Source organism: Marinicella rhabdoformis, assembly GCF_009671245.1.
Lineage (GTDB): Bacteria > Pseudomonadota > Gammaproteobacteria > Xanthomonadales > Marinicellaceae > Marinicella > Marinicella rhabdoformis.
The window spans coordinates 288357-346027 of the sequence record NZ_VTFS01000001.1; the positions used below are offsets into that span (position 1 = coordinate 288357).

At 42.3% G+C, this 57671-nt stretch carries 55 protein-coding genes and 2 tRNA genes (2 of these 57 cut by a window edge); 22 read left to right on the forward strand and 35 right to left on the reverse strand.

What is annotated here, in order from left to right; all coding sequences use genetic code 11:
* From FET73_RS01270 to pilB, 10 genes are all read right to left on the reverse strand, one after another.
* Window positions 1-1256: the 5' portion of a type IV pilus secretin PilQ gene (locus tag FET73_RS01270; RefSeq protein ID WP_154222100.1), read on the reverse strand. It extends 925 nt beyond the left edge of the window; only the first 1256 of its 2181 coding nucleotides appear in the window; the start codon lies at window positions 1254-1256; the stop codon falls past the left edge of the window.
* Window positions 1257-1266: 10 nt separating this feature from the next.
* Window positions 1267-1794, reverse strand: coding sequence for a pilus assembly protein PilP (locus FET73_RS01275; RefSeq protein ID WP_154222101.1), 528 nt, complete (start codon window positions 1792-1794; stop codon window positions 1267-1269).
* Entirely contained in the window at window positions 1794-2438 is a 645-nt protein-coding gene (locus FET73_RS01280; RefSeq protein ID WP_154222102.1) for a type IV pilus inner membrane component PilO, read from the reverse strand. Before FET73_RS01280 ends, FET73_RS01275 begins: the two co-directional genes overlap by 1 nt.
* Window positions 2438-3022, reverse strand: coding sequence for a PilN domain-containing protein (locus FET73_RS01285; protein WP_154222103.1), 585 nt, complete (start codon window positions 3020-3022; stop codon window positions 2438-2440). The genes FET73_RS01280 and FET73_RS01285 overlap by 1 nt, the downstream gene beginning before the upstream one ends.
* Window positions 3022-4080, reverse strand: a complete 1059-nt coding sequence (locus FET73_RS01290; RefSeq protein ID WP_154222104.1) for a pilus assembly protein PilM — start codon at window positions 4078-4080, stop codon at window positions 3022-3024. The genes FET73_RS01285 and FET73_RS01290 overlap by 1 nt, the downstream gene beginning before the upstream one ends.
* A 372-nt stretch (window positions 4081-4452) precedes the next feature.
* Window positions 4453-4529, reverse strand: a tRNA-Ile gene (locus tag FET73_RS01295).
* Between the two features lie 70 nt (window positions 4530-4599).
* Window positions 4600-5244: a dephospho-CoA kinase gene (gene coaE, locus FET73_RS01300; protein WP_154222105.1), complete on the reverse strand. Its 645-nt coding sequence runs from the start codon at window positions 5242-5244 to the stop codon at window positions 4600-4602.
* Window positions 5229-6077, reverse strand: a complete 849-nt coding sequence (locus tag FET73_RS01305) for a prepilin peptidase (protein ID WP_154222106.1) — start codon at window positions 6075-6077, stop codon at window positions 5229-5231. The genes coaE and FET73_RS01305 overlap by 16 nt, the downstream gene beginning before the upstream one ends.
* 6 nt (window positions 6078-6083) lie before the next feature.
* Window positions 6084-7316 (reverse strand): type II secretion system F family protein, encoded by a 1233-nt coding sequence (locus tag FET73_RS01310; protein ID WP_154222107.1) that lies wholly within the window; start codon window positions 7314-7316, stop codon window positions 6084-6086.
* Window positions 7317-7321: 5 nt separating this feature from the next.
* A complete protein-coding gene (gene pilB / locus FET73_RS01315) occupies window positions 7322-9010 on the reverse strand; it encodes a type IV-A pilus assembly ATPase PilB (RefSeq protein ID WP_343032261.1) in 1689 nt (562 codons plus the stop codon).
* Between the two features lie 436 nt (window positions 9011-9446).
* On the opposite strand from pilB, the gene sucC reads away from it, so the two are divergent.
* The 5 genes from sucC to FET73_RS01340 all read left to right on the forward strand — a co-directional run bounded on the left by sucC (window position 9447) and on the right by FET73_RS01340 (window position 15991).
* A complete protein-coding gene (gene sucC / locus FET73_RS01320; RefSeq protein WP_343032275.1) occupies window positions 9447-10643 on the forward strand; it encodes an ADP-forming succinate--CoA ligase subunit beta in 1197 nt (398 codons plus the stop codon).
* A gap of 2 nt (window positions 10644-10645) precedes the next feature.
* Window positions 10646-11515, forward strand: a complete 870-nt coding sequence (gene sucD / locus FET73_RS01325; RefSeq protein WP_154222109.1) for a succinate--CoA ligase subunit alpha — start codon at window positions 10646-10648, stop codon at window positions 11513-11515.
* An 84-nt stretch (window positions 11516-11599) separates the two neighbouring features.
* On the forward strand, window positions 11600-12058 hold the full coding sequence (locus FET73_RS01330) for a DUF4426 domain-containing protein (protein WP_154222110.1): 459 nt from the start codon (window positions 11600-11602) through the stop codon (window positions 12056-12058).
* A 66-nt stretch (window positions 12059-12124) separates the two neighbouring features.
* Window positions 12125-13552 (forward strand): DUF4139 domain-containing protein, encoded by a 1428-nt coding sequence (locus FET73_RS01335; protein WP_179952042.1) that lies wholly within the window; start codon window positions 12125-12127, stop codon window positions 13550-13552.
* 90 nt (window positions 13553-13642) lie between these two features.
* The gene (locus FET73_RS01340; RefSeq protein ID WP_154222112.1) at window positions 13643-15991 is read left to right on the forward strand and encodes a DUF1631 domain-containing protein; all 2349 of its coding nucleotides are present in this window, start codon (window positions 13643-13645) and stop codon (window positions 15989-15991) included.
* Between the two features lie 72 nt (window positions 15992-16063).
* On the opposite strand, the gene folD is transcribed toward FET73_RS01340, so the two are convergent.
* From folD to FET73_RS01370, 6 genes are read right to left on the reverse strand one after another with little or no spacing between them, the layout of a single operon-like run.
* A complete protein-coding gene (folD, locus tag FET73_RS01345) occupies window positions 16064-16909 on the reverse strand; it encodes a bifunctional methylenetetrahydrofolate dehydrogenase/methenyltetrahydrofolate cyclohydrolase FolD (protein ID WP_154222113.1) in 846 nt (281 codons plus the stop codon).
* 2 nt (window positions 16910-16911) lie between these two features.
* A complete protein-coding gene (locus tag FET73_RS01350) occupies window positions 16912-17979 on the reverse strand; it encodes a ThiF family adenylyltransferase (RefSeq protein WP_154222114.1) in 1068 nt (355 codons plus the stop codon).
* The gene (locus FET73_RS01355) at window positions 17976-19220 is read right to left on the reverse strand and encodes a molybdopterin molybdotransferase MoeA (RefSeq protein ID WP_179952043.1); all 1245 of its coding nucleotides are present in this window, start codon (window positions 19218-19220) and stop codon (window positions 17976-17978) included. The genes FET73_RS01350 and FET73_RS01355 overlap by 4 nt, the downstream gene beginning before the upstream one ends.
* A 41-nt stretch (window positions 19221-19261) precedes the next feature.
* Window positions 19262-20659 (reverse strand): ribosome biogenesis GTPase Der, encoded by a 1398-nt coding sequence (gene der, locus FET73_RS01360; protein WP_154222116.1) that lies wholly within the window; start codon window positions 20657-20659, stop codon window positions 19262-19264.
* 2 nt (window positions 20660-20661) lie between these two features.
* Window positions 20662-21792 (reverse strand): outer membrane protein assembly factor BamB, encoded by a 1131-nt coding sequence (gene bamB, locus FET73_RS01365; protein ID WP_179952044.1) that lies wholly within the window; start codon window positions 21790-21792, stop codon window positions 20662-20664.
* Window positions 21793-21814: 22 nt separating this feature from the next.
* Entirely contained in the window at window positions 21815-22510 is a 696-nt protein-coding gene (locus FET73_RS01370; RefSeq protein WP_154222118.1) for a YfgM family protein, read from the reverse strand.
* Window positions 22511-22710: 200 nt separating this feature from the next.
* Here FET73_RS01370 and FET73_RS01375 point away from each other — a divergent pair, with 200 nt between their 5' ends.
* Window positions 22711-23925, forward strand: a complete 1215-nt coding sequence (locus tag FET73_RS01375; protein WP_281347582.1) for an acyltransferase family protein — start codon at window positions 22711-22713, stop codon at window positions 23923-23925.
* 94 nt (window positions 23926-24019) lie between these two features.
* Here the strand turns inward: FET73_RS01375 and FET73_RS01380 are convergent.
* Window positions 24020-24095 (reverse strand) — tRNA-Asn (locus FET73_RS01380).
* A gap of 76 nt (window positions 24096-24171) precedes the next feature.
* Entirely contained in the window at window positions 24172-24912 is a 741-nt protein-coding gene (locus tag FET73_RS01385) for an RNA methyltransferase (protein ID WP_154222120.1), read from the reverse strand.
* Here FET73_RS01385 and FET73_RS01390 point away from each other — a divergent pair.
* Entirely contained in the window at window positions 24911-25759 is an 849-nt protein-coding gene (locus FET73_RS01390; protein ID WP_179952046.1) for an inositol monophosphatase family protein, read from the forward strand. The two genes, FET73_RS01385 and FET73_RS01390, sit on opposite strands and share 2 nt — an antisense overlap.
* Window positions 25760-25833: 74 nt before the next feature.
* Here the strand turns inward: FET73_RS01390 and FET73_RS01395 are convergent, their stop codons facing one another.
* The 4 genes from FET73_RS01395 to yajC form a co-directional block, all read right to left on the reverse strand.
* A complete protein-coding gene (locus FET73_RS01395) occupies window positions 25834-26355 on the reverse strand; it encodes a DUF4252 domain-containing protein (RefSeq protein ID WP_154222122.1) in 522 nt (173 codons plus the stop codon).
* 179 nt (window positions 26356-26534) lie between these two features.
* Window positions 26535-27512 (reverse strand): protein translocase subunit SecF, encoded by a 978-nt coding sequence (gene secF / locus FET73_RS01400; RefSeq protein WP_154222123.1) that lies wholly within the window; start codon window positions 27510-27512, stop codon window positions 26535-26537.
* A gap of 10 nt (window positions 27513-27522) precedes the next feature.
* Window positions 27523-29370: a protein translocase subunit SecD gene (secD, locus tag FET73_RS01405; RefSeq protein ID WP_154222124.1), complete on the reverse strand. Its 1848-nt coding sequence runs from the start codon at window positions 29368-29370 to the stop codon at window positions 27523-27525.
* Between the two features lie 12 nt (window positions 29371-29382).
* Window positions 29383-29715 carry a preprotein translocase subunit YajC gene (gene yajC / locus FET73_RS01410; RefSeq protein WP_154222125.1) on the reverse strand — a complete coding sequence of 111 codons (333 nt, stop codon included), beginning with the start codon at window positions 29713-29715 and terminating at the stop codon, window positions 29383-29385.
* A gap of 59 nt (window positions 29716-29774) precedes the next feature.
* Here yajC and FET73_RS01415 point away from each other — a divergent pair, with 59 nt between their 5' ends.
* The 3 genes from FET73_RS01415 to FET73_RS01425 all read left to right on the forward strand — a co-directional run bounded on the left by FET73_RS01415 (window position 29775) and on the right by FET73_RS01425 (window position 31392).
* Entirely contained in the window at window positions 29775-30209 is a 435-nt protein-coding gene (locus FET73_RS01415; protein WP_154222126.1) for a GFA family protein, read from the forward strand.
* 8 nt (window positions 30210-30217) lie between these two features.
* A complete protein-coding gene (locus FET73_RS01420) occupies window positions 30218-31024 on the forward strand; it encodes a M15 family metallopeptidase (RefSeq protein WP_154222127.1) in 807 nt (268 codons plus the stop codon).
* A gap of 65 nt (window positions 31025-31089) precedes the next feature.
* A complete protein-coding gene (locus FET73_RS01425) occupies window positions 31090-31392 on the forward strand; it encodes a hypothetical protein (protein ID WP_154222128.1) in 303 nt (100 codons plus the stop codon).
* A 259-nt stretch (window positions 31393-31651) separates the two neighbouring features.
* Here the strand turns inward: FET73_RS01425 and FET73_RS01430 are convergent, their stop codons facing one another.
* The 6 genes from FET73_RS01430 to FET73_RS01455 all read right to left on the reverse strand — a co-directional run bounded on the left by FET73_RS01430 (window position 31652) and on the right by FET73_RS01455 (window position 38911).
* On the reverse strand, window positions 31652-33412 hold the full coding sequence (locus tag FET73_RS01430) for a S8 family serine peptidase (RefSeq protein WP_154222129.1): 1761 nt from the start codon (window positions 33410-33412) through the stop codon (window positions 31652-31654).
* A 571-nt stretch (window positions 33413-33983) separates the two neighbouring features.
* Window positions 33984-35141 carry a hypothetical protein gene (locus tag FET73_RS01435; RefSeq protein WP_154222130.1) on the reverse strand — a complete coding sequence of 386 codons (1158 nt, stop codon included), beginning with the start codon at window positions 35139-35141 and terminating at the stop codon, window positions 33984-33986.
* A 51-nt stretch (window positions 35142-35192) separates the two neighbouring features.
* Window positions 35193-35558, reverse strand: a complete 366-nt coding sequence (locus FET73_RS01440) for a hypothetical protein (protein ID WP_154222131.1) — start codon at window positions 35556-35558, stop codon at window positions 35193-35195.
* Window positions 35559-36662: 1104 nt separating this feature from the next.
* On the reverse strand, window positions 36663-36950 hold the full coding sequence (locus FET73_RS01445) for a GIY-YIG nuclease family protein (protein ID WP_179952047.1): 288 nt from the start codon (window positions 36948-36950) through the stop codon (window positions 36663-36665).
* Between the two features lie 381 nt (window positions 36951-37331).
* Window positions 37332-38696, reverse strand: a complete 1365-nt coding sequence (gene radA, locus FET73_RS01450) for a DNA repair protein RadA (RefSeq protein WP_154222132.1) — start codon at window positions 38694-38696, stop codon at window positions 37332-37334.
* Window positions 38696-38911 (reverse strand): glutaredoxin family protein, encoded by a 216-nt coding sequence (locus FET73_RS01455; protein WP_154222133.1) that lies wholly within the window; start codon window positions 38909-38911, stop codon window positions 38696-38698. The genes radA and FET73_RS01455 overlap by 1 nt, the downstream gene beginning before the upstream one ends.
* A 17-nt stretch (window positions 38912-38928) precedes the next feature.
* Between FET73_RS01455 and FET73_RS01460 the strand changes: the two genes are divergently transcribed.
* On the forward strand, window positions 38929-40308 hold the full coding sequence (locus FET73_RS01460) for an L-serine ammonia-lyase (protein ID WP_154222134.1): 1380 nt from the start codon (window positions 38929-38931) through the stop codon (window positions 40306-40308).
* Window positions 40309-40406: 98 nt separating this feature from the next.
* On the opposite strand, the gene FET73_RS01465 is transcribed toward FET73_RS01460, so the two are convergent.
* From FET73_RS01465 to gatC, 4 genes are read right to left on the reverse strand one after another with little or no spacing between them, the layout of a single operon-like run.
* Window positions 40407-41342 carry a carbohydrate kinase family protein gene (locus tag FET73_RS01465; protein ID WP_154222135.1) on the reverse strand — a complete coding sequence of 312 codons (936 nt, stop codon included), beginning with the start codon at window positions 41340-41342 and terminating at the stop codon, window positions 40407-40409.
* The gene (gatB, locus tag FET73_RS01470; RefSeq protein WP_484502563.1) at window positions 41339-42814 is read right to left on the reverse strand and encodes an Asp-tRNA(Asn)/Glu-tRNA(Gln) amidotransferase subunit GatB; all 1476 of its coding nucleotides are present in this window, start codon (window positions 42812-42814) and stop codon (window positions 41339-41341) included. Before gatB ends, FET73_RS01465 begins: the two co-directional genes overlap by 4 nt.
* Complete coding sequence (gene gatA, locus FET73_RS01475) at window positions 42811-44259, reverse strand: Asp-tRNA(Asn)/Glu-tRNA(Gln) amidotransferase subunit GatA (protein ID WP_154222136.1); 1449 nt, start codon at window positions 44257-44259, stop codon at window positions 42811-42813. The genes gatB and gatA overlap by 4 nt, the downstream gene beginning before the upstream one ends.
* Window positions 44256-44543 (reverse strand): Asp-tRNA(Asn)/Glu-tRNA(Gln) amidotransferase subunit GatC, encoded by a 288-nt coding sequence (gatC, locus tag FET73_RS01480; protein WP_154222137.1) that lies wholly within the window; start codon window positions 44541-44543, stop codon window positions 44256-44258. The genes gatA and gatC overlap by 4 nt, the downstream gene beginning before the upstream one ends.
* A gap of 139 nt (window positions 44544-44682) precedes the next feature.
* Here gatC and FET73_RS01485 point away from each other — a divergent pair, with 139 nt between their 5' ends.
* From FET73_RS01485 to lipA, 11 genes are read left to right on the forward strand one after another with little or no spacing between them, the layout of a single operon-like run.
* Window positions 44683-45729: a rod shape-determining protein gene (locus tag FET73_RS01485; RefSeq protein ID WP_154222138.1), complete on the forward strand. Its 1047-nt coding sequence runs from the start codon at window positions 44683-44685 to the stop codon at window positions 45727-45729.
* 22 nt (window positions 45730-45751) lie between these two features.
* Complete coding sequence (mreC, locus tag FET73_RS01490; protein ID WP_154222139.1) at window positions 45752-46699, forward strand: rod shape-determining protein MreC; 948 nt, start codon at window positions 45752-45754, stop codon at window positions 46697-46699.
* Entirely contained in the window at window positions 46692-47180 is a 489-nt protein-coding gene (mreD, locus tag FET73_RS01495) for a rod shape-determining protein MreD (RefSeq protein ID WP_154222140.1), read from the forward strand. The genes mreC and mreD overlap by 8 nt, the downstream gene beginning before the upstream one ends.
* Window position 47181: 1 nt before the next feature.
* Window positions 47182-49020 (forward strand): penicillin-binding protein 2, encoded by a 1839-nt coding sequence (gene mrdA / locus FET73_RS01500; protein ID WP_154222141.1) that lies wholly within the window; start codon window positions 47182-47184, stop codon window positions 49018-49020.
* Entirely contained in the window at window positions 49013-50089 is a 1077-nt protein-coding gene (gene rodA / locus FET73_RS01505; RefSeq protein ID WP_154222142.1) for a rod shape-determining protein RodA, read from the forward strand. Before mrdA ends, rodA begins: the two co-directional genes overlap by 8 nt.
* Window positions 50086-51012: a lytic murein transglycosylase B gene (gene mltB / locus FET73_RS01510; RefSeq protein ID WP_154222143.1), complete on the forward strand. Its 927-nt coding sequence runs from the start codon at window positions 50086-50088 to the stop codon at window positions 51010-51012. The genes rodA and mltB overlap by 4 nt, the downstream gene beginning before the upstream one ends.
* Before the next feature lies 1 nt (window position 51013).
* Complete coding sequence (locus tag FET73_RS01515; RefSeq protein WP_179952048.1) at window positions 51014-51751, forward strand: septal ring lytic transglycosylase RlpA family protein; 738 nt, start codon at window positions 51014-51016, stop codon at window positions 51749-51751.
* A 1-nt stretch (window position 51752) separates the two neighbouring features.
* Window positions 51753-52907 carry a D-alanyl-D-alanine carboxypeptidase family protein gene (locus tag FET73_RS01520; protein ID WP_246172629.1) on the forward strand — a complete coding sequence of 385 codons (1155 nt, stop codon included), beginning with the start codon at window positions 51753-51755 and terminating at the stop codon, window positions 52905-52907.
* Window positions 52904-53194, forward strand: a complete 291-nt coding sequence (locus FET73_RS01525; RefSeq protein WP_154222145.1) for a YbeD family protein — start codon at window positions 52904-52906, stop codon at window positions 53192-53194. Before FET73_RS01520 ends, FET73_RS01525 begins: the two co-directional genes overlap by 4 nt.
* Window positions 53182-53835, forward strand: coding sequence for a lipoyl(octanoyl) transferase LipB (lipB, locus tag FET73_RS01530; protein ID WP_154222146.1), 654 nt, complete (start codon window positions 53182-53184; stop codon window positions 53833-53835). Before FET73_RS01525 ends, lipB begins: the two co-directional genes overlap by 13 nt.
* A 23-nt stretch (window positions 53836-53858) precedes the next feature.
* On the forward strand, window positions 53859-54848 hold the full coding sequence (lipA, locus tag FET73_RS01535) for a lipoyl synthase (protein ID WP_154222147.1): 990 nt from the start codon (window positions 53859-53861) through the stop codon (window positions 54846-54848).
* A gap of 187 nt (window positions 54849-55035) precedes the next feature.
* On the opposite strand, the gene FET73_RS01540 is transcribed toward lipA, so the two are convergent.
* The 3 genes in view from FET73_RS01540 to FET73_RS01550 are tightly spaced (at most 12 nt apart) and all read right to left on the reverse strand, a layout consistent with a single transcriptional unit that may run on beyond the window.
* A complete protein-coding gene (locus FET73_RS01540) occupies window positions 55036-56322 on the reverse strand; it encodes a DUF1501 domain-containing protein (RefSeq protein WP_154222148.1) in 1287 nt (428 codons plus the stop codon).
* 12 nt (window positions 56323-56334) lie between these two features.
* Window positions 56335-57651, reverse strand: a complete 1317-nt coding sequence (locus FET73_RS01545) for a DUF1800 domain-containing protein (RefSeq protein WP_154222149.1) — start codon at window positions 57649-57651, stop codon at window positions 56335-56337.
* Window positions 57652-57654: 3 nt separating this feature from the next.
* Window positions 57655-57671 carry the 3' portion of a hypothetical protein gene (locus tag FET73_RS01550; RefSeq protein ID WP_154222150.1) on the reverse strand. The gene runs 340 nt beyond the window's last position, so the window shows 17 of its 357 coding nt (coding positions 341-357); its start codon lies off the right edge, out of view; its stop codon occupies window positions 57655-57657.

Below are 57671 nucleotides of genomic sequence, written 5' to 3' on the forward strand. Positions count from 1 at the left end.
AAAGTATTTGTACGCTCATCGAAAGTAACTGATCCTCGGTCTGATAAAAAACTATTTTCACCTCCCCCTGAGCCTCCTCCTCCTTGAACATCTCCACTAATTAAAGCGGCCAACTCTTCGGCTTTAGCATAGTTTACTTGAAGAAATATATTATCCAAAGGTTCCAACTCTTCTTTTTTACTTAAGGCCTCCAACGCTTCTTGTTCCCTTTGTGCAATCTCAGAAGCTGGTGCTATCCATATCACATCACCGCTTCTTCTTTTATCCAATTGTTTGCTTTGTAAAACGATATCTAATGCCTGATCCCATGGAACACCCTGCAATCTAAGCGTCACACTTCCTTGCACATTATCGGCAACAACTATATTAAGCTGTGAAGCATCTGCTATTAATTGAATTACAGATCGAACTTCAACATCCATAAAATTAAATGAAACAAGGTTTCCTGTATATTCTATCTCATTATCTAGTAATTTCGATCGATCAACAGCTTCCACATCCTTTTCAGTGATTTCTAACGTGTATTGGTTTCCAGTTTGATAAGCCATATGATCATATAAACCATTGGCTTCTATTTCAACTTTAACATTACTACCAGATTGACGAGCATCTACATAACTAACCGGTGTAGCAAAATCAATGACATCGAGCTTTCTATCCATTGACTCAGACAAGGTAGCTCCCAATATTTCAATCATTATTTTTTCACTGTTTTCAGTCAAATTGACTATAGCATTAGGTGAATCAAAACCAAGTTGAACTACTCCTTGACCAGACTCCCCCCGTCTAAAATCAACTAAATTGACTTCTGAGTTTGTAGCTTTCTTTGAGGTGTTTGAAGCTCTGTTACCAGACAATGTTAAAGACACTGTATTACCAGTCACTGAAACACTGTGCTCACCAGCAGAAATTAGATCGATAACCGCCCTGGTTTTCGAGTCAGTAGAAACCATCCGAAGCCCCTTAGCCACACCAATACCAATGGCCAAATTTCTTTTTCCAGAGGCGTTAACAGTACCTGAAAAATCAAGCGCAACCCTTGACGGCACATTGGTTACAAAAACCTCAGGTTCGATTGCAGAACCAGAAAATTCAAAATCAATTACAACCGCACCATTCGCGCCAGTTTTTAAATTAACATCTTGAATTTCTGATTGAGCAGCTGCCTGACCAATAAAAACACATAACAACAGACACCATTTCATATAATGCTTTCCTTTTAAATATTGTTTAGAACTTCTTATATTACCTTTCATGCAACTACCCTCATTCTTCTTTTAACGCCATAGCGGCTTCACGTTCACGCCAAGCGCCTAATCCATCATTAATCCATTCACTGATAACAATTTCATTTTCAGCAATTGAAACAATTTCACCATAATTATGCCCAACAAAATGACCAACTGCCACACGCCAAATATTTCCATCTGGGTCTATAACTAAACCCCAAAAGTCATCTTCTTGTTGGTAGGTTCCAACCATCATTAAACTGTCTAGTGGAAAAGACTCTAAAAACTCTTTTCTCCTTGTTAAATCAGGACCCTGACCATTCTCAAATGCAACCATCTGCTCTTCTGTAGGCTCATCTTCTGACTCTTCAAGATCGTTTGAAAATGGATCGCGACTCGATTGTGCATTGTACTCAAACACTTCCATTGGCTTGATTTCTGGCAATGGATCAATTGGTTTTGCAGGCTTTGCTTTTTCATTGGCAATAAAACGATTTAAATCTTCTAGGTTATTAGCACAAGCTGACAACATAAAAAGCATTAAAACAATCAAAAGGTTTTTCATTATTTGTTCCCTCCAGATTTACTGCCACTATCCATCATTGCCTGTTCATTTTCATCTAAGTAACGATATGTTTTTGCTGTCCCCTCTAATAGAAGCTTACCACCTGATAAAGAATCACCCAGTGGTTTTAGCGATATATCATGCATCGTTAATATAACTACACGAGGTAAAGATGCCACACCACTTACAAATGCACCAAACTCATGATAATTCCCTTTCATTTTCAAACTTATTGGTTTTTCCGCATAAAAATCTTTTAATGTCTCAGAACCTGGTTGAAACAAATCGTTTTCTATACCGCTGGCCAACGCAGTTTGAGATATGTCTACAATCAAATCTGACATTTCATTTTTGCTTGGCAGTTGTCTAAGCATAGACTTCAAAATAACTTCCATTTCTTCAAGTTGATTTTTATAGGCAGGTAATTGCGCAGCTTTTTGGTATTTATAGGAAAAAGTTTGCTTATGCTCCAATTCTTTCTTTTTCAACCCTTCAAGTTGTATTCTTTGATCTTTTACTACAAACCAATATACACCACCAACAATGGCGACCATTGATACTATAATCAAAAATACCTTAACCCTGTTTGGCGCTCCACCTAAGTTTGCTGTATCTAAACTTTGAAGTTCATCAAAAAAATTCATTATGCATCAACCTCCTCAACTTTACTGTCACTCTTCTTTTTATTAGGGTTTGTCAGGTTAGCACTGAGTTTAAATTTTTGTTCGTGTGACGTTAGTGTGTCATCATTTTTAATCAAAACAACATCCACCCCTGCAAACCAATCCGAAGCTTTAAGTTGATCCATATAATCAGAAATACGAGCATATGATTGTGCATACCCCTCTACAGTCAACCTAACACCACTTTGCTTGATATTTTCCAAGAAAACACCGTTAGGTATTGTTTTAACCAACTCATCGAACAAGTGAACCATTTGCGTTCTATTAGCTTGTAACTCTTCAATTACTTGCTGCCTAGAAATTAAACTGGCTTTTTTTGCCTCTAACTCTTTTATCTCTGCAATTTGCCTATCTAATTTGGCAATTTCATCAGTCATATACTGATTTCTTTTATTTTGAAACTTTATGCTTTGATCAAAATAATAATATGCTGTCCCTGCAATCAAAAGAGCCAATATAATTCCTGCAACCAGCATGACATAAAATTCATTTGTCATTTGTTGGCGTCTTTCCTCGCGCCATGGGAGTAAATTAATCTTAACCATCAGTCAAAATTCCTCATTGCTAAGCCCACCACAGACATCAAAGAAGGCGCATCTGAATTAAGCGCTTCTTTATTCACTTTGGCAGAGTGTTTTAAATTTTGAACAGGATTAACAATTGATGTAGGTACACCAATTTGCTCTTCTACTAGTAGATCAATATCTTCTATAGCAGCACATCCTCCACCCAACATTATACGATCCACATTACTGAATTCTGTAGCTGAAAAAAAGAATTGAAGCGCTCTGCTAACTTGTTGAACAACAGAATCTTTAAATGACTGCAACACTTCTGATTCATAGCTGTCTGGAAGACCTCCTTGCCTTTTCGCAAGTCCGGCCTCTTCAAAAGACAATCCATACCTTTGCATAATTTCTTCTGTCAGCTGTTTGCCTCCAAAAGCTTGCTCTCTGTTATAGATGCCTACACCTTTGTGCATGGCATGCAATGTTGTTTTATTTGCCCCAATATCAAAAAGCGCAACAACTTCCTCGTCTTCAATTCCATAATCAGGCTTCATCATGTCAAAACAACGCTCAATAGCAAAAGCCTCTACATCAACGACCTTCAACGTTAAGTCAGCACCTTCAAATGCCTCTAAATAAACATCTACATTCTCAGACCGTGAACTGGCAATCAAGATGTTATTTATTTCGGGACTGTTATCTGCCGGCCCTAAAACAGCAAAATCAAGATTGACTTCATCTATTGGGTATGGAATGAACTGATTGGCATCTAAAGCAAGCTGCTGCTCCAAGTCATCTTCATTCAAATCACTAGGCATTTGAATGATTTTGGTAATAACAGCAGAACCAGAAACAGCCGTCGCTACATTCTTAAGCTTTACACCAGATTTGTGAAATAGTTTACTGATTGCTGCAGAAACCATATCTACTTCAGCAATATTATTATCCACCACCGCATTAACTGGCAACGGCTCCACACCATATCGTTCAACTTTCATGTTGCCAATGCTTCCACTGAGCTGTAACAACTTCACTGCAGAGGAACTGATATCAACTCCTACCAATTGAACTTTGCTTCTACCTAACAATTGCAAAATGATTCTCTCTCTTTCTAATTTGATTCATGAAACGTTAAAAACTGACACAATAATTTGACTATTACATTAAATTCAGTGTTTTAAATCTGTGTTTTCACTCACATTTCGTTAACGTACCTTAACTATTTTAAGAAGTCATTACAAGAATAACTCTTAAAGTACTGAATAATCAATATATATTATTATTTTATTTTTACCCCAAAGCAAGTAAAAACAACAAAAATTAATCGCATCTAACAAAAAAAGTACAAAATGATTATTTGTAATTGAGAATAATTATCTGATATAAGAGACCATTTGCGTCACTATGACCTAAATCATTAAAACTGACACGTCTTACCAAAATGAATTTAAAAATAAAGAAATAGATGGTGGGCCCTCCCCGACTTGAACGGGGGACCTGCCGATTATGAGTCGGATGCTCTAACCAACTGAGCTAAGGGCCCTTTATTAAGTAGGTCAATACCCAGAAAGTGGATAGCAACCAAAAGATGTCGCATTATAACTTATTTTACATTACTGACAAGCCTGATTATTATAATCATGCATTAAAGTGTAAGCTCCCAACATTACAAACGCATTCAACTTTAATTGGCTCAAACTACCATTATTTGTAATAACATCATTGCCCAGTTCAAGCCTTGCCTTCCTGCTTATTTGTGAATTAACCATATCCTTAGCAAGCCTGACTTCAATTGAATCCCTTTCCATTAATCGACTCAACTGTACATCCTCACTCACGTCCACTACACAAACGCGATCAAAAAAACCATATTCTTGTTGACCAGAATACAAAGGGACTACGACTACAATTATTTTTGATGTACTCGTATCGAGCTGCTTTAACAACTCATGCCTAATTCTGGGGTGCAATATTGAATTAAGCTTCAAAAGACTTTCCTTATCTTGAAAAACCAAACGCCTTAAATAAGATCTATTTAATGCATTATTTGAATCCAAGATCTGACTACCAAATGCAGTGACTAGTTCAGACAACCCATCAGAACCTACCTCAACCACTCGTCTTGATAAAATGTCAGTATCAATGACATCAACTCCATTTTCAGCAAAACAATTCGACACAACGGTCTTACCCGAAGCCACACCTCCTGTTAAACAAATCAACAATTGAGAACTATCTTTTCTTAAGGTAAATACCATTCTAACAACTCACCGCCAAACAGCAATGTTATAAAAATACCCGCAGACAAATAGGGACCAAAAGGAATCTTTCCACTACCATTTCCAAAAAACTTTTCTACAACTGCTGCCAACAACCCTGTGATAGACGCCATAATCAATACAATTAATAATGGTTCAGCTCCCAACCATGCACCACCAGCAGCTAACAACTTAAAGTCACCGTACCCCATGCCCTCTTTACCAGTAGCCAACTTAAAAATCCAGAAAACCAACCAAAGGGACAAATAGCCAACCAATGCACCCACCACCGCTTCTTCAACAGTAATAAAAACACCAAACAGAGAGATAAAAAGCCCTACCCACAGCAGGGTCAAACTCAACTGATCTGGAATTAAATAGGTGTCAACATCAATTCCAGTAATAGCAATCAAAAACCACAGTAAGATTAATGCCGCAATCAATTGATAACTGAAGCCATAAGAATAAGCCAACAACAACGACAGAAGTCCCGTCAACAATTCAACCACAGGATAACGCCACGGAATAGGCTCCTTACAAAAACCACAAGCACCTTTTAAAAACAGAAAACTAAACAAAGGAATATTATGCCAAGCCCGAAGCTGTTTTTTGCACTTAGGGCAATAAGACCTTGATAAAATTAACCCTGGAGGCTTGGTTTTTTTGAATGGTTTTTCTAAGTACTCAGCACACTCCTTTTCCCAACTATATTTTAAAATTTCTGGGTATCGCAGAATCACAACATTTAAAAAGCTTCCTACAACCAAACCCAATATAAAAATAGATAAAAAAAGCAGCCATGGATTGGCTGCTATAACTTCAGAAAATTGCATAATTTTTTAAAACACAGATGCCATTTTAAAGATTGGAAGGTACATGGCAACAACCATCACCCCAACCAATCCGCCTACCAACACCATGACTATTGGCTCTAACAAACTACTCAACGCGTCAACTGCATTAGCCACTTCATTTTCATAATAGTCCGCGCTTTTACCTAGCATGGCGTCTAAATTACCGGACTCCTCACCAATCGCAGCCATTTGCACCACCATATGAGGGAACAAACCAGTTTGACTCATTGCCAACTGCAACTGATGACCAGTAGATACATCATCTTTCACTTTCAAAACAGCATCTCTAAAAACCACATTACCAACTGCACCCGAAACTGTATCCAACCCTTCCACCAATGGAACACCTGCTTTAAAAGTAGTGGACAACGTTCTGGCATATCTAGCCACAGCCGCATCATATAATATCCCACCCACAATAGGTATTTTCAGTGATAGTCTATCGAGGAAGTGAGCAAACTTTATAGATCTTTTTTTAGCCTGACTAAAGCCAATTACGATTCCAGCTATAACACCTACAACCACATACCAGTTTGCCTGCATGTATTTAGACGCCGAAACAACAGCCAACGTCAACCCGGGTAAGTCAGCACCAAAGCCTTGAAACATCTCTTGAAATGCAGGAACAACTTTAACCAACAACAGAATGGTTACACCTAAAGCAACAAATAAAACTGCCATTGGATAAAACATGGCTTTTTTAATTTTTCCTTTAATTTCTTCAGTTCGTTCTTTGTAGGTGGCGATGGTATCCAGTAATTCGTCAAGCACACCTGCTTTTTCACCCGCAGCAACCAAATTACAATACAATTCATCAAAATATAGCGGATGCTTACCCAAAGAGTCAGCCAAAGTCGAACCCGATTGAATTTCGGTCTTAACATCGTTGATCAGCTTTGCCATCTTAGGGTTGGCCTGACCGCCTTCAATAATTTCGAAAGCTTGCACCATAGGCACACCTGACTCCATCATGGTGGCCAACTGCCTACTGAATAAAGAGATATCTTGTGGCTTAATGGGTTTTGCACTTGAAAAAAGTGGCTTGGCTTTTTTATTGATTTTTTTAACTTGAATGCCCTGCCTTCTGAGTTCATTTTTTGCCAATGTAATGTTTTTAGCCTGCAAGTCTCCTTTCATTTTTTTGCCGATTTTATCAACTCCCACCCATTGAAAAACCAGTAAATCGTCTAACTTTCTATTTTCAGCTATTTTTGCCATAATATTTAATCCACTGTAACCCTGTTAGCCTCTACCAAACTGGTGATGCCATCTTTAACTTTAATTAATGCAGACCGCCTGAGGTTGTTGATCCCGTCTTTATCTGCTTGATCAGCAATTTCCAAGGAGTTCCCTCCCTCTAAAATAATTCTTTTGACATTGTCAGTCATCGGCATCACTTCGTAAATACCCACTCGACCTTTATAGCCTTCATTGCATTTTGAACAACCAACCGCATCAAAAATTGTCGCCTCGCTTAAATCCTGATCTGTGAATCCAGCCTCCAACAAAGCCTCGTTTGTCAGCTCCGTAGGCTTCTTACAATCTTTGCACAATCGTCGCCCCAACCTTTGAGCAATAATAATAGAAACAGAAGAAACCACATTGAATGCTGGAACACCCATATTTATCAAGCGACTCACTGTCTCTGGTGCGTTATTAGTATGCAAAGTTGACAGCACCATATGTCCTGTTTGTGCCGCCTTAATGGCAATTTCAGCCGTCTCCAAATCTCGAATCTCACCAACCATGATGATATCAGGATCCTGACGCAAAAAAGACCGTAACGCCGCCTGAAATGTCATGCCTTGTTTGGCATTTTGCTGCACCTGATTAATGCCTGCGACACGAATTTCTACTGGATCTTCTGCTGTCGATATATTCCTATCATCTGTATTCAGGATATTTAATGCCGTATATAAAGAGACTGTTTTACCAGAACCTGTTGGCCCAGTAACCAATACCATTCCATAAGGCTTATGAATGGCCTCAAGAAATAATTTCTTTTGCTCTTCCTCATAACCCAGCATTTCAATGCCCATTTGAGCAGCGGATGCATCCAGCAAACGCATCACTACTTTCTCACCAAATAAGGTAGGACAAGTACTCAAACGAAAATCAAATGAACCTTTCCCTAGCTTCATTTGTACACGACCATCTTGAGGTATGCGTTTTTCAGCAATGTCTAATTTAGAAACCACCTTCAAACGAGAAGCAATCTTGGTAGCCAAACTCTTAGGTGGTTTAGCGACCGTTTTCAACATGCCATCGATTCTATACCTGACACGATATATTTTTTCATAGGGCTCAAAATGAATGTCTGAAGCCCCGCGCTTAATGGCATCCAATAACACTTTATTCACCAATTTAACTACTGGTGAATCAGCAGTATCAGTTTCATCTTCATCCTGCTCTTCTTCAGCGCCCCCCTCATCATAATCCAGATTTTCCAAGCCATCATCGCCCAAATCATCCATCACAGAGTCTTGTTCACGGACCACTTCTTCTATGGCCATTGCCAACTGATCCTGACGCACCAATATCGGTTCAACTGACAAATTGGCGTTGAAACGAACTTCATCTAATACTCTAGCATTCGTAGGGTCAGCTATTCCAACGAATAGTTTTTTCCCTCGCTGAAACAAAGGCAATACCTGGTGTTTTTCCAGGAGCTTGGTATCAATGACATCAGCTGGAATTGTCGTGTGATCAACTGCTTCAACATCAATGATTGGAACACCATATTCTATTGAAGCCGCATTAGCCACAATAGCTGCATCTGCCAATTTATTGTCCACCAAGTAACGGAACAGTGGAATTTTTTTCTTTTTGGCATCAGCATCAGCCTCAGTTGCATCTTCCATCGTCAGCAACTCTGCTTGCACCAGCCTTCTTAAAACACCGTTTATTACCACTTAAACACCATTACCCTTTCCAAATTCTCTCCAAAGCCAACCTATTCATCATTGACTCCTCAGTCTTTTTACTCTGCAATACTTTAAATACATTTTCGACCAATGACAAGCATTTAGCCGAATCTTTTACACAATTTTATCAAACATTACATCTACTGTCATGTTGAAAACAATCATCATATAAACAATTTTATACGCAAACGTGTCGAGGTTCACAAATACAATAAAAAACAGAATCTTTAACCGCAAAATTTATTTTATGCAAGCAATCCTAATAATTTATCTTCATTACAGTTTTTAACCCCTATCAGCAACACCATCAATCCCCAATAAACTCCACAACCAAACTAAATCATCACAAATCAAGCCATTTTATGACAAATCATTCTCAATCCATGACAATTAACACACCACAAGACCAGTCCTTTCAGCTAAAATAGCGGCCGAATTTTATTTACAGGAACAGCGTATGAATTTCCACGAATACCAGGCCAAAGACCTTTTCACGCAGTACAATATCCCAGTACCCCAAGGTCAAGTTGCCCGAACTGTTGAAGAAGCAGTGGCAGCAGCCAAATCATTAAATTGTGACATGTGGGTTGTAAAAGCCCAAGTTCACGCTGGCGGCCGCGGTAAAGCGGGCGGCGTTAAATTAGCCAAAACTTTGGACGAAGTAAAACAATACGCTTCTGACATGATTGGCATGACCATTCAAACCTACCAAACAGGTGGCATGGCGCTACCAGTCAATGAAGTTTTGATTACAGAAGCAGCAGAAATTGAAAAGGAATTGTACCTGAGTTTACTGGTTGACCGCGCCAACAAATGTTTGTCGTTCGTAGTTTCAGCTGAAGGTGGTGTAGAAATTGAAGAAGTGGCGAAAACCAACCCTGAAAAAATCCACACCATAACAGTAAACAACAACGAAGGTTTATTCCCTTACGCTTGTCGAAAAGCTGGCTTTGCTATGGGTTTGACAAGTAAACAAGTCAGACAGCTATCACATATCATGATGCAAATGCATAAAATGTTCATTGATTTGGATTTGTCATTAATTGAAATCAACCCTTTAATTATTGATGACAAGCAAGATGTTGTGGCACTGGATGCCAAAATTGATTCAGATGACAATGCAGCTTATCGCCATAAAGACTTAGAAGCATTGCGCGACATCTCACAAGAAGACCCTGCTGAAGCCAAAGCACACGAGCACGAATTAAACTACATCAAGCTGGATGGCAATATTGCATGTATGGTTAATGGTGCAGGTTTAGCCATGGCAACCATGGACGTAATCAAACTCAAAGGTGGTGAACCAGCTAACTTTTTAGACGTGGGTGGCGGAGCAACAGCAGAACGTGTTGCCATTGCATTCAAAATCATTTTATCTGACCCCAACGTTAAATCGATTTTGGTTAATATTTTTGGTGGTATCGTGCGCTGTGACCTGATTGCTGATGGTATCATTTCGGCCATCAAAGAAGTCGGTGTAGAAGTGCCTATCGTGGTTCGCTTAGAAGGCACCAACGTCGAGAAAGGCAAACAAATCCTGAATGACAGTGATTTGGCCGTTATTTCAGCAGATAATTTAGATGACGCAGCGAATAAAGCCGTTGCCGCAGTAGGAGCATAAACATGAGTGTATTAGTAAACAAAGACACCAGATTATTGGTTCAAGGCTTCACCGGCGCACAAGGCACATTCCACAGCGAACAAGCCATTGATTATGGTACCAACTTGGTCGGTGGCGTGACACCTGGCAAAGGTGGCAGCAATCATTTAGACCGCCCTGTATTCAACACAGTAGAAGACGGTGTTAATGAAACTGGTGCAAATGCATCAGTTATTTTCGTTCCACCACCATTTGCTGCTGACGCGATTTTAGAAGCTGTTGACGCTGGCATCAAAACCATTGTAACCATAACTGAAGGCATCCCTGTTCTTGACATGATGCGCGTACGAACTGTTTTGGACGCCAACCCTGATGTTGTCATGGTAGGGCCAAACTGTCCAGGCGTGATCACACCAGGCGAATGTAAAATTGGTATCATGCCAGCAGCCATTCACCAACCTGGCCGCATCGGCATTGTTTCTCGCTCAGGCACACTAACATATGAAGCCGTTCACCAAACCACATCTGTTGGCTTAGGGCAATCAACCTGCATTGGCATTGGTGGCGACCCCATCCAAGGCACTAACTTTATTGATTGTTTACGCTTATTCCAAGATGATGACCAAACGGAAGGCATCATCATGGTCGGCGAGATTGGCGGTTCTGCTGAAGAAGAAGCGGCTGAGTTCATTAAAAAACACGTGACGAAACCTGTTGTTTCATACATAGCAGGTGTAACTGCTCCAGCTGGAAAGCGCATGGGCCATGCTGGCGCTATTGTTGCGGGCGGCATGGGTACAGCCCAAGCCAAGTATGAAGCACTTGAAGCTGCAGGTGTTCGAACTGTTAAGTCTCCAACTTTCTTAGGTGAGACTATCAAAGAATTGGTTTAATAGTTAATCAGTTTACTGAAGGAAGCCGGTTGATAATCAACCGGCTTTTTTTATGCCTTTTTAACACACCTATGTTATATTAATATGATTAAAACTCGTGACGTTACCATGAAATTCCTTTTGGTTTTAATACTTATATCAATCACATCATTGCAGCCAACCTTTGCTGAACAAAAGGTTACAAAAGGTCACTTGGAACTCCACTACAATACTTTTCCAAGTACTTTTTTAGACTCAAAGGTTGCAACCAACTACCAAATTAAACGCTCAAAAAGCCGCGGTATTGTCAGCATAACAGTCATCGACACCGAGCTAACACCAGCCTCTGCCATCGAAGCCGCCGTCACGATTGAGGCCCAAAATATATTGGGGCAACAAAAAACAATTGAAATTAAAACAATCAAAGAAAATGATGGCAGCATTTATTATTTGGGACTGTTCAGGATGAACAACGAAGAAAGTATCAATTTTAAAATTTCTGCCAAATCGAGCAGCAATCAAGCCTTATCACACACATTCACAAGAGAATTTTTTACTGACTAATTTATGAAACTGCTCAACACCTTCACAATCATACTATCCCTTACAGCAACCACTGGAATTCATGCCATGTCTGAAAAAGAAAATACTAACATCTCAATCTATTCGAACAATCAACATGGCGCCTTACACCCAAATCAACTTCAAAACCCGCACAACATTCCAGGCTTTGCCATGATCAGGCAGCACAAAGAACTGAAATTCAAAAAAGGCAAATCTCAACTTTTTTTTGATGATGTAACTGAATTTATTGACCCCACAACCGTCTCTTTAAAACTCAACGACAACGACCAAAACAAAATATCCATCATTGACCAAAATTATCAATTTGACTTGGTCGATAACAACAAGCTATTACAAAAGTATATTGGGGAGTCTATTACCATCAACCACAACTTAGGCGACACCAGTGTAAATACCACAGGCACATTACTGAGCACGCAAGGTGGCCTGATCATCAAGCAAGGCAACGAAACCATAAAAACAATCAATGCCTGGAATCACATCACCTTTAACGCCCTCCCAGAAGGCCTGTTAACTCGCCCAACCTTGGTCTGGCAAATCGATTCTCAACTGTCTGGCTTGCATCCCGTCACCGTCAGTTATCAAAGCCAAGGCATGACGTGGTGGTCAGATTACAACATCACTTTGAATGAAAGTGATTCAGGTTGTTACATGGATCTATCTGCCTGGGTTTCTATTGTCAACAAATCAGGAGGTGACTTTAAAAACAGCCAACTCAAGTTAATTGCTGGAGATGTCAACAGAACCACGCAACAACCACAAAACATTCGAGCAACTGGCGCTAAGCAATTTGCTGAAAGTGACATGACCAGTGAAGCTTTGTTTGAATACCACATGTACCGATTACCTCACTGGGTTGACTTGCCCAACCATTCAACCAAGCAAGTCCCATTAATCAATCCAATCAACAACATACAATGTAAAAAAATACTGACCTACAATGCCACCAACCTGGATCAAATCAATTACCACAAGCCAATCACACACAGTAATTATTACCGCCAAAACAAAGGCCATGTTACCGCCAGCTTGCATTTTGAAAATAGCCCAAAAAATCAACTAGGCATACCTTTACCCGCAGGCAGGGTTCGTGTTAACGTTTCAGACGCTAAAGACGGCAGTTTAGAATTTATTGGTGAAGATTCAATCGATCACACACCTAAGAACGAAAGGCTAGAGCTTAAATTAGGTCAGTCATTTGACGTGACAGGAAACAGAAAACAAACCGACTTCACAGCAGAAAAAAGTGGCCTTAAGGAAACTTTTGAAATCGAACTATCTAACCAAAAACCTCATGAAACGACGGTACAAGTCATTGAACCGATGTATCGTTGGTCCAACTGGGAAGTCTCTTCATCAACCCATAAATACAAAAAAACACAATCAGACAGAATAAACTTTGAAATCAAATTGCCGCCAGAAAGTAAAGAAACCATTAAATACACAGTTCAATACCATTGGCCTCAACAATAAATCTTAGGCTTGTGACTCAAATCACACTCTGAATAATGAATAAGTATTACACTCAAGTGGAACAGGAAAAAAGTTGGGCAGAAAAAAAAGATGAATAAATCAGACGTCAACAACATCGTCAACATCAAAAACAGTAACGGTAAAAGCATCAACCTTGGGCAAATCTTGCCGGATGTCCACAAAATCTTCCTGCGTGGCCTGAAACCTATCATTCAACAATATTATGACCAGCTTGACGACGCTTTATTTGATTTAGCAGAAAAAGCAGAGAACAACGAAAAACAGACGCATTATTTTGATGCCATGCGTGAAGTGCGCAAGAAAAAAGAGCTGATGGTCAGAAAGTTTTCAGAGAACATTCAATCTGTCTTCAAAAAGTTTAAAAAAGGACAGTTTGATTATTTCCAACAAGATAATAAACAAAGCCAATCGCTTGAAGACAGTTTATCTCTTGTAGGAGAAGAAGAGCTAGATGAAAAATTAGCCATAAGCAACATTGTAGGCAAAGCCAACACAAGCCTCCATCAGCATTTGTTTGCCCTAGAGAAACGGTTTACATTACTGGCAGGAGGAACAGAAATCAAAATAGATGACATACCTGTCTCACCCAACGTCACTGTTCATTCTTTTTCCCAGTCTTTAGAGCATTTGACAATAGATGTTACTGTTAAACTCATCATGCTCAAGATGTATGAACGCGCCCTGATCGTCAACCTAAATCAAATTTACCAAGACATCAACGACCATTTGATTAAACAAGGCATTTACCCTGATATTAAATTCAAAGTTGGCAATGGAAGGCGCAATTCTGGTCAACCTCTTTCTCAAAATCAAACAACAGAGCACGCCAGTAATCAAACAAACATACAAGACAACCCATACCAACATGACCTGACTGAACCTAACAACCCTACACAAGGCTATCAACAAGTTTATGTCCCAGATTCTCAATATGAAAACATCATTTCTGTATTGAGCAACAGACACCCGGTTCAACCGAGTAGCATGCCAGTATTTGATCCCAGTGTTGTTCACAACGCATTGAATTTGCTTCAACTGGATGAATTAAAAAGTTTAAGTCTTCAACAAGCAGGCCTGAGCCCAACAGAAATCAAAGACCAGTTAATCAACAAGCTTAAAAGCATGGACACTGATGGCGAGAACAAAGTAGTCAAACAAAAAGATGAGGACACCATAGACCTGATATCCATGTTGTTTCAATTTTTGGTTGATGATCGAAATTTACCAGACAAAATACAGGTATTACTCGCCAAACTCCAGATTCCATACTTACACTTGGCATTGAAAGACAGGAACCTGTTTTCAAATAAAGAAAACAATGCCCGCAAGCTGTTAGATACTGTTGCCACGGCCTCTATTGGATGGAGTGAAGAGAATGACAAGCGTGGACACTTTATCAACAAAATTGAATCTATCATTCAGCATATATTAGAAAACCATCAAGGTGAAATAAATTTTGAATCATTGATTGACGACTTCGAAGCTTTCCACCAAAAATCTGAAAAACGCAGTCATGTTTTAGAAAAAAGAACTTCAGAAAAAGCATTGGGGCAAGAACGAATCTTTCGTGCCAAGGAAAATACTGCAGAAATTTTAAAGGCTAAAATGAAGAATTTTACCTTGCCTAAAATGATCACTGATTTGCTATTGAATTCTTGGGCCAATGTTCTGGTTTTAACACATTTACGCCATCAAGACGAACCTGAAATTCTAGAAAAGAACATCAAGTTTATCGACATGCTGATTTATGTCAGCATCAAAAACAAGTCTAAACCAGCAACCAATGCACAGATTTCACATGTCTGTGAAAAACTGGGTTACGGATTAAAAATGGTTGCATTTGATGAAGCCAGCATCAAAAAAATACGCATAGAACTGTTTGAACTGTTATTGCAAATTAATGGACTCAACCCGGAAAAAAAAGACATAGAATTGATTTCGGCGAAAGAAGCCATTCTCAAAGAACCAGAAGACGGCGAAGAAGAGGCTGAAATTGTTCACTTTATAAAAAACAGAACCATCAACCCGCAAGATAAAGAAGTCAAACACATCAAAGATCAGCATTATGAAGCCGCCAGTAGCATTCAAACCGGTGAATGGATAGAGTTTTTGGCCGAAGAAGACGAAAATAAAAACCTGAGAGCCAAGCTGTCATGGATCAGTCCAATCAGTAACAAACTACTCTTTGTGAACTCTAGAGGCGTCAAAGTTACAGACAAAAGCGTAGATGAATTGGCCAATGATTTTCGGATTGAAATCGCCCGAATATTACAACAAGTTCCAATTTTTGAACGCGCCATGTCAGCCATAGCCAAAAAAATTGAAGCCGATAAAGACGACATTGAGAACCAATCTACGCCATCAAGTAAAAACGAAACTGAAAACAATGTCGATAAGGATGATCCAGAGCAAACGTAAAACCATTGAATAAAGACGCTGCATAAAAAAAACAACACCTCGGTAGCGTGTTGTTTTTTGCTTTATAACTATTTACAAACTGGCTTCGTATGTATTTTGCATCAATGTAGCTACAGTCATTGGACCTATTCCACCTGGTACAGGCGTGATACTTGAAGCTAGTTTTGAAGCCACATCAAAAACAATGTCTCCGCAAATACCGCCTTCTGGCTTCCTATTAATTCCAATATCGATAACTACTGCACCTGACTTTATCCAAGAAGCGTCAACAATACCTTGTTTACCTACTGCCACAAACAACATATCAGCAGCACCTACATGCTGTGCCAAGTCTTTTGTAAACCGATGGCAACATGTTACGGTACCTCCCGCATACAGCAACTCCAACATCAAGGGTCGACCAACAATATTAGATGCACCAACCACCACACAATGCTTTCCCTTAGGATCCAATTGATAGTGATTAAGCAGTGTCATAACACCTCGTGGCGTGCACGGCCGTAAACCAGGCTGACGCAAAGCCAAATGGCCCACATTTCTGGCATGAAAACCATCCACATCTTTATTCGGATCAATACGATTTGTAACCTCCGCTTCATCCATGTGTTCAGGGAGAGGCAATTGAACTAAAATACCATGCACCTCAGGGTCATTATTCAAATCATCGACCAAAGCATACAGTTCTTTCGCTGATGTTTGCCTGGGAAGAAAATGTGCCCTCGACCTAATTCCAGTTCTTTCACAAGCCTTAATTTTATTATTAACGTAGACCTTTGAAGCTTCATCATCACCCACTAAAACCACTGCCAAGCCCGGAGCAGCATGCCCTTGAGCTACCCGTGCAGCAATTTTTTCAGCTATGCTTTTTTGTAGCGCTAAAGATACGGCTTTTCCATCTAGTATTTTTGCTTCAGTCATTTTTAATTCCTGTGATGTGGACAATCTGTTCTGGCGCGGTATTTTATCACCTTTGATTGATGTGTTAGTAAATTTTGAATTAAGAGCTTTCCTTTCAATGGCTCAGTCAAAGACAACAAATACTTCAAGCTTTCATTCGCTTGTAAAATGCCTGCCACACCTGGTGTTGTGCCTAAAACACCCAAAGTGTCACATTGTCTGTCTTGGCGGGCATCAACTTCAGGAAATAAACAACAAAAACAAGGTGCTTGGATATCTGTTGCATCAAAAAAGCTCAATTGGAATTCAAAATCAGTAATGGCAGCAAATATCCATGGTTTGCTTAACTTCATACAATTTTGATTAATGGTCAGACGGGTTTGAAAATTATCACTACAATCCAATATCAGATCCACTGTCTCAAGCAACAACGGTGCATTAAGCTGACTTAAACGCTGGTTAATTGCGTTCACTTTCACACCTGGATTTTGTTTTTCCACCCAAGATTTAGCTGCAGTCACTTTGGGTTTTCCAATTTGATCAGATTCAAAAATCACTTGTCGTGGCAAATTACTTAAAGAAACCACATCGTCGTCAATGATTGTGATCTCGCCTACACCAGCAGCAGCTAAATACTGAAGTGACGGAACGCCCAAACCACCCACTCCTACAATCAACACATGACTTGCCGACAACTTATCTTGACCTGCTTGGCCAAACCCTTTTAACCGCATTTGGCGATCATATCGCTGTCGTTCCTCAGTAGCATCACAATGTGTAACTGGAAGGTCCTCCATAAACCAACCATCAAACCCAGCCTCAACAGAATACAATTTCCCCTCTAAAGCAGGGTTGTTTAACTGGTGACAAAAATCCAAACTCTCCTGCCCAACGGCACAAATCACCAAAATTTTTTGATGCGCAGTAATCAAACTATCTAAATCTTCGCGAAGGTCTGACCAATGTTTAAAAATGGCACCCTTTGGCATTCCTGTTGAAATTCGATCTTCAATACTTCTCACATCAATCAAGACGTTTGATGCATCTTGAGACCAAGCCCATGCCTGTTGAACGTCACATTGCCAAGTCATGACATCACATTGAATTGGTGAAAAGGCTGGATGCGAACCAACTCACCTGAAACCACATCTTGTTGTGACTCATCCAATACAATAAAACAGTTGGCTTCTGTTAATGATTTGATGCGACTGGACTGTTGTGCACCACAGACAGTTACATCTATAGAACCATCAAAACTTTGAACATAATAACCCCTCATAAACTCTCGCCTAAAATGTGATTTGCTCACATCATGAGTGATCTTTCCACGCCAGTTTAAATTACCCATTTCTGCCTCACCAGCCATCACACGCAATGCAGGCCAAATAAATTGGCATAAGGTGGTATAAGCAGAAACTGGGTTGCCAGGTAGACCAAAATACATGGCCTGACCTAATTGGCCAAACAGCATGGGAAACCCGGGTTTAATTCCTGTTTTATGAAATACAATTCGGCCTTCTTCTGACAACACCGAAGGAATATAATCTTTATCACCCATTGACACGCCACCGACTGATATAACCACATCAATAGGCTTGTCTTTCAGCTTTTTAAAAACTTGGCTGACATGCTTTCGGTTATCCTTTAATCGCTTTACTGCAACTACCTCACACCCCATTTGAAGTAATAAGTCACGTAACATAAACGAATTGGCGTCATATATTTGACCAGGTTCGCAATCATTTCCTGGCGACACCAATTCATCACCAGTCAAAATCAAAAGCACCTTAGGCATGGCGTTTACTTTTACTTTGGCAACACCAACAGAAGCCAACAACCCGACATCTTCTGGGCGTAACCTGCGGCCTTTTTTGATCACCAATTGACCCACTTTTAAATCATCACCCTTGCGCCTAATATACGCCCCTTTTTCAACACGCTGATTCAATTTCAAATCATGATCACTGGTAACAGTGGCGTGTTCCTTCATGACGATACTGTCTGCCCCTACTGGCAGCATGGCGCCGGTCATAATCGGGTGTGCATATTTTAGAGAACTCACGTCAGTAGCGTCAGTTCCCGCGTGTATGGCATCTTTAACGGGTAGCTTTTCATGCTCTGATTGCCGCATAGACGACATGGCAAAGGCATAGCCATCAACCCTTGAACAATCCCATGCGGGGACATCAATGGCTGCGGCCACATCCTCTTGTAGTAAACGACCCACCACTTGATTCAATGGCAAACTGATGGCATCAACGGGTGATGAGGTTGCCAGCTCAGCAATGAACTTTCTGGCCTGGGTAAAGGTAACTGATTTTGGATAACTCATGACTGGCATTTTACATTAAAACACCAAAAATCAATTAAGCTTTAACGATTATGATGCCTGCTAGGCTTGATTTTTTTTCGTTTTGAAGGAAATTGCTTGGCTGGATTCTTTTTATCCTTATATGGATTTTTTGCATCGCTGAATTTCAATACAATGGGAACGCCCTTGAGGTCAAAAGCTTTTCGAAAGGTGTTTTCCAAATAGCGCTTATAGGCCATAGGAAGCTTGGTGGTTCGTTTGCCGTGTACAACTATCCTCATTGGGTGCAGACCACCTGAATGGGCATACTTCAACTGAGAACTTAAACCTTGCACCAATGGCGGTTGATGAGCACGGTATGCTTCACTCAACACATTGGTTAATTGATTGGCCGTCAATTCTTGATTGGCACGCTCCATGATCAAGTCAATACGCTCCATTAAAACGCGTAAGCCTGAACCATGCAAAGCCGATATGAATAACAAAGGCACCCATTCAAAAGCTTGCATTTTTAAATGCAACTTTTCTTTTACATAGGCACGGTGCTCTTCGTCTAAGTTATCCCACTTATTTATCACCAACACCACAGGTTTGGCTTTATATGCAATCAAACCAAGCAAATGCAAATCTTGATCAGTGATGCCTTCTTGAGCATCTATCAACAGCGCACAAACCTCTGCCAATTCTATCGATTCAATGGTTTTTAAAATACTGAACTTTTCAATGCCTTCATCAACCTTAGAGCGCCTTCTGACACCCGCAGTATCGATTAAGGTATAAGGCGCATCATCCCAAGTCATTGGTAAACTGATACTGTCACGCGTTGTACCCGGCATATCGAATGCCAAAACACGGTCTTCACGCAATAATCGATTAACTAACGTTGATTTACCCACATTAGGCCTGCCAATCATCGCCACTTTAGGACCATGATCTATCAACTCTGGGATTTCGGTAAATTCCGCTTGGGCTTCAAAATAAGACTTAATAAATAGTTTCAGCTCAGTTAAGCCTTTACGGTGAGCAGAACTGGCAGCCAACATTTCAGTGATACCCAGCTGGTAAAAGTCAGCCAAAGCCATCTCATTAACCATTCCTTCTGCTTTATTTGCGAGTAATAATATATCCTTCTGTGACTGTCTGATTCGATCAAGTATCAACTCATCATGTGCCATCAATCCATCTTTGACACTCACCACAAACAACACGATATGCGCTTCTTCCATGGCTTGGACAATTTGGTCGTCCATAAGCTCAGTTAAATCGCCTTCATCTCCAAACATCCCACCGGTATCAATTAACGTGGCTTTCATGCCTTCTAAATCAGCATCACCATATTGGCGATCTCTTGTCAATCCAGGTAAATCCGCCACCAAAGCATCGCGCGTTTGAGTTAAAGCGTTAAACAAAGTGGACTTACCCACATTGGGCCGACCAACAATGGCAATGGTGGGTGTCATGATTACTCTTGGAAAGAAAAGGCAGTTAACGTGCCATCAAAATTGTAACTGTAAGCCACATCACCAACCACCAAAGGTGAATGATAGAAGCCACTGCTTCCTGCACGAAAACGACTGACAATGTCGCCTGTGTTACCGTCTAATACATGAACATAACCTTCAAAGTCACCAACCATTAAATCGCCCAAGTAAAAACTTGGCTTGGTTAATTCCCTGTGCTTTAAGCTGTCTTGTGACCAACCTTGCGTACCGTCTGCACGATTCAATTGATGAACCACTGATTCATTATCTGACAAATACAATGAACGCCTTGAAACCGTCACACCTGTCACTGAACCCAGATTTTGACTCCACAACACACGACCAGACTCTGTAGCAACAGACATGGTTTTATCAGCGGCACTGGCAATGTATAAATCAGTAGCAACCACATCGATGTCTCCATCAATATCAGCAATCCGATCAATTTCAGTTTTACCTTGGTTTTTAACGACATCCTGTACCCAAGTCACAGATCCATCTTCAATATCTAATGCGGCCACTTTGCCATTATCAAATCCCACATATAAACGACCACCTCGTGCAATCGGTGTAGAATTTCCACGCAATGTTAAATTAGGAATATTGGTATCAAAAACCCAATCACGTTCGCCAGATTGAATATCAAAGCCATAAACCCTTCCATCCTGTGTACGCACAACCACTTTATTGCGATCAATCACAGGTGGACTCAATACTTCTGAAGTTACTTGTGCTTGCCACAAGGTTGAACCCGTATCCAAATCAAGAACAACCACGACACCTTCAGGCGTAGCCACAGCCAAAACTGTGTCACTGATCCCTGGACCTGCTGAAATTTCAACACCCAAATCTTGTTGCCAGTTTTGAGCACCTGTATTGGCATCCAAAGCCACAACCTTCCCTGACTGGGTCGCCACGAACAATTGACCTTTTGTCAAGGCCGGAATCAATCGGTAACCAAAGGCCTTATCCGACTTGTCCAACTTTTTAGTCCATTTGACATTCACTGCACCTTTGCGGTTGATGTCTGTTAATTCATTGGGTTTGATGTCATTTTTGTCAGAACATGCCAACAAACTCAACAACAGGCCAATTAAAGTCAATTTTTTCATGTAAACACCCATGTATGTTAGGTTATTTGACGTTAGCCAATTTCATTTCAACGATTTGGCGACCTGAATAGCCTTCACCGTCATTCAAAGCCAACTGATAAGCTCCTTTTGCTGCTTCTGAATCTCCACGAGCTAAAAACAAATCACCCTTGATCTCTTCTACCACAGTTTTATAAGCCACCGACTGTACGTTAGTTAACAGTGATTCTGCTTGATCCAACTCACCTAAAGAAACTGACAATCTGGCAGAACGCAAATACGCCAGTTCAGCCATCACTTGATCAGGCTTGCTGGCAATAATAGCGTCATACTGCATCTTTGCTTCAGACAATTGGTCTTTCTCTACTAGCTGAGCGGCCAATAACATTCTGGCTTTAATTGCAAACAAATTACCACCAAATTCTGCTTCATAGTCATCAACCATTTGAGTGGCTTCTGATAATTCACCCAATTCAACAACTTGAGCAATTTGTTGGTACTCTGTAGCACCAGCTTGTAATTTTTCAGCCTGACTGTTTTGCCATTGTCCATAACCCCAAAGCCCGCCAATTCCTAAAGCGATGCCTAAGACAATAGTCAATGTGTTGTTTTTCAGCCATTCTTTAACCAGCTGTTCTTGTTCGTAATCATCGTACTCTTCAAAAGCCATATTTATTCCTAATGATTCATTAAATTTAACAAAGCGGGCTATTTTACATGAAGCATCGTAAGATTTCATTCAAAAAGGCCGCTGTGGCTTCAATTAATAAACTAATTAGCTACCCCATTCACATTAAATACGAAAGACTTCTTTTATTAACTGTCAAACATCATCAATCTTTATCGACATTCACCAAAACAGAACCAAATTCAGACTTTCAGTACAACCCACTTTGCGTTAGTATTATCAGCACCGATCTGCGGACAATTCAAAACAATATGCCAAAATGTAACAAAACTTTAATCACAAACTCAAACCAAAATTCTGTGCTTAAAAGGTTTTATAACTACATTAAAATCGGCTCAAAACCCGGTAAAATCCCAGAACTTGACGGGCTTAGAGCTTTGGCAATCATCATGGTTTTGTATTTTCACTTCGCCACTTTTTATCGCGAACACCACGGCTCATATTTTAATCATTTATTTTCTGATTTAATACAGCGTATTATGTTCAATGGTTGGTTGGGTGTTGACTTATTCTTTGTTCTCAGTGGTTATTTGATTTTCCACCACTTAAACTCCTCTCAAGAACACAAACCATCACCCTCACGCTATGCTTTGAAAAGGGTTCTACGCACATTTCCTCTGTACTATGCGATGCTGTTGTTGGTTGCTTTAAAGCTGACCCCTTATCATCACACCACAGCAGGATTTTTAGATTACGTGATACACTTGGCATTCCTTCAAGACTATATTGGAACCACTGTGCTCGTTCCGCTTTGGTCACTCGCAACAGAAGAAAAATTTTACTTATTAGCGCCTTTTTTATTGTTATTTTTGAAACGCATTTCACACAAAAAAGGCTTACTGATTCTGGTGACGGTCATTCTATTACTGAATGCAACAAAAGCCATACTCATTTACCAATCCGAAAACATCACAAATTACATCACTTTCTTTACACAATTTCGAGCACCCTTTCATTTTGCCATCACGTCAATTTTAATGGGCGTCATTGTTGCCCTGTTATGCCAAAGAAGACAGTACCAAATAAGAACATTTTGGCTAAAATCATCTTTGTTAAATGCCTATTGGCTGATTTTTTCGATCTTATTGATCATAGTAATCACATGCTTTACAAATTTATATCAAACCACTGATTGGCAGTGGGTTAATTTAATGCATTTAATTATGGTCACTTGCTTTGGATTGATTGTTTGGCATGTTACCACCCATTCAGGCATAACGTATTTAAAGTGCTTGACCGGCCGATTCCTGAGGATAGTTTCCGTTCTTTCATACGCACTTTACTTAACCCATTATGCTGTTTTACCTTGGACTTACCGACTTCATATAGCCTATATATTCAGTGAAGAAGCCTGGGTTCACGCAAGCACTTTTGCACTTATATATATCGGTCTAACAGTTATTTTCAGCTTGATTCTTCACTATATAGTAGAAAAACCTTTTTTAATTTTGAAAGCTCGTTTATAGATAATGAAATGGATAAACAGTTAAGTAAATTTATGATATGCAACAAATTTCAGGCATAAAAAAAAGCCGCAAAAAGCGGCTTTTTTTGGGAGTATGGCTCCCCGAGACGGGATTGAACCGCCGACCTAATGATTAACAGTCATCCGCTCTACCAGCTGAGCTATCGGGGAATGTGTTACCTTGCTGAACAAGGAGTGGGCATTTTACTCTTATAGTGAAAACTGTCAAGCGCATTTTTAAAAAAAGTTATTTTTTTTCACTTGGCAAGTTTTTATTGATGGCACTGAGCATACCACGCAAGATATCCATCTCATGTCTTTCGATGCGTAAACGGTTAAACATCATGCGAAACTTCTCTTCTAATGACTTACTGTTCTCACCTTTCATGAACTCCACACGTGCAAGCACACCAAACAAATGTTGGTAAAAACTGTCCATCTTTTCCATGGTTGCAAAAGGCACATCCTCCTTTTCAACATCAACAACATCTTGTGTTAATAAACATTGCATGCGCAGCTCATATGCTGCCAACTGAACCGCCGAGGCCAAGTTAAGAGATGAATATTCAGGATTGGCTGGAAAATTAACTAAATAGTGACAGCGTTGCATTTCTTCGTTGGTCATGCCATAGCGCTCTTTACCAAATAACAAAGAAGCACGACCTTTAACCGCATGTTGTGTTAACAATTCAGCCGCTTCACGCATGCCAATCACTGGAATGTCCATACCGCGGGTTCTGGCACTGGTGCCCATCACCAATGTGCTGTCTGCTATGGCTTGATCTACATTTTCGACAACAGTGGCATGATACAACACATCATCTGCACCTGATGCACGTGCTGTGGCTTCTGCACTGGGGTAATCATTGGGTGTCATTAAACGCAGGTCTGACATACCCATCACTTTCATCGCACGAGCTGCGGCACCAATGTTTCCGGCGTGCGAAGTATTTAACAGCGCAAAACTGATGCGATTGAGTCTTTCCATGTATATTCAGTGGTCAAAATTTGCTATCATACGCGGTTCGCTATTTAACATCAACATCATGTCATCACCAGAACTCAACATCGCTAAAAAAGCCGTCATGAATGCCGGCAAGGCCATAGAACAAGTCATTCAAAAAAACGAACTACTTTCGGTTAATAAGAAAGTAGCCAATGGCTTTGTCGAAAAAGCAGAAGAAGCCGGATTGACTGAGCTTTATTTCACCTTAAAAAAAGCTTACCCAGAAGATGACATCCAAACAGAAGACAAGTCATTAACCGAAAATAAAAATGCAGATCGCGTTTGGCAAATCGTTCCTTTAGATGGTGCCATCAACCTGCTTTATAACATTCCACATTGTGCTATGTCGGTTACTTTGTTCGAAAAAGGCAAGTGCAAAGAAACCGTCATCTACAACCCTGTTACTGACGACATCGCTAATGCCGTAAAGGGCAGTGGCAGTTTCTTCAACCAACACAGGATTCGTTTTAACAAAGATTTAGAGCCTCAACAATGCGTTGTACTCACTAACAAACCTGAAAATGGCAAACCATTGGCACCACATTTATTGGCATTGAAAAATCTGAGCAAACAAGTGATTGATGTCAGATCTTTGGGCTGTCCATTACTCGACCTTGCCTATGTCGCTGCGGGGAAGGCGGATGCCTACTGGCAATCGGGGCTTTCTCATTTCAAAACAGCGGCCATTGAACTTTTGATTCATGAAGCCAGCGGCCAATGCTTAGACTTCAAAGCCGGCAGAAATTACAAAGAAAATGAACAAATAATAGCTGGTAATTTAAACAACTCAGCTTGGATAGCTGCACAATTAAAAAACATTTATAATTAATCACAGCAAAAGCAAAGATTCGGACATTAAAAAAGGGCGATAATTTCGCCCTTTTTTAGTTGCTCGATTTGTAATTACAGTTTCACTTGAATATTATCCAAACCATCAATATCTATATCAAAATTACCTGTGATGTCTTGAATGTCATTAAAATCAATTTCACCATCCATTGTGATATACACAAACTCACTACCCGCTTCATAAACCATCAAGGTTAAATCTGACAACAATTTACCATCAATTTTAGCAAAGATGTGTACTTGCTCATCATCTTCCATAACCCTAACAATCTCTTCCATTCCCTTACGAGACAACGACTTGGCCTTAGACTTGAGCCATAATGACACATCTTCAGCAGCGTCATGGTCATCTTCCAACTCATAAACCGTTACCTGTAAACCCTTTAAACCAGATAAAACTTTTGAAGCTTCTTCATCATCCTTCGCGAACAATTGTGCTAAACCCAGCATGCCTGCACCTAAATTGATGCGAACTTCTGGTTCAACACCTAACACATCATCTAGTTCACTTTGCAGGTCTTTTGCTGAAACCATCGCACAAAATAAAAACAGCCCTAAAATCATTAAATTTTTCATTACATTCTCCAAATATTAAATTAATCAAATCGTTAAACAGCCATGGTATTTGCATCTAAAACGCCGAAGCATTGCTTTTGTTACAAAGATAATGAAAAACACAAAATTTAATGATTTTAAGCAAAAAAAAAGCCCCAGCATTCTTGCGTGGGGCTTTTCTGAAATCAACTGTATTTAAATCAAGGAATGTGACTTAAATCAGCACCTTCTTTCTCTACAGGTATCAAGTCTTCTCGGCTAATACCTAATGCCAATGTTGTTGTACTGGCGACGAAGATTGATGAATAAGTACCTACAACCACGCCAATGATTAGAGCAAAAGCGAAACTGTTAATCAAAGCACCACCAAACACATACAAGGCAATCAGCACCAGCATGGTTGTTAACGAGGTGATTACCGTACGCGATAAAGTCTGTCCAATCGAAATATTCATCACTTCAGCGGGTGGCGTTTTGCGAATGGCGCGGAAATTTTCACGCACACGATCAAACACAACAATCGTATCATTCAAGGAATAACCGATCACCGCCAGCAAGGCCGCCAACACCGTCAAATCAAATTCAACCTGAAAAGCTGAAAAGATACCCGCAGTAATCACCACATCATGAACCAACGCCGCCACAGCACCCAATGAAAAGCGCCATTCAAAACGGAAGGTCACATACATCAGAATGCCGATGATGGCATACAGCATGGCCAAAGAGCCTTGCTCTACCAGCTCATCACCCACTTGCGAACCCACAAAATCTGCCTTACTGATGCGGGCTGATGAGTCCACTTGTTGTAACACGGTCAATATTTCATTGCTCAACTTGGCTTCATCGGACCCACTCTCTGTAGCAGCTTGATCAGCGTCAGCATCAGCTTCTGCCACTTCATAAGGCGGCAAAGTAATTTCAATGTCTTTACTTGAACCAAAGTTTTTCACCACAGCATCGGCAAAGCCTTTCTGATGCAATGAGTCACGAATTGCTGGCGCCTCTACACTGCTATCAAAATGTACAACAACAACCGTACCACCAGTGAAATCTAAACCGAAATTCAAACCGCGGGTAACCAATGCACCCAAAGACAATAGAATCAAAGTCAAAGAAAAAACCATGGCGATTTTTCGCTTGCCCATGAAATCGTATTTGATATTAGCTAAAAAATTCATCTTCAACTCCTTAAATCGCAATCGACTGTAGTTTTTTCTTACCGCCATAGATCAAATTGACCAGCGCGCGAGAAACCATAATGGCTGTGAACATAGAGGTAATGATACCAATACTCAAAGTCACAGCAAAACCTTTAATAGGGCCTGTACCAAAAGCGAACAATACTATCGCTGCGATGAACGTCGTTACGTTCGCATCAGCAATGGTAGAAAATGCTTTGTCATATCCAGACTTGATACTGCCTTGAATGGTGTTACCCCCCTTCAGTTCCTCTTTAATACGCTCAAAAATCAATACATTGGCATCCACTGCCATACCCACCGTCAACACAATACCAGCAATGCCAGGTAAAGTTAATGTGGCGCCAAACAACGACAACATCGCCACCATCAACACAATATTCAAGGTTAAGGCAATGTTAGCAATCACACCAAACATGCGGTAATAAATCAACATAAAGACCAAAACAAAAGCCAAACCGATTTGAACTGACATCACACCTTTGTCGATGTTATCCTGACCTAAAGAAGGCCCAATGGTACGCTCTTCAACGATTTGAACAGGTGCGGCCAATGCACCTGCCCTGAGTAACAAGGCCAATTGCGTTGCTTCTTGAGGAGAATCTAACCCGGTGGTTTGGAAGCTGTTTGAAAAGACATCATTGATGCTGGCATTTGAAATCACTTCCGCTTTATCACGGTATTTCATCACACCGTTTTCATCTTTGCCCAAAGGAATGCGCTCTTTGAAAACAACCGCCATCAATTTATCTAAATTGTTTTTGGTGAATTCCAACATGCGAGAAGCACCGATGCTGTTCAATTTAACAGAAACAGCAGGGGTTCCTGATTGACTGTCGAAAGTGGCCTGCGCATCGACCAACTGATTACCCGTGGCAATGATGCGATCTTTAACCAATACTGGTCGCCCATCACGGTCATAATATAAGGTAGAACCTATCGGAGCACGCCCTGAGTTAGCTGCCTGCAAAGCATTGTTTTCCATATCAGTGGCACGGTATTCCAAAGTCGCAGTGGCATCCAAAATATTCTTCGCAGCCGTGGTGTCCTGAATACCAGGCAATTGAACCACAATGCGATCTGCACCTTGACGCTGAACAATCGGCTCTGCCACACCAATTTCATTCACTCGTGTTCTAAGTGTGGTTAAGTTTTGCTCCAAGGCATTGTCTTTTATGGCTTTCAACGTGGCATCAGTTAACTCACCGATAACCACATTTTCATCACCTGTTTCATATCTGAAATTCAACTCAGTCAAATCTTTACGTAATTTGTCATAGGCTTTTTCAACCACGTCAGCAGATTTGAAAGTGATTTTTAAGTTATTGCCTATCCAAGTGATTCGCTTTTTAGGGATTTTTTCTTTGATCAACAAAGCCGTGGCATCAGAACGCAATTGCTTTTGTTTGTTTTCGCCGGCTTCCTGCATGTCCACTTCTAACAAGAAATGCACACCACCACGCAAGTCCAAACCTAAGTTCATGGCAGAACCACCCAAATCAGCCAACCATTCTGGCACATTGGGTTTCAAGTTCATCGCAGTATTGTAGTTGGGCAAAGCTGTTTTTAACACGTCTTGCGCTTTACGCTGTGCATCCAAATCATTGAACTTGACAATGGCTGAACCGCTATCCAACGCAATACTGCTGTGATCCAAACCAGCATCATCTAACGCTTTTTCTATATCAGCAAAGCGTTCTTCTGAAACAGCCTCACCTTTGTCAGTGGTGATTTGCACCACAGGGCTTTGTCCGTAAATGTTCGGCAAAGCGTACAATGCGCCCATGGCCACAATGACCAGTATCAGCACATATTTCCACATCGGGTAACGGTTCATGAAATCCTCTCTTTATTTCAATGATTTAATGGTGCCTTTTGGCAACACTTTGGCAATCGCACTTCTTTGAACATGTACTTCGGTGTTTTCTGCGATTTCAACTTTTGCAAAAGTTTCATCTACATGGGTAATCTTACCTAAAGTGCCACCATTGGTAATGACTTCATCACCCACACCCAATGCATTGACCATCTCTTGGTGTGCTTTCATGCGTTTTTGTTGAGGACGTATCATCAAGAAATACATCACAGCAAAAATACCCACCATGAAAAATAATGTGATCATTGGATCGCTTTGTTGCTGAGCACCTGACTGTGCCATCGCATCTGAAATCAAAAAGTTCATCTTTTTATCCTGTAAAGAAATTAAAAAACGCGGTATTATCCCACAATGAGAGCTGATATATGATTGAAATTACTAAAAATCAAGGCACAATCGCGAATACCACAATTCAGGTCACCGGTGGCTGCCATTGTGGTGCTGTTCGCTTCATTGCACAGGTTGACCCCAAACAAACACTCTTAAATTGTAATTGCACCTTGTGTAGCATGACCGGACATTTACACATGATGGCCAAACATGAAAATTTTGTGCTGCATACTGATAAAAACAACTTAATCAGTTACCGTTTTAATACGCAAAAGGCAGAACATTTGTTTTGCTCACAATGTGGCGTTAAATCATTCTACCAACCCCGCTCTCACCCTGACAGTTGGAGCATCAATGCCCACTGTGTCACTGGCTTCAAAAAAGAAGACTGGCAAATTGAAACTTTTGATGGTCAAAACTGGGAACAAGCCAAAGCCAAGCTCAACAAAGCCAAGCTCAACAAAGATTAAGAATAGCTATGATTAAAACCGAACGATTGACATTAACACCAAACACACCGTCGCTGTGGTCCATCAACGACCATGATGGCAGTACATTAGGACAACTGGGCTTTCTGCACGACATGTTCACCATTGAACTTATTGAAACAGCGAAAAACCTGGGCATCGCCACCGAAGCCGCCTGCGCTTGGCTGCAAACCCAAACAGGACAAACGATTCAAGCCATACAACCCCATGACCCACACAGCCTGACGTTTTTAAAGCAATTGGGTTTTATCGAAACGGATCAAAACATGCTGTGGCAAGGCAAACTGCCATCACCACATTACCTGAGTTTGAACCAAGCTTTAGGCATTGATACACAGCATTTGACCACAAGCTACCACCCATCAGCTTGTCAATTGACAGAATGTGGTCCCGATGTTTTTAACCGTTCGGCCAAACTCACACCAGTAGCCGCTAAAGCGTGGCAAAGCATGCAACAGGCCGGCAATGAGGAAGGTGTGATATTACAGCTGGTTTCAGCCTACCGCAGCCCGAAATACCAAGCAGGACTGATCCAGAAAAAATTAAATCATGGGCAAAACATAGAAAATATTTTATCTGTTAACACAGCCCCAGGACATTCTGAACACCACACTGGCCGTGCCGTTGACCTGTCCACGCCAGGGTTCGAAACCTTAGAAGAGCATTTCGAAAACAGCGCCGCTTTCGACTGGTTACAAAAAAATGCCTTGCGCTTCAATTTCCACCTAAGTTATCCCAAAAATAACCCCGACGGCATCATCTACGAACCTTGGCATTGGTGTTATCATGAAAAATAAGCAACAATTGACAATACCGAGTTGTTCATGGCAGAATAATAATCAGCTCATAACCACCATACACCATGAAAAACACGCTCAATAAAATTTGCTTGGCCTTTGTTATTTTCTACATTGCCAGCATCATGCCGATGCTGTTAAATGATGATCCAACCGCACCCGTTACAAAAAACGTGATTGCTTTATCAGGCATACAAGACCTACAAGCTCACAGTGCCAACATATCCACCATTGGCCCCATGCAAACGGTAACCATCCAATACCAAAAAACAGGTACAAAACACATCAGCGCCAAATACCGCTCTTGGTTTGGAATGAGTCCACAAATGAAATGTTATTCAGAATCAGCCAGCACAGTTTGCAGTTGATTCAAAAACTGTATTTTTTGCGGGTCATAAACAAACTCCCCACCTCATACTGAGAGAACCAGATGTGAGCCGAAAGCACCTATAACAATCCAGTTGTAAGCTCAACATTACCCCCCTAGTACACACAAATGCATTCTGATATAGCCAAGTGATCACTCAAACTTATCAGCAGTTTGCTTTACCTTGAAGGCTTTAGAGAAAATTAAGCCAAAAAAAAGCCCCGCAACTGCGAGGCTTTCTTTATGCTTGAATGACCCAATTACAAATTAATCACATTGGTACATTCTGTGGTTGAACCATCTTCACACACTTGGAATGTGTAGCTCGCGTTCTTGCTGATGCTGAAGCTGGCTGAACCGTCATTGGCTGTGCTGCCATCTAAAGAACCGTTGATATAAATGTCAACATTAGATGTGGTCGCACCTGACCATGACAAGTTTGCTTGGCGGTTACCTTTACTGCGGTTACCTGACAATGTCATGTCGCCTGCTGGTGGCTCAGTTGTTCCACCGTCACAGCTGTTGGCATCCAGATAATCACTGGCATCTTTGGCTTTCACAATACCATAACCGAAGTAAACATCATGACCTGATGCACCCGAATCTGCAGCGGATGCTTTCAAGGCTGCACGGATGTCTTCACCTGTACAGTCAGGATGGTTTGACCAAACCAATGCAGCGACACCAGACACAGCTGGTGTGGCCATAGATGTGCCGTCCATATAACCGTAATCACCCGCACCAATCGCAATGCTTGCTTGAGACGTACCTAATAAAAAGGTTCTGTCTTCTAAAGCCGCACCAGCTGCTGGGATAGATGTGCTGTTGGTTTCACCCAATGTGGCATACAACATACCAGATTCATTGTTAATGATCACAGCACCCACACCACCTGAAGATTGGCAGTTGGCCACTTTGTCGTGGAAAGAAATGTTACCACGGTCTATCATACAAATTTTTCCTGACGCACCTGAGTCAGTCGCTTCAGCGGTGCCCATATAATAAGTTGCACCTGATACTGAACCTGTATTTTCCATGGCAGAAGATGCCACGCCCATACCGTCAGCAGTCAATGAAGCCACAGTGGCCATTCCTGCTGGATATGTTGATAAAGTACCCACACCACCGGCAGTTACTTCGACACAAATGGTTTCATCAAAACGCTTTCTTTTCCCTTTGCCTACTTCACAACTTGGATACTGAGAAAAATCAGCAATGTTATTGTCTGAATCATTGGCACCAACCATCATCACAGATGAATAACCCGCTGGGTATGAACGAACCGAGTTACCGTCATTACCTGCCGCTGCCACAACCAAACCACCGTTGGCAACAAATTGATCAAAAGCATTTTCTTCAGTTGAGTTAGCACCACCGCCACCCAAACTCATAGAAATGATGTTCGCACCCGCGTCAGCACATTTGTCTGCTGCATGGGCCAAATCAGATGAATAACCCCAACCCGATTCATTGAACACTTTAACGATGTGCATAGGAACACCCGGCGCCATGCCGACTACACCACGATTATTATCAGCGGCACCAATGGTACCCGCTACGTGTGTACCATGTGGTCCACCGTGTTGATTCCAGTTACCCGTACCTGGATCATTTGAACCCGTGATGGCACCCCAGTTGAAATCACTGTTACTCGAATCTAAACCTGAATCTATCACACAAACTTTTTGACCCGATTGTAAGTTCAATTGATCGGCTTGTGACTGATATACTGCATAAGGCGTGAGCTGTTGTAAATCAGGATTGCCGGCATCATCATTATAAATACCTAAAGGGAATCTTTTGGCATCGACTTCCATGCCTTTGAAGCCACTTTTGCCTCGCATGTTGTTTTTGCCATTCTCATCTAACTCAACAGCAAACCAACCATCACCTTCTACTAATACTTGGTGACCGTTCTTTAACCCATTACCATTGCTGTTGTGTTTCACAATCATACGCTCTGCATATGATGAACCACCCATGGCCAATAACATGGCCGCATAAGTTGCCTTATACTTCATTTAAATCTCCTCTCTTTTATTTTGAACCCAGGCTTCAAATTGATTGAATTTTTATTGCTTCAGCCCAGCACACGCTCAGTGATTACTCTCTAAACGGTGCGAATTACACCACAAAATTAAATGACAAACAAGGGTTTGAGATAAGCTGTTCTTTTTTGTCAAATAACTTTTTCTAATGTGTGATAACTTTTTGGTATAAACCAACTTGAAAACATCCCAAAGCACCTTCAAACGGTACGAAACGCAAGTACAAATACTGAATAAACATGCAGAATGGTTAAGTTTGTTTTGTTTGACTTATTAAAAATGAATGTACGCATCACGAGTTATTAATGCCATTTGGAGGGAGTGTGATACTGAGCAGCGCGTTGATTAACCAAGCATTCGGGCTGTATTTTCATTTGATGACAAGCCAGTCTTCCATGATAATGTACTTCATCCTAAGTGAGACTCAGCGAGTCGAACGGATCTCACGCAGTACAGTAAAACTGCTGGGCTGCTCGTAGCTCGCTTAAAGCGCCTACTTTTGGTAGCCCTACCACCCTTACTTAAAGAATTATTAAAGCCTGATTCATAGCCGATCCACATTAATATCCCACTGCTTTTTATTCCTTTCAATCATAACCCGTTCAGCAACCGTACTTTTATCCATCAGCTCCTGCCAAAAATTTCTATCAACAGGAAAATGTTCATTAAACTTTGCCACAATGGCAGATTTCATGGCATTGTTACCTTCTTTAAAGGCCTGTTTTAAATGGTACATTCCCTCTGATTCATTTCTGTTCATGAAAAATTGATTTCCCACAATGAACTTCAAGCTGGGAGCGGATTTTTTATAAGTTTCACTGTTTTTAATCCAAGCCAGTTTCTTTTTGTCTTCAGTTATATTCGGCTTGAGTTTGCCCATCAAATTAACCAAATGAGAGTCACTGAAATCTTTTTCGATCGAACCCGTTGAAGTTAAATTTTGAGCATGATACTGCCATACCCTTGACTTGGGTGCAGAAGCCAAATAACCAGTAAGATAAGGTCTACCACTGTGAACAGTTATTTTTCCAAAAGTGAACTTGCCTTGCTCATCCTCGCCATATGAAACCCAATAGCCCATATCATGCAAGTAACTTGAAGCATAAAATTTTACTTTCCTTTTAAACGTTGGGTTAACACTGATTTGAACCAATGAATCAAAAACATCAGGCGCCATTTCAACATTCTGTGGATGCTTTGATAAAACTGAAAGCGCTTGCTCCACCACTTTCTCATCTTCAGACTTTAAATTTTCAATGATTTTTGCTGAACTCAAAATCACCACTTCCACATACTTTTGTTTTATCCTGTCCAAATGATAATCACTCAAAAGATGCTTTAAACTTGAGTCATCACAATACAAATACAAAAACCAAGCCATTTCTTCGAACTTGCGCTCGCTGTACTTCAGTCTATCTTTGATTTTATAAGCATAGGCTTTGCGCTTCTTTAAACTCGGTTCTGCTGCAACATACATGCGCAACAACAGCGGCAACCTACGACAACCTTTTTTATTTTCATCAAAGTGACACTTGATTTGTTTTTTCAACCACCTTTTACTCAAGGCTTTTTCATTAAACCTCAAGTCATGGTGCGCCAAATAGACACTGATGTCCATGCTCAAGGACAATTGCCTGATGCGTGCTTCAGATACAGCCGCAAGTAACAACAAACCAACCACCAAAACCAAGCCGCGTTTCATCTTGGCACCCCACTGTCGCAGTCTGGGCGCAGCGAAAGCCTGTGGGCGTATTTAATTTTGCTCACCTGTACCAACAAAACCCACCATTCGGGACACCAGGTCTCCGTCTTTTTCGACAAAATATTGACCAAGTTGAACTTGATCATATCCATCGGGACCTTTTCCACTGAAAGCGACAGTGACACGAGTGACAACAGCAATCGTGTCACTTTTAATAACCTTCGCTGACCAACCGGGCGCATTTTCACTGAACATGCCGACATAGTTATTCAAAGCCGCGACTCCATTGACTGTTTCTGGGGTGCGAGGATCGTCGTACTGCACAGATTCAGTCACAGCACTTTTTATTTTGGCAAGTCGAAGTTCACCTGCCTCAATTTCCCAAGCATCAAAAAAAATTGAAATGCAATCTGACATATCACTCTCCTGTTTTTAATTTATTTGTAACGCCCGCGTTCAGGGCACTTGTGGAGCAGCGAAGCTGCGGAGCAAGTGTCCCGCTGCAACGCGATGTTAGATTTTTAGCGGGTTCAATTGTCAAACTGCACGACCATGCGAACATTACCGCCCCCACAAATACTTGATAACAAACGCATACCCTCAAAAGCGAAAGACCGCCCTTGAGGAATTTTCTCAGAGGGAAAGCTTTCCAAAAAAGCAGCTATTTCGCTCCAAGTGACCCAAGTATGGCCCCACAAACCAGATGGCACCGGGCCAAACTCTTCCGGGTGAGATGTGTCTGCTGGAATGCCCCTGCTTGCGGCTATGCCTGCAATTGAGGGTGCACTCCGAACGCCGAAAAGCTACCCAAACAATTGGTAATTTCTTTCCAGCAGCAGGCCCAGCTCAATAGCTTTTTGCCAATAGTCTTCGTCAGTAACTACCTGACAGTTGGCCTCAATGTAGCCGTGAATATCTGTTCCCATCACAAAAATCTAACAACTTATTAAACACGCATTATAATCATTAAACAGGTACGAATCACAACATGAATTGCCAAAGCTGAACACAAAAGTTCAATTAAAACCCTAGACACCGGCCATCGCCGGTGTGACGAGCTGTGGGGTTGTCTTGTTGATGTGACAATCTATGATGCGTCATGCCGACGCAGGTCGGCATCCAGGCAATTACAGTGATCATTCAGTATTCGTAACACCCTAATAGAACCCAAAAGTCCGCTTAAAACACCTAGACACTGGCCGCCGCCGGTGTGACGACTCCAGAAAAGTCATGCCGAAGCAGGTCGGCATCCAGGAAATTACAGTGATCTTTCAGTATTCGTAACACCCTAATAGAACCCAAAAGTCCGCTTAAAACACTTAGACACCGGCCGCCGCCGGTGTGACGACTCCAGAAAAGTCATGCCGACGCAGGTCGGCATCCAGGCAATTACAATGATCACTCAGTTTCTGTCACACCCAAACAAAACGACAACCTCATTCAAAACACTTAGACACCGGCCTACGCCGGTGTGACGAGATGCGGGGTACCGGCCTCCACCAGTGTGACCGCAGCTTAGCGTTAAACCAAGTCAAAATACAAATCCCGCCAATTCGGATTCTGCTCTTCAATCAACCTTATTTTCCAAGCCCTTCTCCATTCTTTCAAACGCTTTTCTCTTGTGATGGCAGCTTCCATACTCATGTGCGGCTCAAAATAGACCAGAGTGTGAACAGCATATTTTTTGGTAAACCCTTCAACCAAATCATTTTTATGCTCATATATGCGTTTGACAAGGTTACTGGTCACACCAATATACAAAGTACCATTCCGTTGACTGGCCAATATATAAACTGCGGGCTCTTTCACTTTCTACCTCCTTGCATGAATTTACCTGAACTTTATCATCATACACTATCTTCGGATATTCCACCTTCAGCGACAAACAGACATGCCGACGTAGGGGCATCCAGGCAATTACAGTGATCATTCAGTATTCGTAATACCCGAATAGAACAACAAAGTACGTTCAAAACACCTAGACACCGGCCATCGCCGGTGTGACGAGCTGTGGGGTTGTCTTGTTGATGTGACAATCTATGATGCGTCATGCCGACGCAGGTCGGCATCCAGGCAATTAAAGTGATCATTCAGTATTAGTAATACCTGAATAGAACAACAAAGTACGTTCAAAATACCTAGACACCGGCCTTCGCCGGTGTGACGAGCTGTGGGAATCTTCGGAGAAACTCAAACCAAATCCAAGACCTGACTGACTTGATCTACTGTTATGATTTTAATATCAAGGTTTTTCACCCATTTGCCGGCATTGCCTTTTGGGACAATGGCGGTTTTGAAGCCGTGGTGGGCGGCTTCTTTGAGGCGGTCTTCGCCGTTGTGTACCGGTCTGACTTCGCCGGTTAAGCCGACTTCGCCGAAAACTATGGTGTCTTTGGGCAGGTAGCGGTTTTTGAAGCTGGAAACGATCGCAATGATGATCGCCAAGTCCGCGGCGGTTTCGGTGATTTTCATGCCACCAACGGCGTTCAAAAACACGTCATGGTCGTGAATGGCCAATTGACACATGCGGTGCAATACCGCCAGTAACATCGCCAAGCGATTGTGTTCTAAACCGACTGACAAACGCCTTGGATTGCCCAATGGGCTTTGATCGACCAAGGCTTGAATCTCGACCAATAAAGGTCGCGTGCCTTCGCGTGTCACCATCACCACTGAACCGGGTTTTTCGGCTTGGTGTTCACTTAAGAAGATGGCCGATGGATTTTCAACTTCTTTGACACCGGTTTCGGTCATGGCGAAGACGCCAATTTCATTGACCGCACCAAAACGGTTTTTCAAGGCACGCAGCACACGGTAACGTGAGTTGCCATCACTTTCGAAATACAACACGGTGTCCACCATGTGCTCTAAAATTCTGGGGCCAGCAATCGAGCCGTCTTTGGTCACGTGGCCGACCAAGATGACGGTGATGCGGCTTTGTTTCGCCATGCGCACCAATTGCGCGGCGGATTCTTTGACTTGTGATACCGAACCCGGAATTGAGGTCAACTGCTCACTGAACAGCGTTTGAATCGAATCGATGACCACTAAATCTGGTTGTTTACTCACCGTGGTCGCAATGATGGATTCCACCGATGTTTCTGCCATGCAGTCCAAATCATCCACATTCAAGCTCAAGCGCCGCGCGCGCATGGCGATTTGTGACAAGGATTCCTCACCGGTGACATACAAGGGATTGATCGAAGTGGCAATTTGTGCCGAAACTTGAAGTAACAAGGTCGATTTACCGATACCCGGATCACCACCGAGTAAGATCACAGAACCAGGTACCAAGCCACCACCCAAGACTCGGTCTAGTTCATTGATGTGCGTGGTTGAGCGCAGTTGTTTTTCGGTACTGACCTTGCCCAGCTTTTGAATCGCCACATCACCAGAATAATTGGCGTAGCGGTTGGTCTTGGCTACACCACTGGTGGGTTGGACTTTGACCTCGTCCATGCAGTTCCATTCCTTACATGCACTGCATTGCCCTGCCCATTTGGTGCTGACGTTGCCACATTCGTTGCAAACGTACTGTGTTTTGACTTTGGCCATTACAGCAGACCCTCAGCTTCTTCCGCGGTGAAAGGCCAGTTCAATTCTGCTTCACCATTGCTCAACACAGGTATGCGCACATGGTACAAACGTATCCATTCATCTTTTTCTTCGATGTCTTGCTCAACAAAAGCGATGCCTTTTTGTTCTAACATTTCCGCTGCATGTTCACACAACGGACATTCAATTCTGCTATATAATGTGAGTTTTCTCATGTTTGCATTTTATCATCATGGCAGTCAGTGTATTTGATTTATTTAAAATTGGTATCGGTCCTTCTAGTTCTCACACCGTAGGTCCCATGCGAGCGGCTAACTTATTTATTGGCCAAATCGTTTCTCATGACTTGGTTGAACGCACAGACAGCGTATTCACTGAACTTTACGGTTCATTAAGTCACACAGGGCGCGGTCATGGTACAGACAAAGCGATCATACTTGGACTGTCAGGCCACCTGCCCGATGCCATTGATCCTGATGTTATTCCGGGCATACTGCAACAAGTAAATGATGACAAAAGCATCCAAGCCAATGATGAATTAGCGTTGAAATTCATTGAGAAGAAGCACCTTAAGTTTCACAAAAGAAAAACCCTGCCATTACATTCTAATGGCATGCAATTCACTGCCTTGGACAAAGACGGTAACGAGCTGCTACGCAAAGCCTATTATTCAGTCGGCGGTGGTTTCATCATGGCGCACACGCACATGGCGAAACAACACATCATGGAAGATGACACCGACCTGCCTCACCCTTTTACAACAGGCGAAGAATTGTTAGTCCAATGTAAAACCCATGGGAAAAGCACCGCAGAAATCATGTATGCCAATGAATTAACCTGGCGCACACGAGAGGAAATTGACCAAGAACTCGACACCATCTGGCAAGCCATGGCCGATTGCGTCAAAAGAGGCTTGAACACCGATGGCGTGTTACCTGGTGGTTTGAAAGTCGCCAGACGTGCGCCAAAGTTATACCAACAGCTCAAAGACAACCCCAAAGCGTCTTTAACAGACCCGCTCATTATTTTAGATTGGGTTAACATGTTTGCCTTGGCAGTCAGTGAAGAAAATGCCGCAGGCGGTCGCGTGGTCACAGCACCGACCAATGGCGCAGCCGGCATCATCCCTGCTGTTTTGCATTACTACACACATTTCGTGCCCAACCAAAATCCTCAAGGCATCAGAAACTTTTTATTGACCGCCGCTGCCGTAGGTATTTTATACAAAACCAAAGCATCGATTTCAGGTGCTGAAGTGGGCTGTCAAGGTGAAGTCGGCGTCGCCAGCTCCATGGCTGCTGCCGGTTTGGCATCTGCCTGTGACCTCAGCGATGAAGAAGTGCAAAATGCGGCTGAAATTGCCATGGAACACAATTTAGGATTGACCTGTGATCCGATTGGTGGATTGGTACAAATACCCTGCATCGAACGCAATGCCATGGGCGCCGTCAAATCGATCAATGCCACCCGCATGGCCGATAACAACGACGGCACACACTGGGTCTCATTGGACAAAGTCATCCGCACCATGAAAGCCACGGGCGACGACATGAAAGAAATCTATAAAGAAACTTCACGCGGTGGACTGGCAGTGAACATCATTGAGTGTTAAGGGTAAATTGACAATAAACCCTATATCACCACATAAATTTGAAACAAAAAAATCCCCAGTAAAGGTCGGGGATTTTTTGTTCAATCAATTTTTTCAATTCAGAATTCGTACCCGAACTCTTCTTTGAATTTGGCACGAAAATCTTTCTTTGAAATGTAATGGTTTTGCGTTCCCGCAGTGGCAATTTTAATGCTGCCCAACAATGAAGCAATGCGGCCTGTGGTCTGGTAGTCCAAACCATTAGTCAAACCATACAACAATCCTGCTCGGTAAGCATCACCACAACCTGTTGGGTCGACTACTTTTTCAGCTTCAACCACAGGAATGTGGTACATTGTGCCATCGGCATAAATTTCTGAACCTTTGTCACCACGTGTGATGATTAAGGCTTGTAAATGACCTGCGATTTCACGTGCTTCCATACCCGTTCTTTTGTGAACCAACTCATACTCGTAATCATTGACGGCCATCCACGAGGCTTGATCAATGAATTTTTTCAAGTCATCGCCGTCAAACAATGGCATGGCTTGGCCTGGATCAAAAATAAAAGGGATTTCAGAGTCTTTGAATTCATTGGCGTGTTGAATCATGCCATCACGACCATCAGGACCAACAATACCAATTTTGATGTTTTTGTAATTGGTCACATGGTTTTCATGTGAAAAATTCATCGCACCCGGATGAAATGCTGTGATTTGGTTATTTTTTAAATCTGTGGTGATATATGCCTGAGGCGTGAAGTGGTCATTGCGTGTCATCACTGCTTCTAAGCTGATGCCCAGACTGCTTAACCTTTGGCTGTAAATATCAAAATCACTGCCGACAACACCCATAGGTACAGGTTCACCACCAATCATTTTCAAGTTGTAAGCTATGTTACCTGCCACGCCACCAAAAACTTTACTTAAAGTCGGCACCATGAAGGAGATGTTCAGCTTGTGGATTTGATCAGGCAAGATGTGGTTTTGAAATTCATCTTCAAATACCATGATGTTGTCAAAGGCCAAAGACCCACAGATTAACGCTCTACTCATTTCAGTTTTTCCTCTAATAATTCTTTGGTTTGTACAGGATTGGCCTGCCCTTTGGTTTGTTTCATGATCTGCCCGACAAAGAAATTAAACATTTTCTCATTGCCTGAACGGTAACTGTCCACCTGTGATGGGTTTTTAGCAATCACTTCATCGACCAACGCTTCCAAAGCCGAAGCGTCAGAAATTTGCGCCAAACCTTGGCTGTCTATAATCACGGCGGCAGTATCGCCACTTTGCCACATGATTTCAACCACTTGTTTGGCTATTTTGCGTGAAATGCTGCCTTTGGCCAGTTCATCAAGCAATCCAGCATAGTGTGCAACAGGAATTGACGTGTTTTCGACACTTTTGTCCATGGCATTCAAAAGTGCGGCATATTCGCCCAACAAAAACTTGGCATTCAAATCTGGTTTGGCCTCAGTCAAAGCTTGTGCAGCTTCGAAATAAGCCGATAAGTTTTGATCAAAAGCAATGATTTCAGCGTCATCGGCTTTGATCGCCCAATCATTGACGTAGCGTTCGATTTTGGTCTCAGGAAATTCTGGCAACAAGACACGTTGAGCATCAATCATTTCATCAGTGACTTCAATCGGTAATAAATCTGGGTCTGGAAAATAACGGTAATCGTTGGCATTTTCCTTGCTGCGCATCGAACGCGTTTGATTTTTGTCGGCATCATAAAGGCGCGTTTCTTGCACCACTTCGCCACCTGATTCAATCAACTTGATTTGACGCTTGGCTTCGAAGTTAATTGCTTTTTCAATAAAACGGAAAGAATTCAAGTTCTTGATTTCTGCACGTGTGCCTAAGGTTTCATCGCCAATTTTTCGCACTGAAACATTGGCATCACAGCGAAATGACCCTTCTTGCAAGTTGCCATCACAAATACCCAAATGCGTGACCCGTGTGTAAATCGCTTTCATATAAGCAACGGCTTCTTTGGCCGAACACATTTGTGGTTCTGACACCACTTCAATCAATGGCGTCCCTGCACGGTTCAAGTCGATGGCGGTTAATTTATCGTACTTGTCGTGAATCGACTTACCTGCATCTTCTTCTAAATGGGCGCGGGTGATTTCTATGGTTTTTTTGTAACTTTCATCACCACCTTCACCAGCCTCTACAGCAATTTCTATCGAACCTTTGCCTACAATCGGGTGGTCCATTTGACTGATTTGGTAACCCTTAGGTGAGTCGGGATAAAAATAGTTTTTGCGCGCAAAAATCGTCACAGGTGCAATTTCAGCATCTACTGACAAACCAAATCGAATCGCATAGTCCAGTGCCTTGCTGTTAAATACGGGCAACATGCCTGGTAAGGCAGCATCAACAAAGCTCACCTGACTGTTAGGCTCGGCGCCATAACTGGCTTTCATTCCTGAAAACAACTTGCTGTCGGTATCCAAACGCACGTGAATCTCTAAGCCCAAGACCATTTCCCAACCTGTCTTAATGTTTATGTTTTGAGTCACAGGAACGCCTCCGGCATGGCTTGGTGCCAGGCGGTCATTTGTTGGTATTGGTGTGCCACTGTCAAAATACTTTGCTCATCAAAATATTGACCAATCAACTGTAATCCCACAGGCAGTCCATGAGCAGGTTTGATTGGCATCGACAAACAGGGCAATCCAGCCAAGGAAGCTGGAATGGTGAACACATCGGCTTGGTACATGCTGACGCCTTCGGCTTTATCACCGTGTTTGAAAGCCACTTCTGGTGAAACCGGTGAAGCAATCACGTCCACACCCTTGAAAGCTTCAACAAAATCTTGGCTGATCATGCGGCGTACTTTCTGTGCTTTGAGGTAATAAGCATCGTAGTAGCCAGATGACAAAGCCCAAGTGCCGACCATGATGCGGCGCTTCACTTCTTCTCCAAAACCCTCTGTTCGACTGTTGACATATAACTGTTCTAAGTCATCGCAAGACTCGCTTCTGTGTCCATAACGCACACCGTCAAACCGTGACAAGTTAGATGAACATTCAGCAGGTGCAATCACATAATAAGCCGAAACGGCCAAATGCGCATGAGGCAATTTAATGTCTATAATTTCAGCGCCCTGTGCTTTCAGGGTTTCAATGGCATCTAAGGTACTTTGCTTGATGGCTTCGTCTTGCAAACCGTCAATCCAGTCTGCTACCACGCCCACTTTCAAACCTTTCATGCTGTTGTCTTTGGGCATATTCCACTGCCAACTGGCCGCTTTATGCGATGTGCTGTCCAAAGCATCGTGTCCACTCATGGCTTCTAAAACCAAACCACAGTCATCGGCAGATGCAGCCATCACACCACCCTGATCCAAACTGGAAGCAAAAGCCACCATGCCATATCGTGAAACACGACCATAGCTGGGTTTGATGCCGGTGATACCGCACAAGGCAGCAGGCTGTCTAATGGAGCCACCAGTGTCAGTGGCTGTCGCCACCGGCACCATTCGCGCCGCCACGGCAGCGGCTGACCCACCTGATGAGCCACCAGGAACCCGTGACAAGTCCCATGGATTATTGACCGCTCCAAAGGCCGAGTGTTCGTTCGATGAACCCATGGCGAACTCGTCCATATTCGCCTTGCCAACCGTTACCATCCCTTGTGTTTTTAAATTTTCAACAACAGTTGCATCATAAGGTGGCTTGAAATTTTTCAGCATATTCGAACCACATGTGGTGCGTAATCCTTGGGTACAAAACAAGTCTTTGTGCGCCAAAGGAATTCCTGCCAAATATTGGCCCTCTTTTTTTAACAATGCTTCAGCTTGCATCAACTCTGCTGGCTTGATGTCACAACAGACTTTAGTAAAAGCATTGGTTTGGGGGTTGAATGCACGCGCCCTATCAAAAAAGATGGAGTTCAATTCTGGCACACTGATTTGTTTGGCACGCAACATGGCGCCCATTTCACGTATAGACAGTTGAATCATTCGATCACCTTGGGTACCAAATAATGGGTTTCATCAGCCTGTGCTGACAAAGACAGTAACGCTTCTTGATGGCTGGTTTCAGTGACCACGTCGGCACGCAATGTTTGCATCATGTCTTGTGGGTGTGACATCGGCTCAATGCCTTGTGCCGCCACTTCATCCATCTGATCAATCATGTCTTTAATGTCATTCATGGCTACAGCGATTTCACCCAAAGCCTCATCTGCTATTTTCAGCTTAGCTAAAGCTGCAATTTCTGTTAATTCTTTACGATTTATTGACATATATTCTATTTCTTTGCGATATAATTCGGCGCTTGCCCGCGAGCTTGTTGTAGAAGGTGTTAAAGTAACACAATTTAGACAATTTGCACCCAGCTCGGCATTATGCCATTTTAACCAATCAGATGTAAGAAATTAACACATGTTCAAAAAATTCAGAAGCTTGTTTTCCAACGATTTATCGATTGACCTCGGAACCGCCAACACCCTCATCTTTATGCGCGATCATGGCATCGTTTTAAACGAACCATCGGTGGTTGCTGTGCGATTAGATCAAGGACGTGGCACGCCCAGCATTGCTTCTGTTGGTATAGACGCCAAAATGATGTTAGGAAGAACACCGGGCAACATCAAAACCATTCGCCCATTAAAAGACGGTGTGATTGCTGATTTCGATATGACTGCAGCGATGTTGCAACATTTTATTCGTAAGGTGCATTCAAACCGATGGTTAAAACCTTCTTGTCGCGTGTTGATTTGTGTCCCTTGTGGTTCTACCCAAGTTGAACGCCGTGCGATTGAAGAGTCTGCCTCTGGCGCTGGTGCTGCTGAAGTATATTTAATTGAAGAACCCATGGCTGCAGCGATCGGTGCTGGCATTCCGATTCATGAAGCGCGTGGTTCAATGGTTTTGGACATCGGTGGCGGCACCTCTGAAGTGGCTGTTTTGTCACTGAATGGTATCGTGTATTCGGCTTCTGTAAAAATTGGTGGTGATAAATTTGATGACGCTTTGATTTCATACGTTCGACGCAGCTATGGCACTCTGATTGGTGAGTCCACAGCCGAACGCATCAAACATGAAATTGGTTGTGCCTATCCTGCTGCTGAAGAAATTTCATTAGAAGTGTCAGGCAGGAATTTGGCTGAAGGTGTGCCTCGTAAATTCACCATGACGAATAATGAAGCTTTAGAAGCTTTACACGAACCTTTGACAGGCATTGTTTCTGCTGTCAAGGTGGCCTTGGAACAAACACCGCCTGAGTTATGTGCTGACGTAGCAGAACAAGGCATTGTGTTGACCGGTGGTGGCGCGTTATTAAAAGATTTAGATAAATTATTAATGGAAGAAACTGGTTTGCCTGTTTTTGTTGCTGAAGACCCTTTGACCTGTGTTGCCCGTGGTGGTGGTAAGGCCCTGGAAATCATTGACGAAGAAGGCTCAGACTTTTTTGCACCTTTCCGTTGATCCGTAGGGATTCGCTTAATTGATGGAGCCCTTACACAACAACCGACGCCTGAGCCAGTCTCCGCTGTTTAAATTCCTGTTGCTGGAATTTATTTGCTTGATTTTGATGGTGTCGGATAAAAACCATGCCATTGCGCAACCCATAAGAAATGCTTTGTCATACATTGCGTTACCCCTGATAAAAACCATCGAATGGCCTCAGCACATTTACCAGAGTGCTGAGTTGGCTTTGTCACGCCAACAATCTTTAGTGGATGAAAACACTGAACTCAAACAACAACTCATTGACGCGCAATTGAAAGTACAGCAAAACGTCACACTCACGGCTGAAAATGAACGGTTGAGAACCTTGTTAAATGCAGCCAAAGAATTGCCATTGTCCACTTCTGTTGCCTTTGTTTCTAATGTTGATTTACACCAAAAGCGTCAACACATCATCATTAACCAAGGTGCTGATGACGGTGTTTTTGTCGGTCAAGCTGTGATTGGCTTATCTGGCGTAATCGGACAAGTGGATGTGCTAGAGGCACAAACAGCGCATGTCATCATGATCACAGATTCCGCTCATGTGGTACCCGTTGAAATCCTAAGAACCGGCATGCGAACTTTGGCATACGGTCAAGAAGATGAGTTGTTATTGAACGAAATACCCATCAGTGTAGACATCAAAAAAGGGGATGTATTGGTAACGTCTGGGTTTGGTAACCGCTACCCTAGGGGCTTGAAAATCGCTCAAGTCAATGAACTTTCCCTCAGTGACAACCGAATGTTTCAAAGGGCAACAGCCAACCCTTATGTGGCTTTTGAACAATTAACAGAAGTTTTTCTGGTTTGGCCTTCGGAAAATGCAATTGAACCTACAATTCAAAAAACATTGAACAAAACATCAGGCAACACAGAAAATTCGACCACACCACCAGTAAGTGAAGGGCTGCAAGAAGCCGCAACAGAGGAACTGAACAATGAATAAATCCTCTGGTCAGACTCACTTTGGCTTTTTCCACCTCAGCTTTCTCATGGCGCTGGTAATGACCATGATTCCATGGGGCGCTTATCTTAAACCCATACAACCCTACTGGCTCGCCATGATTGTTGCTTTTTGGTCTTTGCAAAGGTCGCCTTCTATCATGACGTGGGCCGTTTTTTACGGCTTGTTGCTTGATGTATTAAGCGGCAGTTTATTGGGCAAGCATGGCATGTCTTTAGTGGCCCTCTCCTATCTGATAGGCAAATCTTCAAAACAGCTACATTTAACTTCATTTTGGCAATTGATGATGATGGTGTTGGCTTTGTTACTTAATGACTTGGTTATCAGGGCAGCCATAGATTGGATCAGTTACCGCTATACCCCTGAGTGGTCTGACTTATTGCCTTTGGTGTCGGCGGCGATGGTCTGGCCTTGGCTGAAGTACACGTTGGATCGCATGTTGCTTTCATTGAAAAACAAATAAAATGGGCAATGTACTTAAACAACCTTTGCAAGAAAAACGACTGTTCAATCAACGTGCATTGATTGCACTGGTTATTGTCATCATTGTATTCACCTTACTGCTGTCTCGGTATTTTTACCTACAAGTGATTAAACATGACTATTATGTTGATCAAGCCGATGGCAACCGAAACAAAAGTCACCGCATCAGCCCAACTCGAGGACTGATATATGACCGCAATGGTGTCTTACTCGCTGAAAATGAAACGGCATACCGCTTACAAGTGGTGACAGAAAAAACCAAAGAATTTGACAAACAATTACTCCAGCTCCAATCCATACTCAATTTGAATGATGATGACATCACCCGCATCAAAAAAGACATCAAGTTCAACCCTGCATTCAAACCCATCATCATCAAAGAACAGTTAACTGAACAACAGGTGGCAACTTTTGCTGTTCAAAACCATCAGTTCCCGGGTTTTAAGGCCACACCCTATTTAATTCGAAAGTATAACCATGCAGAAGTCATGTCTCATGTGATCGGGTATGTGAGTAAAATCAATGCAGAGGAGTTCAGCAAAAAAGACCACAGCCTATACGCCAGCGATGACTATGTGGGCAAACTGGGTATTGAAAAATATTATGAGAGCGAACTTCACGGAAAGCCTGGGCTTTTAAGGTCAGAAATAAATGCCCAGGGCCGCTCGATGTCGCAAGTGATGGAGCAGCCACCCAAACACGGCAACACATTAAATTTAACGATTGATTTAAATTTACAAAAAGCAGCATACGAAGCTTTTGGAGCAGAAACTGGTTCGGCCATCGTGGTCAACCCAAACAACGGTGAAATTTTAGCCATGATTTCCAAACCTGGTTATGACACCAACCTGTTCATCAGTGGCATTTCACACACAGCTTACCAAGCATTACTGAACGCACCCGAAAAGCCTTTATTTAACCGCAGCATCAAAGGTGGCTATGAGCCAGGTTCAACCATCAAACCCTATATGGCTTTGGCTGGCTTACATCATAACCTCATCACCGCAGAAACCACATTACTTTCAAATGGAACATACTACCTTCCTAACCAAGAAAGACCCTACCATGATTGGAAACAAGGTGGCCATGGCAAAGTGAATGTGGTTGATTCTTTGGCTGAATCCGTCAATGTCTTTTTTTATGATTTGGCAGTAAAACTTGGTATAGATCGAATAGAAAGCTTTCTACAACCCTTCATGTTTGGCCAACTCACAGGCATTGATATTGCTGGTGAAAAAAGGGGAATACTCCCTTCAAGGGCTTGGAAAAAAGCAAACAGGAATATGATTTGGTTTCCTGGTGAAACCGTGATTACTGGCATTGGGCAAGGCTATTTTGTTATTACACCTGTTCAAATGGCGCAGGCTTTGAGTGTTCTGGTGTCAAAAGGCACTTATCACCCGATTCATTTGATTCAAAAAGAAACCCAGAGCCATCAAGTGCACCCAAGCATTAACCCCAAACATTGGGACACCGTGCAAAAAGGCATGACTGCTGTGATCAATGCACCAAATGGTACCGCGCGGGCTTTGGCTTCCAAGGATTATATTTTTGCTGGCAAAAGTGGCACGTCTCAAGTGTTTGGTAAGAGCAAAGAAGACATATACAAAAAAAATGAAGAGCTGCCTAAACACCTAAGAAACCACGCCTTATTTGTCGCCTTTGCACCGGTTGAAAAACCTGAAATTGCCGTCGTTGTTGTGGCTGAACATGGTGCCAGCGGTACAAGAGCTGCTGCACCCATAGCCAAAAAAATCATTGATGCATTCATGCAAATAAACCGCACCAACTCAAATCAGGAAGTGGCACCCAATGGTTAAACGGAAAATCACCCATTGGTTCGACCCTGTGCTGTTATTTTTATTGATCTCATTACTGGGTTATGGCTTGGTTGTTTTATACAGTGCGGGTGGCGTTGGTCTGGTCGAAAGGCAAACCATCAGAATCGGACTGGGTTTGTTCGCCATGTTATTCATTGCCCAAATCAGGCCAGAACGGTTCGAACAATTCACTCCATTGGTTTTTGCGGTTTCTGTACTGTTGTTGGTGGCTGTACTTTTTTTCGGCGTCACAGTAAAAGGTGCCAAACGTTGGCTAGACTTAGGCATCAGCTTACAACCCTCTGAACTTTGCAAAATCACCTTACCCATGATGGTGGCCTGGATATTTCGACACGCTTCTTTACCACCCGATTGGAAGCACCTGTTGGGTGCCTTTTCAGTCATTGGACTGTGTACCGGCCTGATTTATCAACAACCTGACTTAGGCACCTCTATTCTCATCGCCCTTTCGGGTATTTTTGTCATTTATCTGGCAGGTATATCTTGGAAATTGATCATAGGCGGTGGCTTACTGGCAGTCATGGCTTCCCCCATTGTCTGGTACTTTATGCATGAATACCAAAAACAACGCGTGTTGATGTTTTTGAACCCAGAGTCTGATCCTTTAAATAGAGGTTGGAATATCATTCAATCTAAAATTGCGATTGGTTCTGGCGGGGTCAGTGGTAAAGGCTGGCAACAAGGAAGCCAAACACAATTGGATTTTTTACCGGAACATTCTACAGACTTTATCCTCTCAGTATTATCCGAAGAATTTGGTTTTATTGGAGTGACCATACTGTTTTTGCTTTACACATTAATTATCATGCGATGCCTGTTTATAGCCAGCCAAGCAAAAAACACATACAATCGATTAATTTGTGGGGCACTAACCCTTATTTTATTTGTCTATATCACCATCAATGCTGGCATGATTTCAGGGGTTTTCCCCGTGGTGGGCGTTCCACTTCCCCTTGTCAGCTATGGCGGCACTTCGGTGCTTACTTTACTGGCATCATTTGGTATCATTATGTCAATCCATACTCATAAGAAACTCATACAACAATGAAAAAAACACTACTACTGGCCCTGTTGGGCAGTTTGACCACAGCACAAGCCGCTGTTGACCTGACACAGGTTGATCAATTCATCACCAACACGGCTGCAAAAAATAAACTCGACCCACAATGGGTGCGCAGCATTATTTCTCAAGCCAATCACCAACAAGGTATCATTGATGCCATGAGCAAACCTGCTGAGCGTACCTTGCGTTGGTTTGAATACAGAAAGATATTCATGACCGACAAGCGAGTAAATGAAGGCGTAGATTTTTGGACTAAACACCAAAGCGTGATTGACCAAGTGTCTAAGGAATCAGGTGTCGACCCTGAGTATATTGTTGCCATCATTGGTGTAGAAACCTTTTATGGTCGCATCATGGGCAACCACAAGGTATTGGATGCCTTGTACACTCTGGCTTTTGACTACCCAAAAAGATCCCCATTTTTCACCAAAGAACTCGAACACTTTTTACTTTTAGCCAATGAACAACATGTCAATGCACTCAATGCAAAAGGCTCATATGCTGGTGCCATGGGTTTTGGTCAATTCATGCCTTCCAGTTACCGCAGCTATGCCGTTGACTTTGAAAAAGATGAAAAGATCGATTTACTCAACAACCCCCAAGACGCCATTGCATCGGTGGCCAACTATTTGGCCCGCCATGGATGGAAATCAGGTGGTACAGTGGTATCAGCAATAGATGTCGAAACAACCGTTGACACAAAAAACAACCAGTTGAAACCACATTTAAAAACAAAAGATGGCGTGGACTACACACAATTGGCACTGAAAACCAGTGAAACCGAAACAGCATACTGGCAAGGGTTTAAAAACTTTTACGTAATCTCACGTTACAACCACTCTCATTTATATGTTATGGCTGTACACCAAGTGGCACAAGCCATTAAAGCAGCAAAGGGTTCAAAGTAACATGAAAATAACCAATTATGTATCGGTCATGCTTGTTTCTGTGCTGCTGCTATCTGCCTGTGGAAAAAAAGTACAAACAAAGCCCTGGAAGCCTTACTCTGAAAATTTAAGTAAATACGGCAACCACTCGCCTTATCGAGTTAACGGCAGGAAGTATCATGTCAACAACAACCCCGTGGGGTTCACAGAAAAGGGGCAAGCTTCTTGGTACGGTAAAAAATTTCATGGTCGAAAAACTTCAAACCAAGAAATTTTTGACATGTACAAGTTAACTGCAGCACACAAGATTTTACCCTTACCCAGTTATGTAGAAGTGACCAATTTAGATAATGGCAAGCAAGTGATTGTTAGGGTCAATGACCGAGGGCCTTTTGTCGGTGATCGCATCATAGATTTGTCATACGGCGCGGCAAAAGCTTTGGACTTTGTTAACCAAGGTATCGCCAATGTTAAAATTGAAGTCATCAAAGCGCCAAAAAACTTACAGGCCAGCCCCATCAAACAAGGTTTAACCTATATTCAATTGGGTGCATTTTCTGATAACAACACCGCCTACAATTTGGCTAAAAAAGTCACTGAATTACTTGGAATCGAAACATTTGTCACCATATTGAAAACCCAGTCTGGCCTGTTGCACCGTGTGCGCATAGGGCCATTCAATTCAGAAAACAAAATACAACAATTAATCAACCAAATCAGCCAAAAGGGTATCAACAATGCCCAAGTGGTCACAGAATAATATGACAAAAAAAATCCATACATTCATGACATTAATGCTGTTTTGTGCGGTTTCAATTGCACAAACCAACATCAGCATCACCCCACAAGCACCTCAAGTGGACGCCAGCAGTTACATATTAATGGACTACCACTCAGGACGAATTCTTGCTGAGAATAACAAAGATTTGGCCGTTGACCCAGCCAGCATCACTAAAATGATGACAGCCTATGTTGTGTTTTCAGAACTGAAAGCGGGCACATTGTCTTTAACAGATATGGTGACAGTGAGCGAAAAAGCTTGGCGCACAGGCGGGTCAAAAATGTTTATCGAAGTGAATAAACAAGTCTCTGTTGATGAGCTGATACACGGCATGATTATTCAATCAGGTAATGATGCTTGTGTTGCATTGGCAGAACACATTGCAGGGAGTGAAGAAGTCTTTGCCAGCATGATGAATCAACATGCCAACAGTTTAGGAATGTCTGATTCTCACTTTGAAAATGCCACCGGCTTGCCATCAGACAACCACAAGGTCACAGCTAAAGATGTTGCCGTATTAGGCAGGGCCATTATTCAACAATTTCCAGAATGGTACCCCATATTTTCACAGAAAGAGTACACATTCAGTAACATCAAACAACACAACCGCAACACCTTATTATGGAGAGACCCTACTGTTGATGGTTTTAAAACGGGCCACACAGAAGCCGCAGGATATTGTTTAGCCACTTCTGCCATGCGCAATGGGATGCGCCTACTCAATGTGGTAATGGGCACAGAATCTGAAAAAGCCCGTGCCGATGAAACACAAAAATTAATCAATTATGGTTTCCGCTTTTTTGAGACTCATAAGCTGTACAATGCGGGCGATGAACGCATCAAGTCTGAATTGTGGAAAGGCAAAGAAGAAAACTTGTCGATTGGTTTAGCAGAAGACCTTTTTATCACCATACCTAAAGGACAATATGATGCTTTAGAAGCCAAAGTTGACTTACCCTCATTGCTCACCGCCCCCATACCGAAAGGCACCCGTCTGGGACAGCTTCGTGTGGAGTTAAAGGGCGAGTTAGTTGCTGAAGTGCCTTTGGTGGCTTTAGAAGAAGCTGTGAGTGGCGGCTGGTGGACGCGTACTATTGACAGCATGGGATTGTGGTTTGAAGGAGATGATGAATGACCACCCCAGAAATACCCAACAATGGTGACGAACCCAAAGGTTTTAAGTTTCCTTGCGAATACCCTATCAAAGCCATGGGCCCCAACACGCAAGAGTTCTTAAAAGAAGTCACTGATGTGGTGGCATCACATGCACCTGAAGTTTCTAGCAATTCGGTTCACAGCAAAATCAGTTCTACGGGCAAGTACCAATCAGTAACTGTTTTGGTCATGGCTTTGTCTAAAGACCACTTAATCAGTATTTATACAGACGTCAGGGCCATTGAAGGCGTGGTATGGACACTCTGAATCAAAAACCTTCCCCAGAAATTATTGTTCGCCGAATGGGCAAACGTGACTACGAACCCGTTTGGCGTGAAATGCAAAAATTTACCGATGAAAGGACTGCAGACACAGCTGATGAATTGTGGCTGGTAGAACACCCACCCGTATTTACACAAGGCTTAGCGGGCAAACCAGAACACGTACTGGCTGCAGGAGACATACCTGTCATTCAGGTTGACCGAGGCGGTCAAGTCACTTACCATGGCCCTGGGCAAATAGTCGCCTACCCAATGATTAATTTAAGGCGTCATGGCATAGGCGTAAAATCATTGGTCAGCGGCATTGAACAAGCCATCATTGATACTGTAGCCGAATATGGCGTTGACGCCAAACGTCGCGAAAATGCCCCCGGTGTTTATGTCGATGGTGCTAAAATTGCCTCATTAGGATTGCGCATAAGAAAAGCCTGTTCTTTTCATGGACTGGCCTTTAACATTGCGATGGATTTAAAGCCCTTTGCACGCATTAACCCATGTGGGTTCATGGGACTTGAAGTGACACAGCTGTCTGCGCTTGCAGAAGATGTGACATTTGAGACAGTTCAAAATCAATTGCTTGAGCACTTTTGCCAGCAATTGAAATACACGGCAAAAGAAACAGCATAATTGCTAAACAGCAGAAAAAAGTCATGACAGATAAAATACCATTGACCATAGAAACGCCAGCAGGACCTAAAACTTTCGGAAACAAAGAATTAGGTGAAAACAAAACCAACCGAAACCGCGCTGGTTTTGATCCGAATGCGCCACAGTTACGAAAACCTGATTGGATTCGCGTGCGCATTCCCACAGGTAACGCTGTGGCCAAACTGAAAAGCAAATTGCGTGACAGCTCTTTGGTTACTGTTTGTGAGGAAGCCTCCTGCCCTAATATCCACGAATGTTTTGGTAAAGGCACCGCCACCTTCATGATTTTGGGTGAAATATGTACCCGTCGCTGTTCTTTCTGTGATGTGGCCCATGGCAGACCATTGGCACCTGATGCCAAAGAAGCTGCTAATTTGGCACAAACCATTGCTGATATGGAATTGAAATATGTGGTGATTACATCGGTTGATCGCGACGATTTGAAAGATGGTGGCGCGCAACATTTTGTTGATTGCATCAGCTTAACGCGTGAAATGAACCCAGGTATTAAAATCGAAATTTTGACCCCAGACTTCAGGGGTAAGGGTCGGATGGACAAAGCTTTGGAAATTTTAGCCCAAAGTCCACCAGATGTGTTTAACCACAATTTAGAAACTGCTTACGCCTTATACAAACAGGTACGACCTGGTGCAGACTATCAATGGTCTTTAGACTTACTGAAGAAATTCAAAGCCCAACACCCTGATGTGACTACTAAATCTGGCATCATGGTTGGCTTAGGTGAAACCATGGAACAGGTACAAGAAACATTGCGCCACTTGGCAGACCACGATGTGGACATGGTTACCATCGGTCAATACCTGCAACCAACCAAAGGCCATCACCCTGTCTTGCGTTATTGGACGCCTGATGAATTCAAACAAATAGAAGACTACGGCTACAGCTTGGGCTTCCAACACGTGGCCTCAGGCCCATTGGTACGATCAAGCTACCATGCAGACGTTCAAGCACACGAAGCCGGGGCGGCTTAAGAGTCAAGGGCAAAACCCTCATTTTTAAAGTGAGGGTAAACCTTTTAACCTGGATTGTCGCACACTCTTTATGAACACGCCTGTTCTAACGTATTCAAATTAATTAAATAAATCAGTTCAACATTAAAAACTAAAGGGCAGTTTGTTAGAAAACTTACGAGATACCCTTTAGTTTAAATACAAACAACTATTCAAAATCAGATTTGAAAACCAAGTCATGTGAAACAAAATTCATACTGGTATGGTTAGTGTAACCAGGAAAGACTTGATCGATTTTATGATTTCCAAGTACTTCTTGAACAATGGTGGCAAAAACTGTTCTGAAATCTACTTCAGGTGAAATATCTTCTCCACCAAACAATTCATCATTGGCCAAACCATTGAATGCACCATACATTTGACCTCCATGAATTTTTCCACCAATAACAAACATCACGTTACCTGATCCATGATCAGTACCGCTACCACTGTCACCATTTTGCCTGGCACGCCGGCCAAATTCACTGTGTACAACAATCGTCACTTGGTCACCCAAACCTGCCGCCTTCAAGTCACTCCACAAGGCGTTGATAGAATTAGACATGTCTGCAACTTTGTTGTAAAAACCACCTCCGCCACCATCTCCTTGATTATTGTGCGTGTCCCAGCCACCTAAATCAGCTGTAGCTACATTGACATCTAAATCTTCTCTAATTAATTGAGCGATCAAAGACAATTGTCGGCTGAATGTACTGTTTATTGGATAAGTAACACCTCCAGCAGGCACGTAATTATCTAAGTCCAGATCAGAGATTATAGACAAGGTATCCATGGCACCTGCCACTGACAAATCCAATGCGCTGTTACCCGAATACATGTTACTGATTGCATCAGCATGTGAATGAGCAAAACGCCCTTCATTGGGATTATAACCATTAACCTGATCTACGGTCAGCGCGTTAAAATAAGACTGCAAGCTTATTGGTTTAGAACTACCTGAAACCAAAACAGGAATAACTTCTGAACCAGAAATATTCGTTGTGGTGCTTAAATGTCTTGTTAGCCAGCCGTCAGCAGTACTCAAACTATGTGGCGTCCCTAACTCAATCAACTTCATTGCATCAAAGTGACTTCGAGTCACATTATTTTGAGGTAAACCTGTACCATGAATAATACACAAATCTCCATCAACATACATGTCTCTTAAACCTGTTGCGGCGGGGTGAAAACCAAAAACTTCACCAATATCCAGCACTGCATTGTTGCCAGTTTTGGGAACCTGAATATGCGGCCGCAATGTTTCGTAGTGACTTCGATTGGTGCCTGAAAACGGTGGCACAACATTCAACCCGTCCATACCGCCACGCATGAACAAATCTATGACTATGGGTTGATTGCTTGGGCTTGAACCTCGCGCTCTGGCGACACCAACACCCGATAATGCACCCAACATCGCTGTGGACTGCAGGAAAGTTCTTCTTTTAATTTTATTCATCAGTCTATTCCTTTATCGTTGCATAAAATAAGGTGAAGCCAAAATCAAGCTTACCGTTCCACGCAATCGCTCATGCCAATAGTATGGGTAATTGTTTTCCTCTAAAGCTTCAATTGAAAATGCTTTATCAGCTGGCCAACTGGGGTAATTGGGACTTTCAGGCCTTTGTCTTAAAAACGTGACTGCTGACTCAAATACAGGATCTCCTAACCAGCCACCCGGAGGATTGACATCAAAAATTTTACTCATCCAAAAAGCCACAAGACCTTGTGGTGTTAAATCATTCGGCCTACCCTGAAAGTATGCCAATGTATCAACCCTTAAAGGCGTCAAATAAATACCAGAATTACTGCGATCCATCAACCAATCAACCGTTTTCCAAGTTTGTACCAGTGCAGTTGAACTCATCCAATAACTGGAATGCATGGAGAAACCATCGGGTGCCCGCCATTCAAATGGAAAATGACCCGTATCATCCATACGGTATTCGAAGCTGTTACTGTCATCATCATCTGGTTGTACAGTAAAGTCCGTTCCACAAGCTCGCATAGCCGAAACCACCGTGTCAAATGGTCGCTTTAACTTACTTTGCCAATAAGTAGGATCTGCAAAATCCGGGTGATTAAATAATGCCCTATACACCAATTTCAATTGATTACTGGCATTTCTATTTGTGTAAAAAACTTCAGCTACATCATCAATTACTGACTGTGGCGGATCATCTGCCAGAAAGAAACGGACTAATTTACCAGCGATGTGTTGTGCCGTACCAGGATGTTTAGCCAGCAGCTCAATTAAATTATCTCCATCTGACTGACCTTGGTTGGCTTGAAAATTTGAAAAACCTGATGACAACACATTTTTAGAAAAACGATCATGCCGATCGTCGTCATAAAAGAACTCACCTGTATTTCCACCATCTGAAAAATCATTGACTCGCCAACCAGTTAAACAACGAGTGGCCTCATAAACGTCATTGTCTACATAATACTGTTGAATCAACCCATTGTTAGGCCACGCACCACCCGTATCAGTGACAGAGACCGTTGGCACCTCGCTGGGAAGCGCCAATCCGTAGTAGTTTTCAACCCCCATTGTATGTAACTCAATCAATTCACGGGCATAATTTTCATTGGGTTCTGATGATGAGTTATTGTAGTTGTCTAAGTAATAGAGCATCGCTGGGTGTTTTGCTGTTGCCCGTAATAATTCATGAAAGTTACCCAACATATGGCCTCGAATGACATCTCTGTCCCAGCTGGTCATGGTTGACTTAGCATAAAAATCATCACCATTGACGCTGAAATGATCATGCCAAAAATCCGCCAGCCTTTATTTCATAGGAAACA

Bases quoted from the DNA above. Each gene is read 5' to 3' on its own strand.
- FET73_RS01275 (WP_154222101.1), bottom strand. From the start codon at position 1,794: ATGAAAAACCTTTTGATTGTTTTAATGCTTTTTATGTTGTCAGCTTGT.
- FET73_RS01280 (WP_154222102.1), bottom strand. From the start codon at position 2,438: ATGAATTTTTTTGATGAACTTCAAAGTTTAGATACAGCAAACTTAGGT.
- FET73_RS01285 (WP_154222103.1), bottom strand. From the start codon at position 3,022: ATGGTTAAGATTAATTTACTCCCATGGCGCGAGGAAAGACGCCAACAA.
- coaE (WP_154222105.1), bottom strand. From the start codon at position 5,244: ATGGTATTTACCTTAAGAAAAGATAGTTCTCAATTGTTGATTTGTTTA.
- FET73_RS01305 (WP_154222106.1), bottom strand. From the start codon at position 6,077: ATGCAATTTTCTGAAGTTATAGCAGCCAATCCATGGCTGCTTTTTTTA.
- FET73_RS01310 (WP_154222107.1), bottom strand. From the start codon at position 7,316: ATGGCAAAAATAGCTGAAAATAGAAAGTTAGACGATTTACTGGTTTTT.
- sucD (WP_154222109.1), top strand. From the start codon at position 10,646: ATGAGTGTATTAGTAAACAAAGACACCAGATTATTGGTTCAAGGCTTC.
- FET73_RS01330 (WP_154222110.1), top strand. From the start codon at position 11,600: ATGATTAAAACTCGTGACGTTACCATGAAATTCCTTTTGGTTTTAATA.
- FET73_RS01335 (WP_179952042.1), top strand. From the start codon at position 12,125: ATGTCTGAAAAAGAAAATACTAACATCTCAATCTATTCGAACAATCAA.
- FET73_RS01340 (WP_154222112.1), top strand. From the start codon at position 13,643: ATGAATAAATCAGACGTCAACAACATCGTCAACATCAAAAACAGTAAC.
- folD (WP_154222113.1), bottom strand. From the start codon at position 16,909: ATGACTGAAGCAAAAATACTAGATGGAAAAGCCGTATCTTTAGCGCTA.
- FET73_RS01350 (WP_154222114.1), bottom strand. From the start codon at position 17,979: ATGACTTGGCAATGTGACGTTCAACAGGCATGGGCTTGGTCTCAAGAT.
- FET73_RS01355 (WP_179952043.1), bottom strand. From the start codon at position 19,220: ATGAGTTATCCAAAATCAGTTACCTTTACCCAGGCCAGAAAGTTCATT.
- der (WP_154222116.1), bottom strand. From the start codon at position 20,659: ATGACACCCACCATTGCCATTGTTGGTCGGCCCAATGTGGGTAAGTCC.
- bamB (WP_179952044.1), bottom strand. From the start codon at position 21,792: ATGAAAAAATTGACTTTAATTGGCCTGTTGTTGAGTTTGTTGGCATGT.
- FET73_RS01370 (WP_154222118.1), bottom strand. From the start codon at position 22,510: ATGAAATCTTACGATGCTTCATGTAAAATAGCCCGCTTTGTTAAATTT.
- FET73_RS01375 (WP_281347582.1), top strand. From the start codon at position 22,711: ATGCCAAAATGTAACAAAACTTTAATCACAAACTCAAACCAAAATTCT.
- FET73_RS01390 (WP_179952046.1), top strand. From the start codon at position 24,911: ATGTATATTCAGTGGTCAAAATTTGCTATCATACGCGGTTCGCTATTT.
- FET73_RS01385 (WP_154222120.1), bottom strand. From the start codon at position 24,912: ATGGAAAGACTCAATCGCATCAGTTTTGCGCTGTTAAATACTTCGCAC.
- FET73_RS01395 (WP_154222122.1), bottom strand. From the start codon at position 26,355: ATGAAAAATTTAATGATTTTAGGGCTGTTTTTATTTTGTGCGATGGTT.
- secF (WP_154222123.1), bottom strand. From the start codon at position 27,512: ATGAATTTTTTAGCTAATATCAAATACGATTTCATGGGCAAGCGAAAA.
- secD (WP_154222124.1), bottom strand. From the start codon at position 29,370: ATGAACCGTTACCCGATGTGGAAATATGTGCTGATACTGGTCATTGTG.
- yajC (WP_154222125.1), bottom strand. From the start codon at position 29,715: ATGAACTTTTTGATTTCAGATGCGATGGCACAGTCAGGTGCTCAGCAA.
- FET73_RS01415 (WP_154222126.1), top strand. From the start codon at position 29,775: ATGATTGAAATTACTAAAAATCAAGGCACAATCGCGAATACCACAATT.
- FET73_RS01420 (WP_154222127.1), top strand. From the start codon at position 30,218: ATGATTAAAACCGAACGATTGACATTAACACCAAACACACCGTCGCTG.
- FET73_RS01425 (WP_154222128.1), top strand. From the start codon at position 31,090: ATGAAAAACACGCTCAATAAAATTTGCTTGGCCTTTGTTATTTTCTAC.
- FET73_RS01430 (WP_154222129.1), bottom strand. From the start codon at position 33,412: ATGAAGTATAAGGCAACTTATGCGGCCATGTTATTGGCCATGGGTGGT.
- FET73_RS01435 (WP_154222130.1), bottom strand. From the start codon at position 35,141: ATGAAACGCGGCTTGGTTTTGGTGGTTGGTTTGTTGTTACTTGCGGCT.
- FET73_RS01440 (WP_154222131.1), bottom strand. From the start codon at position 35,558: ATGTCAGATTGCATTTCAATTTTTTTTGATGCTTGGGAAATTGAGGCA.
- radA (WP_154222132.1), bottom strand. From the start codon at position 38,696: ATGGCCAAAGTCAAAACACAGTACGTTTGCAACGAATGTGGCAACGTC.
- FET73_RS01455 (WP_154222133.1), bottom strand. From the start codon at position 38,911: ATGAGAAAACTCACATTATATAGCAGAATTGAATGTCCGTTGTGTGAA.
- FET73_RS01460 (WP_154222134.1), top strand. From the start codon at position 38,929: ATGGCAGTCAGTGTATTTGATTTATTTAAAATTGGTATCGGTCCTTCT.
- FET73_RS01465 (WP_154222135.1), bottom strand. From the start codon at position 41,342: ATGAGTAGAGCGTTAATCTGTGGGTCTTTGGCCTTTGACAACATCATG.
- gatA (WP_154222136.1), bottom strand. From the start codon at position 44,259: ATGATTCAACTGTCTATACGTGAAATGGGCGCCATGTTGCGTGCCAAA.
- gatC (WP_154222137.1), bottom strand. From the start codon at position 44,543: ATGTCAATAAATCGTAAAGAATTAACAGAAATTGCAGCTTTAGCTAAG.
- FET73_RS01485 (WP_154222138.1), top strand. From the start codon at position 44,683: ATGTTCAAAAAATTCAGAAGCTTGTTTTCCAACGATTTATCGATTGAC.
- mreC (WP_154222139.1), top strand. From the start codon at position 45,752: ATGGAGCCCTTACACAACAACCGACGCCTGAGCCAGTCTCCGCTGTTT.
- mreD (WP_154222140.1), top strand. From the start codon at position 46,692: ATGAATAAATCCTCTGGTCAGACTCACTTTGGCTTTTTCCACCTCAGC.
- mrdA (WP_154222141.1), top strand. From the start codon at position 47,182: ATGGGCAATGTACTTAAACAACCTTTGCAAGAAAAACGACTGTTCAAT.
- rodA (WP_154222142.1), top strand. From the start codon at position 49,013: ATGGTTAAACGGAAAATCACCCATTGGTTCGACCCTGTGCTGTTATTT.
- mltB (WP_154222143.1), top strand. From the start codon at position 50,086: ATGAAAAAAACACTACTACTGGCCCTGTTGGGCAGTTTGACCACAGCA.
- FET73_RS01515 (WP_179952048.1), top strand. From the start codon at position 51,014: ATGAAAATAACCAATTATGTATCGGTCATGCTTGTTTCTGTGCTGCTG.
- FET73_RS01520 (WP_246172629.1), top strand. From the start codon at position 51,753: ATGACAAAAAAAATCCATACATTCATGACATTAATGCTGTTTTGTGCG.
- FET73_RS01525 (WP_154222145.1), top strand. From the start codon at position 52,904: ATGACCACCCCAGAAATACCCAACAATGGTGACGAACCCAAAGGTTTT.
- lipB (WP_154222146.1), top strand. From the start codon at position 53,182: ATGGACACTCTGAATCAAAAACCTTCCCCAGAAATTATTGTTCGCCGA.
- lipA (WP_154222147.1), top strand. From the start codon at position 53,859: ATGACAGATAAAATACCATTGACCATAGAAACGCCAGCAGGACCTAAA.
- FET73_RS01540 (WP_154222148.1), bottom strand. From the start codon at position 56,322: ATGAATAAAATTAAAAGAAGAACTTTCCTGCAGTCCACAGCGATGTTG.